We start from the raw sequence: 57,671 nt of genomic DNA, 5'->3' as shown, positions 1-57,671 counted from the left end.
GAACTCGGCGGCAAGTCGCCCAACATCGTCTTTGCCGACGCACCTGACCTGAAGCAAGCCGCTGTCGTGTCCGCCAACGGCATCTTCCGCAATTCCGGCCAGGTCTGCGTCGCCGGCTCGCGCCTGCTTGTCCAGGCCTCGGTCTATGACCGCTTCATGGACGAGCTGCTTTCGGCGACCACGAGGCTGAAGGTCGGCGACCCGCTCGATCTCCGAAGCGATGTCGGTGCGGTGTCGAGCGCGGAACAGCTGGACAAGAATCTCGGTTTCGTCGCCAAGGCCACGGAAGAAGGCGCAAGGCTGGTCACCGGCGGCGAACGGATCCTGGCCGAGACCGGCGGCAGCTACATGGCGCCGACGATCTTCGAGAACGTGACGCAGGAGATGCAGCTTGCCCGTGAGGAGGTATTCGGGCCAGTGCTCGGCGTCATGCGCTTCGAGACCGAGGAAGAGGCGGTGCGCCTCGCCAACGCGACCGTCTACGGGCTGGCGTCGGCGGTGTGGAGCGCCAATCTCTCCACCGCGCACCGCATGGTGCGCGCCATCAATGCCGGCGTCGTCCACGTCAACACCTATGGCGGCGCCGACATCACCGTGCCGCTGGGCGGCGTCAAGCAGTCAGGCTTCGGCCGCGACAAGTCCCTCCACGCGCTGGAGAAATATCTCGAGCTGAAGACAGCCTGGATCGCGCTTTAAGAGCCCGCCGGTTTCCCTGAACTCCGAGGCATCACGGTGACGCTGGTGACACTGATCGGCGCCTCGGCGATGGCGGGCGCCATCGGCGATGTGACCTTCCCATGGAGCGTCGGCGCTGCCCCTCACTGTCCTGGTCGTGACGCCGGCGTTCTCCCTGCACGCTGATTGGCGAAATCGTATGAGAGCGCTCCTCTCCCCGTCACTATACGGGGAGAGGATGCCGGCAGGCAGGTGAGGGGCAGCGCCAACCGCTGGCCACTATGAGTAATTTGGGAGCCACAACGATTTCCGAAGACGGAAACGACATCCGCCGGCCGATCCCGGCGCAGCGGACTGGTAGCGGCAGCCCAGGTCACCGGAAGCGTCAAGCCGTACGTCTTTTCTTCGTTGCGGGCCAGTCGATCGTGAGCCGGTCCGCCGACAAGGCGACGCCGAATTTGTCCAGGGCCTCTTCAGCCGTGTAATAGCCCAGCGCCACATCGCGCAGCACCTGATCGGCATCACGCTCACGCGGATCGCCATAGCCGCCACCGCCCGGCGTGCCGACGCGCACGCGGTCGCCGGCCTTCAGCGGGATGTCCTGCTCCTTGGAGAGGTGCGGCGGTATGTGTTGCCCGCCATTGCGGAAGACGGTCACGCTGTTGGGCTCGCCATCCCCACCGCCGAGCGCGCCTTGCGGGCCGAAGCGGCCGTGGTCCATGACGAAAGAGGCACGTGCCTCGCCGCGCAGGATCTCGACCTCGTAGGCGAGGCCGAAACCGCCGCGATGCTTGCCGGCGCCGCCCGAGCCTTCGCGCAAGGCATAGTGCCGGTAGAGCACCGGAAAGGCCTGCTCCATGATCTCGACCGGCGGCGATTTCGAAATGCCGATGGTCGAGCAGCCATTGGTGAGGCCGTCATGGCCTGAATTGCCGCCATAACCGCCGCCGGAGATCTGGTACATGACGTAGTCGCGGCCGCGCGCCGGGTCGTTGCCGCCGAGCGCGAAATTGCCGCTGGAGCCTGCTGGAGCCGCCGTCACCTTGTCGGGCAGCGCCTGCACCATGGCCGCGAACACCGCCTCGGCGATGCGCTGCGAGACCTCGGCCGCACAGCCCGAGACCGGGCGCGGGTATTTCGCGTCGAGGAAGGTGCCTTCCGGCCGCTTGACCTCGAGCGGCTCGAAGGCGCCGGCGCTGATCGGCACGTCCGGGAAGATATGGCGCATGGCGAGATAGACGGACGACAATGTCGTCGCCAGCACGCTGTTCATCGGCCCGGCACAGGGCTTTGACGACCCTGAAAAATCGAAGGTCAGCGTGTCGCCTTTCTTGTCGACGGCGAGTGCGATAGTCAGTGGTTCGTTGACCACGCCGTCGGAATCGACAAAGGCCTTGGAGCGGTAGGTGCCGTCGGGAATGGCCGCGATGTTGGCGCGCATCTGCTCGGCGGCGCGGCGGCGCAGTTCGGCGATCGCCTCGACGACGGTTTCGTCTCCGTAACGATCCAGGATTCCATTGAGCCTATCCTGACCGATCAACAGCGCGGCGGCCTGGGCCTTGATGTCGCCGATGCGCTGGTCTGCCACCCGGATGTTGGAGCAGATGATGGCGTAGATTTCAGAATCGAGCACGCCCTTCTTGAACAGTTTTACCGGCGGCAGCCGCAGGCCTTCCTGCTCGACGGCGGTCGCGGACGCGGAGAAGCCCCCGGGGACCGAGCCGCCAATGTCGGGCCAATGGCCGGTGTTGGACAGCCAGCAGAAGATCTTTTCACCGCGATAGACCGGCATGGCGAAACGCACGTCCATCAGATGCGTGCCGCCGAGATAGGGATCGTTGACGATGTAGATGTCGCCCGGCTCCGGGGCCAGGCAGCGGCCGTCGGCGATCATCTCGATGACCGTCCTGGTCGAATATTGCATGACGCCGACGAACACCGGCAGGCCCTGACTGCCTTGTGCGATCAGCGAGCCGTCTTCCGCTGAATAGATGCCGTCCGAGCGGTCATTGGCCTCGGCGATCACCGGCGAGAAGGCGGCACGCGAAAAGGTCAGGTCCATTTCGTCGCAGACCTGCTGCAGGGCCGCCTGGAGAACCGAAAGGGTAATGGCGTCGAGCTTCATTTCAGGCCTCGCCAATGTCGATGATGACGTTGCCGTCGGCGTCCGATCGCGCGCGGTCGCCGGGTTCGAGCACGGTGGTGGCGTCCATCTGTTCGAGGATCGCCGGGCCATCGATGATCGCGCCGAGCGGCAGCTTTTCCCTGATATAAACCGGCGTGTCGTGCCAGCGCCCGCCATACCAGACCGGCCTGATTTCGCGCCGCGCCTCTTCAAGCGTTTTTGCCCGCCCGGCCGGGTCGATCAGGCGTGACAGGTCGATCGCCGGCCTGACCCCGGTGACCGAGGTGTTGAGGTTGACGAGGTTGGCGCGGATTTCCGGCAGTTCTACCTTGAAGCGGGCGAAATAGGCCTTTTCGAACAGGGATTGCAATTCGTGCCGGGTCACCGACGAGGACGGCAACGGCACGTTGATGATGTGGGTCTGGCCGACGAACTGCATGTCGGCGGAGTGGGTGACGCGGATCGTTTCCGGCTTCACCGCTTCCTTGGCGATCAGCTCCTCGCCTTCGTTCCGGTGCCGTTCCAATACTTGGTGGAGCCGGGCTTCATCGAGCACAGCCACGGGCTGGTTGATGGTGTTGACGAAGTCGTGGCGCAGATCGGCGACGACGCAGCCGAGCGCGTTGGTGATGCCGGGACGCGCCGGCACCAGCACTTTGGGCAAGCCGAGTTCGCGGGCGAGCGCCGTGGCATGCAATGGGCCCGCGCCGCCGAAGGCGAATAGGGCAAAGTCGCGGGGGTCGTGGCCGCGCGACACCGAGACCATGCGGATGGCGCCGGCCATCTTCATGTTGCCGAGCCTGAGCACCGCGCCCGCGGCCTCGACACCCGACAGGCCGGTCGCCTTGCCTATCCTGTCCTCGAAGATGCCGGTGACGCGCTCCGACGTGACCGGATTGTCGACTGCGAGCAGCTTCTTCGGCGCCAGCCGGCCGAGCACCAGATTGGCGTCGGTGATCGTCGGCTCCGTCCCGCCGCGCCCGTAACAGATCGGGCCGGGATTGGCGCCCGCACTTTCCGGACCGATCTGGATCAGGCCGGCCGCATCGACGCGGGCGATCGAGCCGCCGCCGGCGCCGACCGTATGCACCGCCACCATCGGCACATGGATCGGCATGGCGTATTCGATCTCGATCTCGTTCGAGACAGCCGGCTCGGCGTTGCGGATCAGCGCCACGTCGGTCGAAGTGCCGCCCATGTCGTAGGTGACGAGGTTTTGGAAGCCGGCGCGCTTGCCCGTATAGGCGGCGGCGATGACGCCGGAGGCGGGGCCCGACATGACGGTCTTGGCCGATTCACGTGTGACGAAGCGCGCCGAGATCATGCCGCCATTGCCGTTCATGATGAGAAAATCGCGGGCATAACCCTTGTCGGCCAATTCCTTGCGCAGGCGCTCGACATAGCGCTCCAAGATCGGCTGCACCGAGGCGTTGACCGACGCGGTCACCCCACGCTCGAATTCGCGCGCTTCCGACAGCAGCGCATGGCCGGTGGTGATGTAACCGTTCGGCCAAAGCTCGGCGGCGATTTCGGCCGCGCGCCGCTCATGTGACGGGTTGGCGTAGGAATGCAGGAAATGGATGACGAGGGATTCGCAGCCGGCCGCGATGAGCGCCTGCACTGCCGCGCGCATCTCGGCCTCGTCGAGCGGCGTGCGGATTACGCCTGTTGCCTCGACGCGTTCGGAAACTTCGAGGCGCAAATTGCGCGGGATGACCGGAACGAAGGTGCCGGTCATGCCATAGGGTTGCGGCCGCGTGCGCCGGCCGAGCTCGATCACGTCGCGAAAACCGCGCGTGGTGATCATGCCGGTCTTGGCCAGCCGGCGCTCCAGCACCGCATTGGTGGTGGTGGTCGTGCCATGCACGATGAGGTCGATGCCGTCGACCGGAAAGCCGGTGGCGCCGAGCGCTGAAACCACGCCGAAGGCCTGGTTGTCGACCGTGGTCGGGGTCTTGGCTAGGTACACCTTGCCACCGTCCCTGCCGTCGATCAGAAGCAGGTCGGTGAAGGTTCCGCCGACATCGATGCCGGCGACGACGCTGCCCAGGGAATCCGGCGGCTGCACCGAAAAATTCTCTTTCATTGTCGAAACCCGAAATGCTGGGACTACGGATATGCCACAGTTTGGAAAGGTGTTTTACGGCGGCATCTTGACGCAAATATCGTTTGTATACTAATAAATTCCGGACACAAGAGCTTACCGCTTCGGTAGCGTGCATGGCACGCCGGAACCTGAATGGTCCGGGCGCGCACGGGAAAGTTTGGCGCCCGCGTCTGTAATTGGGCGAGAAGGTTGGAATTGATGAACACCACGCCCGCGTTCAATACCGCTGAAGCCCGCCCGCTGCAGTTTCCGATTCCGGCCAATGTCTATGCCGAAACCGTCGTCTCGGTGAAGCACTACACCGACCGGCTGTTCTCGTTCCGCATCACGCGCCCGCAGTCGCTGCGTTTCCGCTCCGGCGAATTCGTCATGATCGGGCTGCCCAATGCCGAGAAGCCGGTGTACCGCGCCTACTCCGTCGCCAGCCCGGCCTGGGACGAAGAGCTGGAATTCTTCTCGATCAAGGTACCGGATGGCCCGCTGACCTCGGAACTGCAGAAGATCCAGGTCGGCGATACGGTCATCATGCGCCAGAAGTCGACCGGCACTCTGGTGGTCGACGCGCTGACCCCGGCCAAGCGCCTATTCATGATCTCGACCGGCACCGGCATCGCGCCCTTCGCCAGCCTGCTGCGCGACCCCGACACCTACGAGAAATTCGATCAGCTGATCCTGACCCACACCTGCCGCGACAATGCCGAGCTGATCTACGGCCAGGAGTTGGTGGCGGCGCTGGAAAGCGACCCGCTGATCGGCGAGCTGACCGCCGGCCGCGTCACGCTGTACAATTCGACGACCCGCGAGGAGTCGGCGCGCATGGGCCGCATCACCGCGCTGATCGGCTCCGGCAAGTTCTACAGCGATCTCGGCATCGAGAAGCTCGATCCAGAGACCGACCGCATCATGATCTGCGGCTCGATGCACATGCTGAAGGACGTCAAGGAGCTGGCCGAAAGCCTCGGCTTCCAGGAAGGCTCGCTCAGCCATCCCTCGAGCTTCGTCGTCGAGCGCGCCTTCGTCGGCTGAGGCTGGCGCTTCTCTCGTCAATCGAGTTTTGACCTTCCGGTCAAAAATCAGCTGCTTTCGCGGCCTTTTTCAGCTATCTCTCGCTTGAGGACTCGTGAAGCGCGGCTTCGCGGGCTATCTTCGTGCGTGTCGCCCAAAGTGTCGAACGGCTTTGGGAGAACGATGCGCACCAAGAGCGCACGCCGCTGAATGAAAGGGCAGGAGATGAGCAGCACAATCCGCGAAGCCGATCTTGGCACCAAGGTGACGCCGCTGCCGGCACGCGCCGCCGCCAACACGCCGGTACCGCTGGACCATCACATCGCGCGCAATCCCGGCCTGAAACTCGACCTCGGTTTCCTGGAATCGGTGCGCAGCGTCAATCGCTCGGCGCTGGAGCGCCGCGTCGCCAGCCTGACCAAGCGGCGCTCGATCAAGGCCGACAACCAGGCCGCCTGGCTGCTGCGGGCGATCGCCTGCATGGACCTGACGACGCTCAACTCCAACGATACCGAGGAGCGCGTGCGCCGGCTCTGCGCCAAGGCGATCAACCCGCTGCGCCGCGACATCATGGAAGGCCTCGGCATTGCGGGCGAGACCATCCGGCCCGCCGCCGTCTGCGTCTACCATCCCTTTGTTGCGACCGCTGTCGACGCCGTGCGCGGCACCGGCATCCATGTCGCCGCCGTCTCCACTGCCTTCCCGCATGGGCTGGCGCCGCTGTCGACCCGGCTGCAGGAGATCGAGGCCTCGGTGAAGGACGGCGCCGACGAGATCGATGTCGTCATTCCGCGTGGCCTGGTGTTCGGCGCCAAGTGGCGCGAGCTTTACAACGAGATTGTCTCGATGCGGGCCGCCTGCGGTGACGCGCATCTGAAGGTCATTTTGGGAACCGGCGACCTCGCCACGCTGCGCAATGTCATGCTGGCCTCGATGGTGGCGATGATGGCGGGCGCCGATTTCATCAAGACCTCGACCGGCAAGGAAAGCGTCAACGCCACGCTGCCGGTCGGGCTTGCCATGGTGCGCGCCATCAGGGCCTATTTCGAGGAGACCGGCTATCTCATCGGCTTCAAGCCGGCCGGCGGCATTTCCACCGCGAAAGTGTCGCTCGACTGGCTGGTGCTGATGAAGGAAGAGCTCGGCCGGCCATGGCTGGAGCCGGAGCTGTTCCGCTTCGGCGCCTCCAGCCTGCTGACCGATATCGAGCGCCAGCTCGAGCATCATCTGACCGGGCATTATTCGGCCAATCATCGCCACGCGATGGCTTGAGGCGAGCGAGGCTTTGAACGTGGAGCCCTACGGCGAAGAAATGCTTCCCGAGACAATTATCTGGAGCGCCCCATGAACATTCTCGAACGCTATCACGCCATGGAATACGGCCCGGCGCCGGAGGCCCGCAACGAGGCGGATGCCTGGCTCGCGGCGCGCGAATTCGGCAAGGCGCTGTTCATCGGCGGCGACTGGAAAGCCGCCAGTGGCGGCAAGACTTTCGACACCAGCGAACCGTCTTCCGGCAAGCTGCTGGCCAAAGTCTCCGACGCCAATGCCGCCGATATCGACGCGGCGGTCGCTGCGGCCACCAAGGCGCTGCCGAAATGGAGCGCCAGTTCGGGCTACCAGCGCGCGAAAGTGCTCTACGCCATCGGCCGGGCCATGCAGCGCCACCAGCGCCTGTTCGCGGTGCTTGAGACAATCGACAATGGCAAGCCGATCCGTGAAAGCCGCGACATCGACGTGCCGCTGGCGATCCGCCATTTCATTCATCATGCCGGCTGGGCGCAGGCTGTGGACCGGGATTTTGCCGGCCACAAGGGTGTCGGCGTCGTCGGCCAGATCATCCCGTGGAACTTTCCGCTGCTGATGCTGGCCTGGAAGATCGCGCCGGCACTCGCCGCCGGCTGCACGGTGGTTCTGAAGCCGGCCGAATTCACGCCGCTCACATCAATCCTGTTCGCCGAGATCTGCGAACGCGCCGGCGTGCCGAAGGGCGTGGTCAATATCGTGCAGGGCGGTCCGGAAGCAGGTGCGGCAATCGTCAATCACCCCGGCATCCAGAAGATCGCCTTCACCGGTTCGTCGGAAGTCGGCAAGATGATCCGCAAGGCCACGGCGGGGTCGGGGAAAAAACTGTCGCTGGAGCTCGGCGGGAAGTCTGCCTTCATCGTCTTCGAGGATGCCGACCTCGACAGCGCCGTGGAAGGGCTGGTCGACGGCATCTGGTTCAACCAGGGCCAGGTCTGCTGCGCCGGTTCGCGCCTGCTGGTGCAGGAAGGCATCGCCGACGCCTTGATCGCCAAGGTCAAGACGCGGATGAGCCGGCTGCGTGTCGGCAGCCCGCTCGACAAGAACACCGATATCGGCCCGCTGGTCGACCTGACCCAGCTCGACCGCGTCAAGGGCCTGATCGCCGAGGGCGCCAGGCAGGGCGCCGTCTGCTGGCAGCCGGACGCGGCGCTGCCGTCTTCGGGCTATTATCACCTGCCGACGCTGGCAACCGGTGTTTCGCCGGCTAATATCCTGGCGCAGGAAGAGGTGTTCGGGCCGGTGCTCGCCACCATGACCTTCCGAAACACCGAGGAAGCGATCGAGCTCGCCAACAACACGCGTTACGGCCTGGCGGCCTCGGTGTGGAGCGAGAACGTCAACCTTGCCCTCCATGTGGCGCCGCAGCTGAAGGCTGGCGTGGTCTGGGTCAACGGCACCAACATGTTCGACGCCGCCTGCGGCTTCGGCGGCTACCGCGAGAGCGGCTTCGGCCGCGAAGGCGGGCGCGAAGGCATGTTCGAATATCTCGCGGCGAAACTGCCGCTCGGCCCGGTCATCAAGCCGGCAACGTCTTCGGCGCAGCCCGTCGAACAGGCGGATGGCGCTGATATCGACCGCACGGCTAAGCTGTTCATCGGCGGCAAGCAGGTGCGTCCGGACGGCAATTACTCGATTGCCGTCGCCACCGCCAAGGGCAAGCTTGCCGGCGAGGTCGGGCTCGGCAGCCGCAAGGATATCCGCGACGCGGTTTCGGCCGCCCGTGCCTGCAAGAGCTGGCCGGAGGCGACCGCCTATAACAGGTCCCAGGTGCTTTATTACCTGGCCGAGAACCTTTCCGGCCGTGCAAGCGAGTTTGCCGGCCGCCTTGTCGAGTTGACAGGCGCCAATGCCAAGGCCGCGCGGGACGAGGTGGAACTCTCGATCGAACGGCTGTTCCTCTATGCCGGCCTTGCCGACAAGTTCGAGGGCCGCGTGCATCAGCCGCCGGCCCGTGCCGTGACGCTGGCGCTGCACGAGCCGGTCGGCGTCGTCGGCATCGTCGCGCCGGACAATCAGCCCCTGCTCGGCTTCATCTCGCTGGTCGCGCCGGCGCTGGCCATGGGCAACACGGTGGTCGCCGTGCCGTCGGAACGGCATCCGCTGCTGGCCACCGATCTCTATCAGGTCATCGAATATTCGGACGTGCCGGCCGGCGCCATCAATATCGTCACCGGCCGCAGCGCCGAACTTGCCAGCGTGCTGGCCAAGCACGACGACGTCGACGGGCTCTGGCTGTTTGCTGACGCCGACACCTGCGCCAAGGCGGAAGCCGACTCCATCGGCAACCTCAAGCGTGTCTGGAGCGGCAATGGCCGCAGCCTCGACTGGGCCTCGGAAGAAGCCGCCGGCGACGCGTTGCTGCGCCGCGCCATCGAGGTGAAGAATGTCTGGGTGCCTTACGGCGATTGAACGCTGTCGTTCGGGCTTGACGGGCGGGTATATGTTCTTTAACGAGAAAAAACATCTTTATCAGTGAACTGGCACAGGCCGCACGATCGCGCCTGACTGGCACATGACGCCTTCGCCGGCCGCCGATAAAGGCAGTTGACCCAAGCAGGCGAGGAAAACATGGCGGATCTGGCAGGCAAGGTCGTTGTCATCACGGCAGCGGCGCAAGGCATCGGCAAGGCAAGCGCGCTGGCCTTCGCCAAGGCTGGCGCCACCGTCCACGCCACCGACATCAACGAGACGCTGCTGGCGGAACTCGCCAAGACCTCCGGCATCAACACTCGCAAGGTCGACGTGCTCAACGACGAGGCGGTCAATGCCGCCTTTGCCGAGATCGGCACCGTCGATGTGCTGTTCAACTGCGCCGGTTTCGTTCATTCGGGCTCGATCCTGGAGATGAAGGACGCCGATCTCGATTTCGCCTTCAATCTCAACGTGCGCGCCATGATCCGCACCATCCGCGCCGTGCTGCCCGGCATGCTGGAGCGTGGCGACGGATCGATCATCAACATGGCCTCGCTCGCCAGCTCGACCAAGGGTGTGCCGAACCGCTTCGCCTATGGCGTTACCAAGGCGGCGGTCATCGGCCTGACCAAGGCGGTCGCGGCCGACTATGTCGGCAAGGGCATACGCTGCAACGCCATCTGCCCCGGCACGGTCGAAAGCCCGTCGCTGCAGGACCGCATGCATGCCCAGGGCGACTATGACGCCGCCCGCGCTGCCTTCATCGCCCGCCAGCCGATGGGCCGGCTCGGCACACCGGAAGAGATTGCCGATCTCGCCGTGTATCTGGCCGGCGCCACTTACACATCGGGGCAGGCCTATAATATCGACGGTGGCTGGTCGATCTGAGCGCCGCCCGGGGACAAAGATCGGGTTTGACGAAGGATCGGGAAGTCTGAAAATCCGGCTAGCCGGCCGTCAAAACAGGCTGTCCGCGCTTGTCGTGAAGCAGGCCGGTGGCTACGGTCCGCCCGGTTCCGGAAGGGCTGATGCCTCGGCGGAGAGTTTGTAAAACGGCCACGAGGCCGCAATCAGGAGAAGATGCATGAAACTGCTGCGCTATGGCGAGATGGGGAGCGAACGTCCCGGCCTGCTCGATGCGGATGGAACGATCCGCGATCTCTCCGCCCATGTCGCCGATATTGCCGGCACCACGCTTCATCCGGCGTCGCTGGACATGCTGTCGAAGCTCGACGCGAAGTCGCTGCCGGTGGTTCCCGGCAAGCCGCGCCTTGGCGCCTGCGTTGCCGGCACCGGCAAGTTCATCTGCATCGGCCTCAACTATTCCGACCACGCCGCCGAGACCGGCGCCACCGTGCCGCCTGAGCCGATCATCTTCATGAAGGCAAGCTCGGCCATCGTCGGCCCGGACGACGACGTGCTGATCCCGCGCGGCTCCGAGAAAACCGACTGGGAGGTCGAACTCGGCGTGGTCATCGGCAAAACCGCGAAATATGTCAGCGAAGCCGATGCGCTCGACTATGTCGCCGGCTACTGCGTCGCCCATGACGTGTCCGAACGCGCCTTCCAGGCCGAGCGCCAGGGCCAGTGGACGAAGGGCAAGTCCTGCGACACGTTCGGCCCGACCGGCCCGTGGCTGGTGACCAAGGACGAAGTGGCCGACCCGCAGAACCTGAAGATGTGGCTGACCGTCAACGGCAAGACGATGCAGACCGGTTCGACCAAGACCATGGTCTATGGCGTTGCCTATCTCGTCTCCTACCTCAGCCAGTTCATGTCGCTGCACCCCGGCGACATTATTTCGACCGGCACTCCGCCCGGCGTCGGCCTCGGCATGAAGCCGCCGGTGTTCTTGAAGGCCGGCGACGTGGTGGAGCTGGGGATCGAAGGGCTCGGCCAGCAGAAGCAGACGTTCAGGGCTGACGTGTAAGCGTCACCTCACAGGCTTGCGCCGCCCCTCATCTGGCTGCCGCCATCTTCTCCCCGTGAAACGGGGAGAAGGACGCTGTTGTCGCTGCTTTCGCCGATTGGCGCCGACATCGCGGCCAGCCTCTTTCTCCCCGTCACTATACGGGGAGAAATGTCCGGCAGGACAATGAGGGGCGGCGCCGACCTATTTCAGATTAGCTGATCGTCTTCCCATCAGCCCCGAACCTATACGTCTTCGCCGGATCCGGCGTCGCGTAAAGCGTGGCGCCGGGCTCCGCGTCGTAGACGCCGAAAATCCGTACGGTGATCAGCCCGGCCTTCTCACAGTCGAGATAGAGATTGGTGTCGGCGCCGAGATGCTCGGCGTGGACGACAGTGCCTTTCCAGGCGCCTGACTTGGGATCGACGGTCAGGTGCTCCGGCCGCACGCCGATGGTCTTGGCCGTCTCGCCGAGCCGGGCGCCGTCGACGAAATTCATCTTCGGCGAACCAATGAAGCCGGCGACGAATTCGTTTGCCGGCGAATTGTAGAGCTCCATAGGGCCACCAATCTGCTCGATCTTTCCAGCGTTGAGCACGACGATCTTGTCGGCGAGCGTCATCGCCTCGACCTGGTCGTGGGTGACGTAGATCATCGTCGCCTTCAGCCGGCGATGCAACTGCGCGATCTCCAGCCGCGTGTTGACGCGCAGAGCCGCGTCAAGGTTCGACAAAGGCTCGTCGAACAGGAACAGCTTTGGCTCGCGCACCACGGCACGGCCGATGGCGACGCGCTGGCGCTGGCCGCCGGAGAGTTCCGCCGGCCGCCTTTCGAGATAAGGTTCCAGCGACAGCATGGACGAGGCGACGCCGATGCGGCGATCGATCTCCGCTGCAGGGGTGTTCGCCTGCTTGAGGCCGAGGCCCATATTGTTCTTCACCGTCAGATGCGGATAGAGCGCATAGGTCTGGAACACCATGGCGATGCCGCGCTTGGCAGGCGGGGTGACGGAGACGTCCTCGCCATCGATCAGCACCCGGCCCGAGGTCGAATCCTCCAGCCCGGCGATGACGCGGAGCAAGGTCGACTTGCCGCAGCCCGAAGGGCCGACGAAGACGACGAACTCGCCATCCGTCACTTCGAGATCGATGCCCTTCAGCACCTCGACCGGCCCGAAAGCCTTCTTCACATTCTCGATCTTCAGCGAGCCCACGGCAGTCCTCCAAATTGATGAGTGGGCGCCAATAGCGCAACCCCTGACGACATCTGCTCCATCACAGTCGCACCGCCTTGCCGCTGCGCACGCTCTCGTCGGCGGCAAGGCAGACGGCGAGCGATCGCACCGCGTCGTCCATGTGTCTGGTGAGATCGATATCCTCGCGGATCGCCTTGAGGACAAAAGCCTGTTCGAGATCGCAGAGGTCCTGATGGCCGGGTTCGCCCTCCATAGACAGCATCTCGTCCGGCCTGGCGAATTTGCCGTCCGGCCCGGTTGCGGCGCTGTGCAGGCGGATGGTCGAGGTCTTGGTATGGGTGTCGATGTCGTCGGACTTGACGCCTTCCTTCATGACGATCGACACGCAGCCCTTTGGCGACATGACATCCTTCACGAAGAAGGCCGTCTCGGAAATCATCGGACCCCAGCCGGCCTCGTACCAGCCGACCGAACCGTCGTCGAACAGCACCTGCAGATGGCCGTAATTGTACATGGAGGGCGCCACCTCGTCGCTCAGCCGCACCCCCATGCCGCGCACCTCGACTGGCTTCGCATCGGTGATCTGCAGCATGACGTCGAGATAGTGCACGCCGCAGTCGACGATCGGCGAGGTCGTCTGCATCAACTGCTTGTGCGTCTCCCAGGTATGGCCCGTGGATTGCTGGTTGAGGTTCATGCGGAACACGTAGGGACCGCCGAGCTTGCGCGCCTCGGCGATCAACCTGATCCAGGACGGGTGATGGCGCAGGATGTAGCCGATCACCAGTTTTCGGCCGTTAGCCTTGGCTGCGGCGACGACGCGCCTCGCGTCCGCCACCGTCGTTGCCAGCGGCTTTTCGACGAAGACATGGCAGCCGGCCTCGAACGCTCTCACCGCATAGTCGGCATGGCTGTCCGAATAGGTGGCGATGCAGGCGACGTCGGGTTTTTCCTCGCGCAGGGCGTCGTCGAAGGACCGCCTGATGCCATAGCCGGACAGCCCGCCAGGCAACGGCACGTCGGAGCGGTTGACCAGCGCCGCGATCTGAAAACCCGGATTGGTGTGGTAGGCCAGCGCATGGCTGCGGCCCATATTGCCGAGACCGGCGACGACTACACGAAGAGGGGCTTGCGAACTCACTTGACGGCTCCGGAAGTAATGCCGCGGATCAGCTGCCGCGAGAAGATGACGTAGAGGATCAGCACCGGCAGGATCGCCAGCGACAGCGCGGCCAGGATGGCGTTCCAATTGGTGACGAACTGGCCGAGGAAAAGCTGGGCGCCGAGCGTCACCGTCTTGGTTTCTTCCGAGGGCGCCAGGATCAGCGGGAACCACAGATCGTTCCAGATCGGGATCATGGTGAAGACGGCGACGGTCGCCATCGACGGCCGCACCAGCGGCACCACCAGGCGGAAGAAGATGGTGTATTCCGACAGGCCGTCGATGCGGCCGGCATTCTTCAGATCGTCGGACACCTGCTTCATGAATTCGGACAGGATGAAGACGGCGAGCGGCAGGCCTTGCGCGGTGTAGACCAGGATCAGCGCGGTCAGCGTGTTAACCAGCCCGCTCGCCACCATCAATTGCAGGATGGCGACCGTGGCGAGGCGGATCGGGATCATGATGCCGAGCGCCAGATACAGCCCCATCAGTGTGTTGCCACGAAAACGGTATTCCGACAGCGCGAACGCCGCCATGGCGCCGAACAGCAGCACGAAGAACAGCGAGCCGACGGTGACGACGAGGCTGTTCTGGAAATAATGGATGAAGTCGCCCTGGCCGATCACCGTGGTGTAGCCGATCATGTCGAAGGTTTTCGGCGTCGGCGGCGTCAGCGGCGCGCCGAAGATGCCGGCGCGCGACTTGAACGAATTCATGATGACCAGGACCACCGGGAAAAGCGCGATCACCGTATAGGTCAACAGGATCGCGTGGGCGCCGATGGTGCGGGGCAGCGAACGGGTGGCGATGCTCATTGGAAAACCTCCCTGCACAGAGAGGTTGGCGCCAAGGCACCCCCCTCTGTCCTGCCGGACATCTCCCCCTCAAGGGGGGAGATCGGCAGCATCGATGTAGCCACCAGTTCTGCTGCGCCGAAAGTTGGCGAAAGCGGTGATGATATCCAATCTCCCCCCTTGAGGGGGAGATGGCCGGCAGGCCAGAGGGGGGTGTTCAGCCGTGACATTTCCGCCCCTCAGAACTGGTAGCGACGCAGGCGCGTCTGGATGAGGAAGAGGTAGACGCAGACACCGCCGAGGATGATCAGGAACATGATCGTAGCGATGGTCGCGCCCATGTTGGGATCGCCGACCTGCAGCTGGAAACCGAAGAAGGCGCGGTAGAGAAAGGTGCCGAGAATATCGGTCGAATAGTTCGGCCCGGCGAGCGCGCCTTGCGCGGTGTAGATCAGGTCGAAGGCGTTGAAATTGCCGACGAAGGTGAGGATCGAGATGATGCCGATCGACGGCAGGATCAGCGGCAGCTTGATCTTCCAGAACTGCGACAGGCCGGTGATCCCGTCGCATTCGGCGGCCTCGATCACCTCTTCGGGGATCGACAGCAGCGCGGCATAGATCAGCATCATCGGGATGCCGATGAACTGCCACACCGAGATGAGGCTGAGCGCGGTCAGAGCGTATTGCTCCTTGCCGAGCCACGGCGTGAACAGGCTCTTCAGGCCGACGAAATCGAGCAGATGCGGCGCCACGCCCCACAGCGGCGACAGGATCAGCTTCCAGGCAAAGCCGACGATGACGAAGGACAGGATGGTCGGCACGAAAATCGCGGTGCGGTAGAAGGCCGAGAACCGGAGCTTCGGGCTGGACAGGAGCGCCGCCAAAAGCACGCCAACCGGGTTCTGCACCAGCATGTGGATGATGAAGAACCAGAGATTGTTGCGCAGCGCGTTCCAGAAATTCACCGACCAGTTGGGGTCGCCGAACAGTGTGCGGAAATTGTCCAGGCCGACGAAGATCTGGGACTGCTCGACGTTTCGGAACAGCGAGAGCTGCAGCGTGCCGGCGAGCGGCAGGATCATGATTGCCGTATAGACCAGCACCGCCGGCGCCAGGAAAACGGCGATATGCCAGCGGAACGGTCTTTTCGGTCGTGTTTGTGCGGCCATGAGTTCGGTCCCCGCCGATCAAGGGTCTGGGCAAATGCGTTCGACGGCAGCGCTGCCCCTCACCCTACCCTCTCCCCGTGAAGGACGGGGAGAGGGGGTTGCCAGCGTTGCAGCTGGTTTCTTCTCCCCGTCACTATACGGGGAGAAGGTGCCGGCAGGCGGATGAGGGGCGGCGCCGTCGTTCGCAGTCGATGCTATCGAAAAAGGCAGGGCCGTCCACTTGGAACGGCCTTGCTCCGTTGCCTGAGCTCCTACTTCGCCGGATGATACCAGCTGTCGAGACCGGTCTGCAGCTTCTTGGCCGCGGCTTCGGGCGTATCGGTGCCGTTGATGACGTTGGCCGATTCAACCCAGGTCTCGTTTTCGAGGTTCGGCGTGCCGCGCGACAGGATCTGGTAGGTCGAGCGGATCGTCGACTTGCACTTGCCGCGCCAGGAGACGAATTCCTGCGCCAGCGGGTCCTGCATCTTCACGGGCGAGGAGTTCAGGCTGAAGAAGCCCGGCAGCGCGTTGGCGTAGATGGTGGCGAAATCCGGCGAGGCCACCCAGGACAGGAAGGTCTTGGCCGCGTCCGCGTGCTTGGAAGCTGCGTTCAGGCCCATGCCGATATCGGTATGGTCGGAGATGTAGCAGGTGTCGCCGGCCTTCTCGACCGGCGGCGGGAAGGCGCCCATCTTGAACTGGGCCTGGGTGTTGAACAGGCCAATTTCCCACGAGCCGGCCGGGTAGATGGCGGCGCGGCCGAGGGTGAACAGGTTCTGGCTGTCCGGATAGGTCTGGGCTTCGAAGCCGTCGCCCAGGTATGGCTTCCACTTGGCCAGTTCCTCATACGGCGCGACCCAGTCCTTGTCGGTCAGCTTCTGATCGCCCTTGATCAGCGCCTTGCGGCCGTCCTCGCCCTTCCAGTAATTGGGGCCAATGTTCTGGTAGCCCATGGTCGCGGCTTCCCAGAGGTCCTTGGTGCCCATCGCCATCGGGATATAGGTGCCGTCGGCCTTGATCTTGTCGAGCGCGGCGAAGAACTCGTCGCGGGTCTGCGGCACCTTGATGCCGAGCTTGTCGAAGGCGTCCTTGTTGTAGATGAAGCCGTGGATGACGGATGCCATCGGCACGCAGAAGCTCGCCTTGCCGTCATCGGTCTGCCAGGCGGACTTGGCGACGGGCGAGAAGTTTTCCATGCCGGGCAGCGCCGACAGGTCGGCAAGGTTGCCCTTCTTGAACAGTTCGAGCGACTTGTCGAACGGGCGGCAGGTGATCAGGTCGCCCGCCGAGCCGGCGGCGAGCTTGGCGCCGAGCGCGGCGTCATATTCGGTCGGAGCCGATGGTGCGAACACCACCTTGATGCCGGGGTTCTTGGCTTCGAAGGCCGGGATCAGCTTGTCCTTCCAGATGGCAAGGTCGTCGCCGCGCCAGCTTTCGATGTTGAGCGTTACGTCCTCGGCGTGAGCCATCCCGGCCGAGCCGAGAATGCTTGTGCCCAGAAGCAGTGCCGTCAGTAGTTTCGTTGTCATGCTCAGTCTCCCTGTTGACCTTTTTCAGGTTCGGTTTTGATGAGAACCTAGGCTTTGGAGCCCTTGTTCCCCTCGCAAGCCCGTTTCACCCCTATCGAAATCGGGATGAAACAGGCTCTATTTCTTTGTTCGAGCATGATCTTTTCCGAAAAGCGGTTTCCACTTTTCGGGATCATGCCCCAGCGCGGAAAGGGCTGGCCGCAGCTTATGGCCCGTCCGTTCCAGTATCTTCCGCGCGGCGTCGGCGCTGTCGGCGCCGGCGGCGAGCAGAATGGCGGTCTTGACGGCGCCGCCGCTCTTTTCGAGCAGGCTGGCAGCCTCTTCGCGGCTCGCGCCGCTGATGGCGGCGACCATCCGCGCCGCCCTGTCGCGCAGCTTCATGTTGTCGGCCATGAGGTTGACCATGTAGCCGTCATGAACATGGCCGAGATGGATGGCGGTCAGCGTCGACAGCATGTTGAGGGCGATCTTCTGCGCCGTTCCGGCGCCCATGCGGGTCGAGCCGGCGATGACTTCCGGCGGCGTTTCGAGCAGGATGGCGGTGTCGGCCTGCCTGAGCAGAGCCGAGTCCCTGTTGTTGGCGACGCCGATGGTGGCGGCGCCCCGGCGCCGCGCGTCCTCGATGGCGCGCACCGCATAGGGCGTCGTGCCGCTGGCCGAAAGAGCGATCAGGCAATCGCCCGCGCCGATGCCGGCATTGGCGACCGCGGTCGAGGCCTCCTCGGCATCATCCTCGGGCCCGCCGGCCAGTGTCCTGAAGGCCCCGTCGCCGCCGGCGATCAGGATGGCGATGCGGTCGCGCTGGATGCCGAACGTGCCGGGCAGTTCCAGCGCGTCGGCCAGCGCCATCAGGCCGGAGCTGCCGGCCGCGGCATAGGCAAGCTTGCCGCCGCCGCTCAGGCAGCCGGCAATGATCTCGGCTGCCCTGGCGATGGAGGGAATGGCGTTGCGGACGGCCTTCGCGGCCTCGACCTGCGCATCGGCCAGCGAGCCGAGGATCGCTTCGGGAGCCTGGATATCCAGTCCCTCGGCATTCCCATGCAGCGCTTCGGTGCGCGTTTCGGCCATCCCAGTTCCTCCAAACTTCGAAAACAATACCAAAAAAATACCACTTGTCCACACGCATTAACGAACTTGCGGGCAGGAAATCGCTGAGCCGACGAATTGCACAGATTTTTCAATAAAATGCGGCTTAATCTTTTTGAAACGGAAATTAACCCTTGGCTATTGGTATTTTATTGGTATTATCCGCCCGGAGGAGAAATCACGTGAAATTCGTGCTCGGCATCGATGGCGGCGGCACCAGCTGCAGAGCCGCATTGGCTACAGCGGACGGCGTTGTCGTCGGCCGTGCCAAAAGCGGCGCCGCCAACATCCGCACCGACCTCACCGGCGCCCGCTCGAACATCGTCGATGCGGCGCGGCAGGCTTTCATCGCCGCCGGGCAGGACCCGGACCTGATCCCGCAAACGCCGGCCATTCTCGGCCTTGCCGGCGCCAATGTCGGCACCTACCGGCAGCAGCTCGAGGCGATCCTGCCGTTCAGCACCAGCCGCGTCGAGACCGATGCGGAGATCGCGCTCGAAGGCGCGGTCGGTTCCGGCGACGGCGCGATGGCGATCCTTGGCACCGGCACCGCCTATATGGCGCGCAAAAATGGCAAATCGCGTGCCATCGGCGGCTGGGGGTTCCAGGTCGGCGACCAGGGCAGCGGCGCCCGCATCGGCCGCGACCTGCTGGAACAGACATTGCTGGCGCATGACGGCGTGCGCCAGGCCTCGCCGCTGACCGACAGCATGATGGCCGTTTTCCGCAACAATCCCGAGGACGTGGTCGAATTCACCACCAACGCCAAACCAGGCGATTTCGGCGGCTTCGCGCCGAAAGTGTTCGAGCACGCGCAAAAAGGCGACATCGTCGCCAACTGGATCCTCGACAGAGCGGTCGCCGATGTCGAGGCCTCGCTCGGCGCGCTCGACCTCGCCGCCGGCGCGCCGCTCTGCCTGCTCGGCGGGCTGGCGCCGCTCTATGCGCCGCGCCTGTCGGCGCGCTACCGCGCCCTGCTGAAGGAACCGCTCGACGATGCGCTAGGCGGCGCGGTGCAGATGGCGGCGCGTCTGTTCACTGGGCCCTTGGGGGCTGCGCGATGAGCGATGCCGCCGACCAGATCTTCGCTGCGCTCAAACAATCCTCGCAAAGCGGCGCGCCGCTTTACCTGCAGCTGCGCAAAAGCATCGAGGACGCCGTCAATCGCGGGCTGATCGGCCCGGGCGACGCGCTGCCTTCCGAGCGCGACATCGCCACCAAGGCCGACATTTCGCGCGTCACCGTGCGCAAGGCGGTGCAGGACCTGGTCAAGGGCGGCATCCTGGTGCAGCGCCACGGCTCCGGCACCTTCGTCGCGCCGCGCATGGAGCGCGTCGAGCAGTCGCTGTCGCGGCTGACCTCCTTCACCGAGGACATGGCGCGGCGCGGCATGGCGGTGCGCTCGGCCTGGCTCGACCGCGGTCTCTACGCGCCCTCGCCCGACGAGATGATGGTGCTCGGCCTGTCGTCGAACGAGCTGGTGGCGCGTGTGGCGCGCCTGCGCATCGCCAACGATACGCCGCTGGCGATCGAACGGGCCTCGCTGTCAGCCAGCGTGCTGCCCGACCCGGCCGGCATCGGTTCCTCGCTCTACGCGGCACTGGAACTGACCGGCAACCGGCCGGTGCGGGCGGTGCAGCGCATCTCCGCCGCCAATCTCGGCGATGGCGATGCGCGCCTGCTCGAAGTGCCGCCGGGTATTGCCGGCCTGCACATCGAGCGTATTTCCTATCTGGCGAGCGGCAAGGTGATCGAATTCACCCGCTCCATCTACCGGGGCGACGCCTATGATTTCGTCGCCGAACTGCGGCTGACAGGGCCGAGCGAAGAGAGCCGACCATGATTGCCAACACCACCCATATGCAGCGCGAGATCGAGGAGATCCCGCAAGCCGTCGCCCGCCTGCTCGACGGCTCGGGAGCGGTGCTGGCCGAGGCCGGGCGCGGCATCAGGGAGCGCGACCCGCATTTCGTCGTCACCGTGGCACGTGGCTCGTCCGACCATGCCGCCACCTTCATGAAATATGCCGTGGAGCTGACCGCAGGCCTTGCCGTAGCCTCGGTCGGCCCCTCCATCGCCTCGATCTATGGCCGCAAGCTCCGGCTTGACGGCTCGGCCTGCCTGGCGATCTCGCAGTCGGGCAAGAGCCCCGACATCGTCGCCATGGCCGAAACCGCCCGGGCCGGCGGCGCGCTGACCATCGCCGTCACCAACACCGCCGATTCGCCGCTCGCGCGGGCCTCGGATTTCGCCATCGACATCCTGGCCGGTCCCGAGCGCAGCGTCGCAGCAACCAAGACCTTCATCAACTCCGCCGTTGCGGGTCTTGCCCTGATGGCGCATGCGACCGGCGATGAAGCGCTTCTCGCGGCACTTGCCCGCCTGCCCGAGCATTTCGGCAAGGCGATCGCCTGCGACTGGATGAGCGTGCTGGCCGAGACGATCGAGAAGCAGAAGTCGCTGTTCATTCTCGGCCGCGGCCCGTCAGCGGCGATGGCCAACGAGGCGGCGCTGAAGTTCAAGGAGACCTGCGGCATCCATGCCGAGGCCTATAGCGCGGCCGAAGTCATGCATGGTCCGCTGGCGCTGATCGGCCCCGACTTTCCGGTGTTGGCGCTGGCCGCGCGCGACGCGTCCGAGCCCTCCGTCGCCGAAGCGGCCGACAGCCTGGCGGCCAAGGGCGCCCCGGTGTTCGTCACCTCGGCGCTCGCCAATCGCGCCACACGCCTGCCGCATGTCGCCACCGGTCACCCGCTGACCGATCCGCTGACGCTGATCGTCTCCTTCTACATGTTCGTCGAGGCCTTTGCCCGGCATCGCGGCCTCGACCCGGACGCGCCGCGCAACCTTCGCAAGGTGACGGAGACCGTATGAACGACCGTTTTGCCCTGACTGGCGCCCGCATCTTCGACGGCGACGACTGGCATGAAGGCTCAGCCCTCGTCGTGCGCGACGGCCTCATCGAGGCCATGCTGCCGCAAGGCGCGCTTCCCGGGGATATCCGCGCCATCGACACTGGTGGCAGCATGCTGGCGCCGGGCTTCGTCGACATCCAGGTCAATGGCGGCGGCGGGGTGATGCTCAACGACCATCCCGATGTCGCCTCGATCGAAACCATCTGCCGCGCGCATGCGCCGTTCGGCACGACGGCGCTGCTGCCGACGCTGATCACCGACACGCCCGCCATCACCGCCGCGGCAATCGCCGCCGGCGAAGCGGCAGCGCTGCAAAGAGTGCCGGGTTTTCTCGGCCTGCATCTGGAAGGTCCGCATCTGTCGATCGCCCGCAAGGGTGCGCATGATCCGGCGCTGATCCGGCCGATGACGGATGCCGACCAGGCCATGCTGATCGCGGCGCGCAACAAGTTGCCGGTGCTGCTGACCACGATCGCGCCCGAATCCGTCGACGCGGCCCGGGTCACGGCGTTGGCCAAGGCCGGGATCATCGTCAGCCTCGGCCACTCGGATACGGGCCATGCCACGGCAAAAGCCTTCGCCGAGGCCGGTGCCAGCGTCGTCACCCACCTCTTCAACGCGATGAGCCAGATCGGCAACCGCGAGCCCGGACTGGCGGGCGCGGCCATCGACATCGGCACCTTGTCGGCCGGGCTGATCGCCGACGGCATCCATGTCCATCCGGCCACGATCAGGATCGCGCTCGATGCCAAGCAGGGGCCGGGCAGGATCGTGCTGGTCACCGACGCGATGGCGACAATCGGCACCGACATGAGCTCGTTCACGCTCAACGGCCGCACCATCTACCGCCGGGATGGGAGCCTCAGGCTTGCCGACGGCACGCTGGCTGGCGCCGACCTCGACATGATCTCGGCCATCCGGTTCATGCACCGCACCGTCGGGCTTGAGCTGTCCGAAGCCTTGCGCATGGCTTCGCTCTATCCGGCGCAGGCGATCGGCCAGTCGCACCGGCTTGGCCGCTTCGCCAATGGCACGGCGGCGGACATCGTTGCGCTATCGGACGATCTTGACATAGGAAGCGTCTGGATCGGCGGCGACAAGGTGTTCGAGGCTGCCGCTTCCCGCTGAGAGCGAGGCCATGCAGACAATCGATTGTGTCGTCGCCGGAGCAGGCGTAGTCGGGCTGGCCATTGCCAGAGCGCTTGCCTTGTCGGGCCGCGAGGTGGTGGTGATCGAAAAGGCCGACGCGATCGGCACCGTCACCAGTTCACGCAATTCGGAAGTCATCCATGCCGGGCTCTATTATGCGCCTGGCAGCCTGAAGGCCCGGCTCTGCGTCGAAGGACGCCGGCTTCTCTACGCGTACTGCGCCAAACACGATATCGGCCATCGCCGCGCCGGCAAGCTGATCGTCGCCAGCGAGCCCGGCCAGGCGGACGCGCTGCGGTCGATCGAGGCCAATGCGAAGCGCTGCGGGGTCGACGATCTCGAGCTTTTGACACGCGGCGAGGCCGAGAGCCTGGAACCGGCGCTGACCTGTGCCTCCGCGTTGCTGTCGCCATCGACCGGCATTATAGACAGCCATGCGCTGATGCTGTCGCTGCGCGGCGACGCCGAGGCCGCCGGCACATCCTTTGCTTTCCTCACTTCCGTTGCCGGAGCAGCGATCGAAGCCGACGCGATCCGGATCGACACGCGCGATGCCAATGGCGAGACCTTCGCCCTGGAGGCCGGCGCTTTCGTCAACGCCGCGGGCCTCGATGCGCAGGCGGTGGCCAGCCGGATCGAGGGTTTCCCAAGGGGCCTCATCCCCCGGCAGTGGCTGGCGCGCGGCAATTATTTCGCGCTTCCGGGGCGGTCTCCGTTTTCGCGTCTGATCTATCCGGTTCCAGTCGAAGGCGGCCTCGGCGTCCATCTGACGCTCGACCTTGCCGGCAATGCGCGCTTTGGCCCCGACGTCGAATGGATCGACGGCGTGGATTATGCCGTCGACCCGGGCCGAAGCGCCGTCTTCTACGAGGCGATCCGCCGCTATTGGCCCGACCTTGCCGATGACGCCCTGCAGCCGGCCTATGCCGGCATCAGGCCGAAGCTGTCCGGCCCGGGCCAAGCTTCAGCCGATTTCATGATCCAAGGGCCGGCCGATCATGGTGCAGGCCGGATCGTCAATCTGTTCGGCATCGAGAGCCCCGGCCTGACCGCAAGCCTGGCGATCGCCGACCATGTCGTCGAACTCTTGTACCCGGCCTGAGCCGGCGTTAGTTCCGCGCCGCAGCGGGTACCTATTTAGCCGGCTTTGGCGGAGACGTAGAGGTCCTTGTAGCTGTCGCGAAGCAAGTTCTTCTGCACCTTGCCCATCGTGTTGCGCGGCAGTTCCTCGACGAAGATCACCCGTTTGGGATGCTTGTACTTCGCCACGCGGCCGGTGATGGCGTCGAGAATCTCGGCCGCGCTGATCCGCGACGCGGGCGAGCGCACGACGACAGCGGTGACGCCTTCGCCGAAGTCCGGATGGGCAAGGCCGATAACGGCGCTTTCCAGGACGCCGTCGAGCGCGTCGATCTCGCTTTCGAGTTCCTTCGGATAGACGTTGTAGCCGCCTGATATGATCAGGTCCTTGCCGCGACCGACAATATGGACATAGCCGTCAGCGTCGATCATGCCGAGATCGCCGGTGATGAAGAAGCCGTCGGCGCGGAATTCCGCCTTGGTCTTTTCCGGCATGCGCCAGTAGCCGCCGAACACATTCGGACCCTTGACCTCGATCATGCCAACGTCGCCCCGGTCAAGCGGCCCACCGCTGTCGGGATCGGCGATGCGCAGCGACACGCCGGGCAAGGGGAAACCGACCGTGCCGGCGCGCCGCTCGCCCTCATATGGATTGGAGGTGTTCATGTTGGTCTCGGTCATGCCGTAGCGCTCGAGGATGGCGTGGCCGGTACGATCGCGCCATGCCTTGTGCGTCTCGGCCAGCAGCGGCGCGGAACCGGACACGAACAGCCGGATGGCCTTCGCCGCCTCGCGATCCAGCCCCTCCTGCTGCAGCAGCCTGGTGTAGAAGGTCGGCACGCCCATCAGGGCGGTGGCGCGCGGCAGCAGCGAGATGATTCGGCCCGCGTCGAATTTTTGCTCGAACAACATCGAGGCGCCGGCCATCAGGACGACGTTGGTGGCGACAAACAGGCCGTGCGTGTGGAAGATCGGCAGCGCGTGGATCAGCACGTCATCCCTGGTGAAGCGCCATTGCTCGACCAGCACCCGCGCGTTCGAGGCAAGGTTCTCGTGGCTGAGCATGGCGCCTTTCGAACGACCGGTCGTTCCCGACGTGTAGAGGATCGCCGCAAGATCGTCCGCGCCACGCTCGACATCGTGGAAATCGGAGGACTGACGCGATGCCTGATCCGCAAGGGACCCCTGGCCATTACGGTCGAGCGTGACCACGACGGCACCGGATGGGTCGATCATCCCACGGATGTCCGCCGACCGCGCGGGATCGCAGACAATCACGCGAGGCGCCGCATCGTCGAAGAAATAGCCGAGCTCGGCCAGCGTATAGGCGGTGTTGAGCGGCAGGAAGACGGCGCCGGCGCGCACACAGGCGAGATAAAGCAAAACCATCTCCGGGCTCTTCTCGACCTGCACGGCAATCCGGTCGCCGGGCGCGACATCCATTTGCAGCAGCGCATGCGCAAGCTGCGCCGACCGTGCCAGCATGTCGCCATAGGTGAGCGAGCGCCCATCATCGGTTTCCATCAACAGATGCCCAGGCGCCGGCATCCGGGACCGGAATGCATCGAACAGATGATTGCTCATGAAATCTTCCTGGGTGACGGCAATGGGGGGTGACAGCAATGTCGACGCCGGCCGTGGGTCGGCACGCGGCGAAGAGTTCGCGTTTCCCGGCCCGGCCGTCAAGGCCGCAAACGGCTGCCCGGCGTCTATCGAAAAGATTCGAGAGATGGGGACAGCAGAGCGCGACGATCAAACAGCCGTCAACGGTGGGCGCGATGACCCGGACCGGCGGCGACCTTTGTTGCCTCGCCTTGCTTGAAGCGTTCCATGCACATGGCGGCGGTCAGCTGGTAGTGATCGATCAGGGCCTGGACGGCGCCATCCGCATTTCCGTCCAGCGCATTTTCAGCAATCAGCCGGTGTTCGGCGAAATCGTCGCGCTGGATGTTCTCGCCGTCATGGGCCATCTGGCGATAGCGGTAGGCGTGATCGGAAAGCTGCTCGCAGAAGCCCACCAGCCAGTGCGACCGGCAGGCCGAGATCAGCACCCGGTGGAAGGCGCGGTGCAATTTCTCCCAGTCCGGATCGAGCGACGAGCTACTTTGCGGCGAAAGCCGTAAGGCGCGCCCCAGGCGATGCAGCGCCAGCACCAATTGTTCTTCCCATTCGGGGGTGCGGTGGGCGATCGATTCGCGCAGCGCCCGCTCCTCGAGCCAGCAGCGGGTGCGCGTCAGCTCCTCGAGTTCGGCCGCACTGACCGGCATGATGAAGAAGCCGCGCTGGTCATGGCGGCCGAGGAGACCTTCGGAGGCAAGGCGATTGAGAGCTTCGCGAACCGGAGAGGCACCGGCGCCATATTTGGAAACGACCCATTCGACGCGCAGCTTGCTTTGGGCTTCCAGAGCGCCGCCGAGAAGATCATCACGCAATTGATGATAGACCGTGCTGGCAAGCGTACTCTTGGCTTCCGTGCCGTCGTCGTTCAGATTGGCAGCTCCATATGTCAAAGCGACTCCTTGTCCCCAACTGTCGTCTTGGGCAATTCGAGTCCGAACACTCCCCTTCTGTACATGTACCATACAGCGCCACGCTTCCGCGGCTCAAGCAGAAGATCGCGCTATTGTACTTTAGAACAAAGAAATATACCCAATCGGCGCGCCGATCGCGGGAATTCGAATATCTCTGCAACCAGCAGAAACTGAACGTGTTTGTATGCACGCAGAATCATATGTTTCTCGTGTGCCCGTGCGAGCATCTTTTCTGTCGCGCGCAAAGACAGTGGCAGGTTCGACCGAATCGATCGGGCCGAGTCAGAGCGGTTCAGTGTCTGTTGGAATTGCCGAACAGCTCTAACTCTTTGTTTTCCCGCAATTCCCAAGGGAAAGCGCTACGCGCTTTTCCTGGAATTGCTCTAGCCGGCGGCCTTGTCGGCCGCGGTCCTGATCGCCTCGATATTGGCGCGGTACGCTTCGCCGCTGCCGCCTTTGAAGATGGCGGCACCGGCCACCAGCACGTCGGCGCCGGCTGATGTAACCAGCGGCGCGGTTTCCGGCGAGACGCCGCCGTCGATCTCGATGCGGATCGGCCGGTCGCCGATCAACGCCTTGACCCTTTTCACCTTGTCGACCATTGCCGGGATGAAGGCCTGTCCGCCGAAACCCGGATTGACGGTCATGATCAGGATCAGGTCGAGCCGGTCGAGCACATATTCGACGGCGCTTTCCGGCGTCGCCGGATTGAGCGAGACGCCGGCCTTCTTGCCGAGGTTCCTGATGGTCTGCAGCGAGCGGTCGAGATGCGGCCCGGCCTCGGCATGCACCGTCATGCCGTCGCAGCCGGCCTCGGCGAAGGCGGCGAGGTAGGGGTCGGCGGGCGCGATCATCAGGTGGCAGTCGAAAAAGGCCTTGGTGCGGTTGCGGATCGCCTTGATGACAGGCGGGCCGAAAGTGATGTTTGGCACGAAATGCCCATCCATCACGTCGAGATGGATCCAGTCGGCACCGGCCGCCGCCACCGCCTCGACCTCGTCACCAAGCTTCGAGAAATCCGCTGCCAGCACCGACGGTGCGATCAAGGTTTTTTTGCTCATCTCGTGGCCTTTCCGGGTGTCCTTTTCATACGGACGCCCCGAACCGACTGCCTAAAGCGCTGCCGGCGACTTGTCGAGGGCACAAGCGCGGTTCCACAGAGTGGTGTCACGGCGCCGATCTTGTCGCAGCCGGTTCGGCCTGCCCGAGCCACGAAAAAACCCGCCGGACTGCTCCGGCGGGTTCTCGTTTGGCGTCGCTCGGGTGATTACTGCTGCTGGAGTTTCAGGAGCCTGTTTGGAACCGGATCCTGTTGCTGGTCGATCTGCTGCCTGCGTCGCGGCAGCAATTGCAGCAACTGGCCCGGATCGATTTCCAGCGATGGCTGGCCGCGTATCGGCCGGCAGTTCGGATACCGCCCGATCGTACCCTCTGGACAGTGTCGCCTGAAGATCGGCTGGCACTGGCCGTTGACCATCTGCGAGCCCGGCGCGCATTCGCTCTGTTGCCTGGGCTTGCGGCATGCGCCGTCGATTGCCTCGGTCCCACGCGGACAGACGCACTCGCCGCGCTTGTTGTGAACCTGGCCGCGTATGTCGCACTGCTGCATGTCAGGCTGCTTGCGCCGGCAGGCATTGCCTTGCACCTCGGTACCCCTCGGGCAGACGCAATTGCCATCGGAGTCATGGACCTGGCCACGAATGGTGCACTGGTCAGGCTTCGGCTTGATTGGCCGGCAGGCCCGGTCTCGCACCTCGGTGCCTTGCGGGCAGACGCAGTCCCCGTCCGCATTGTGGACTTGGCCGCGGATGGTGCACTGCTCGGGCTTCTGCCGGATCGGGCGGCAGGCGCCGTCGCGCACCTCGGTGCCTTGCGGGCAGACGCAGTCTCCGTCCGCATTGTGGACCTGGCCGCGGATGGTGCACTGCTCAGGCTTCGGTCGGATCGGACGGCAGGCGCCGTTGCGCACCTCGGTGCCTTGCGGGCAGACACAGTCCCCGTCCGCATTGTGGACCTGGCCACGGATGGTGCACTGCTCGGGCTTGTCGGTCCTGACGCATTTTCCGTTCTCCAGCCCCGTGCCGCGCGGGCAGACACAGCGTCCGTCCTCGGTGCGGATCTGGCCTTCGAGCAGGACGCAGCGCGGTGGCGGCGGCAGTGGCAATGGCAGAAGGTTGGTGCCGCCGCCAGTGCACTGGCCGTTGCGGAAGGTGGTGCCTTCCGGGCAGACGCAGCGGCCGGCGTCGTTCATGACGAAGCTCGGCGAACACTGGTTCTTCACCTCATGCGTTATGGTGAAGGGATGGCACGCATAGGCCTTGCCGCGATCGCCCTGCCCGTTGGTCGCATCCTTGGACAGCACGTCGCCGCCCTGCACCCGTGTGTCGGGAGACAGCACGCCGACGCAGTTCTGGCCACTGACGTTGCCCTGCAGGTTGGCCAGGCGCCCGTCGCCGGGAATGACCACCGTCACATGGTGCGACTGGCTTTCGCCGGCGCCGAGCGTCAAGTTGGCGATGCAGGAGGCCGGCAGCGTCGTCGGTTCGGACGAGCAACCGAAGGGCGGGTCGATCGAAGTGATCGCAACGCCATCCAGCCGGCCAAGCCCGTCCACGCCGATCGCATCGCCGATGCGGACCGGACCCGAGAAGGGGCTCGTCCCGTCATTGGATATAGTGATGTCGAACGAGCAGGGCTGGCCGACGCGGCACTCGCGGTCGCCGGTCTTCTCGACACGAATGGTCGAGGAGCCGCCGCCCTTGGCGCAGGCCTGGCCGATCGGATAGACGACGTCGTCGCCCTGTGCCGGGCCATAGGAGCCCCGCGCGCAGTTCTCGAACTCGCCATTGGCCGAGACAGTCACGTCGAAGTGCCTGGAGGTTCCGGGCGTCATGACGGCGCCGGGAATCTGGCACGACAACGCATTGGCCGGAACCGGTCCGCACGCCCATTCCGCGCCGTCGGGGGTGACGGTCTGGATCTGGACAGGCGCTCCGCCCGACACCAGCGTGGCGGCATCGTTGACCCGTACCGGACCGGTGGGGGCAGCCGTACCGACGCTGGTGACGGTGATGCGGCAGGAAACCACTGCTGCACCCGCCAGCGAGCCGCTGCAGACCTTGGTGATGCGCAAGGTCGGCTGGCCGCCATTGGGATGGCGGATGCGTTCCTTGGCGCAGGCCCTGTTGTTGGTGAGATCGACCTCACCGGGGATGGCCTTCACCTCGGCGCAGTTCTCGACCGTGTCCGACCGATAGCTGGCCGGCACCACCGCCTTGACGAAGATCGGCGTCGAGGCGCCCGCGGGCAGCGAGATGCCGGCATTGTCGCAGCGGAACTGACCGGGGCCGTTCGGGCCGCAGGTCCAGGGCGGGCTCGGCCCGAAGGTCGAGGATGCCGGCGCGCCGCTTGGATAGTTGTCGATCACCGTCAGAGGCCCGTTGTAGGTCGATGTGCCGTTGTTGATGATGTCGATGATGAAGGTGCAGACGCCGTCGGCGGTGCAGACTTCGGTGCGGGCACGCTTCTTGAGGATCAGGTCGGCCTTCTTCTCGACCGGCGGCTGACAATCCGGGTTGCGGTCGCCGCGGCGGCAGATCGGGATCGAGGCGCAGCCACGGTCATTGGCCTGGCTGCCGAACAGCGGCTTGCCGCTGGCGCCGTAATTGTAGGTGGCGCAGTTGCGCAGCACGCTGCCTTGCCAGCCTCCGGCCGGCCTGAAGCCGAGCTTGAGGTCGACAAAGGCCCCCGGATTGAGCGTGGTCACCGGATAGGTGCACGTCATCGGGGTGGTTCCCGGCGCGCAGACCCAGGGCGGATTGGGTCCTGAAGTCAGCGTCGAGCCGGCCGGCAGCGTCACCTCGTCGAGCACGATCTTGCCGTTGTAGGGCGCCGTGCCGACATTGGTGACACGGATGGTGAAGTCGCAGCCGCCGGCCATGGTGCAGCGCGGAACGTCGGCGCGTTTCTCGACCTTGAGGTCCGGCTCCTTGTCCCGGGGCGGGCACCTCTGGTCACGCGGAATGACGATGTCGATGGTTTGCGTGCAGCACAGGCCCCAGCCCTCCTTCGGCCCGGCATAGGTCTCGATGCCGGTGACGATGAGGTGGATGACGTCGCCGGGTGACGCGCCGACGATCTTCCAGTCGAGCACGCCACCGCCCGCCGGCACCTTCTGGGTGTCGGGGATGATGGTGATGCCTGATGAGGTCGTCGAAACCTGCACCCACTTGCCGCCCATCTCCGGGCCGACCGGCATGTGATAGATGAAGGCGCCGCCACCGGGCAAGCAGTCGACCGTGCCGCGCTCGACCTTGAAGCATTCATGGTCGGTGGGAGGCGGAGGTTGCTTGTCGCATTTGGTGAGGTCGATCCGGATCGAGGTCTTTTCGCCGGTCGCGATGTTGCCATCGTCCGGCTTGCCCGGATCCTGCGACGGGATGATGGTCCCCGTGCCGACGCCGCCGGTGACCTTGATCAGGCCCTGGTTGTCGACATTGACCGGCGCCGGAAACGCGGCGTGGTCGATCTTGGCCGTGATGCGGAAGGTGATGGCGCGTTCGTTCAGCGCGCCCGAGCCATCGAGATCGCTGGCGGAAATCCGGAAATCGGAAACCGTTGCCGTATCGTTGGGTCCGGCCGAATTGCTGATGACAGCACTCGGCAAGGCCCCACCCGATGCATCGGTGCCGTCGCCGGATACCGTCACGTTGACGATCGAAAGACCGTGCGGAAGCTGGTCCTTGAAGTCGAGCTTGGCTTTCTTCAGTGCCGCCTCGAGGCCCGGATCAGCAAAGCCTTGCGGATTGCCGCGCAGGCCGAAGGTCAAGGTGTAGAAGACAGAGTCGCAGCTGCGCTGGCCACCGGTCTTGGTGAAGAACGGCACGACACGTCCGGGCTCCGGATTAATGATGCGCGGATTGTCGAGCTGCAACGGCTGCACATCTGGGCTGGTGACAGCCTGGACGGTCTGGGCGGCGGATGCCGGCAGTGCGGGCGCAAGGGCGACCGCGATACCGGCCGCCATCAGCCAGCGCGCACCGCGCCTGGCATATGACAGGGGTTTCATGATCGTCTCCATGACGGTTTTTTGCGTTTTGGTCGCGAGCGGGGATGGGGCAAGGATGTTCATCTTCCCCTCCTCAACGTTCGCAGCTGACGGCTGGGGTTCTGAGCGGCAAGGTCATCTTGCAGCAAGGGTAGAAGCCACCCTTGTCCTTGTCGGACTTCCTGTAGAAGCAAAGTCCAACATCCACTCTGTCGCCCGGATAGTGGCCGGTGATGTCGATCGTGTACGGCTTGCCTGGTGCATGCGACATGGGTGAGGTCACCCCGACGCCTGGCGTCCTGGATTGGGCCTTGATCGAATCGCCGCCGAAGCCGGCATGGTCATGGAGATAGAGATCGGCCTCGAGGCCGCGCGGCGTGCAGTAATACTGCACGGCCTCGACATCGAGACACGGAGGCAGATTGCCGGGCGGTGGGAAGTCCGGCGGGTAGAAAGGAGGCTCATAGCCGCCCGGGATTTCCTCATAATAGCCGGCACGGCCCTCGCAGGGGTGCCAGACGGCGACGTCGCCGATATGGCCTTCCACTTCGGGATCCTCGAAATAGCCGTCGAAATCGACGAACCAGGAGCCGAAGGGCGGCATGTTGGCCGGCTTGACTAGGTCCTTGGGCGTGATCTGCACGCCATGGACGGCAAGCGGCCCGCCGACGGCGAGCTTTTCGGCAAGTGTGGGATTGTCACGCAATTTGTCGCCGGTGTTGACCAGCGTCAGCGTGCACACCGAAGTGTCGAGATTGCCGTCGGCATCGTAGCCATATTGCAGGTCGAGGCCGCCGGCCGACTGCCTGTTGCCTTGCGGGAAGCCGACCGCATATTCCTGCGGCGCTTCCACCCAGACCGATTCCGTCGCGGGATCGTCCGGATTTTCCCTGAAGTAGCGGATGACCTCGCCCTTGCCGGAATCGGCGAAGCGGCTGTAGTCGTAGCGGTTTTCGACCGGGCCGCGCTGGGCGAGATACATGAAGCCGCTGTTGTCGAAGGCAATGTCGGTGACGGCGTAGTCCTTGTCGGCCATGACCGTCAGTTCCCAGCGCGAATCGCTGGCGAAGGTGCCGTCGCGGGCAATGCCCACCGACCAGATTTCAGACTTTTCGCCAACCGAATAGTAGAGGCGGCCGCCATGATAGGAGACGGCCCAGACGCGGCGCTCATCCTGGGTGTAGCCCCAGCTGTCGGGGTCTTCGGTGTCGAAGGCCGCACCCTGTATGTCCATTACCGCGCCATCGTCGGCGACGGGAGCCAGCCCATGCGCCGGTCGCCCGGCGACGCCATGGTCGAACGTGTCGACCTGTCTGCCGTTGGCGTCGATGCGATGGATCAGGCCGGTGTCGAGATCGGAGGCGAAGAACTGACGGTGGACGGGATCGAAGGTGAGGTTGCCGATGCCGGGACCGCTATTGGTGTCGATGTCGGCGAATTTGGCGACCTGGCCGGTGATGCCGTCGATCTTCCAGATGGTGCCTGGTCCGCCGCCGTTTTCGGTGCCGAACTGGCCCTCCATGAAGGTGGCGCCCGCCGTGCCGCGGTGCTGCCGCTCCGGCCTGCCGTCCTTGTCGGCGTCCGGGGTGACGATCTCGACGCCATGCAGCGAAGTGGCGGCGGCATAGAGGTTGGGAATGCCCGACGGCACACCGTCGCGCACGCCGTCATCATAGGTAAGGCCGAACACCTCGCCGATCTGGCCCGCCGTCACCTCGAAAGGCGGCGGCGTGAAGGCGAGCTGGCCGGAGGCCGGGCCGCCCAGGTGCGAAACGTCGAACACGCGCAAAGTGGCGCGCGAAGTGTCGATGAAGGTTTCGTCGATCGGATCGACGCCGGGCGGCAAACCCTCGTCGAAATTGGGGATGATGGTGCCGGGAAAGCCGGTGACCGCCATCGAGCCTGGATAGATGATCTGGGTTTCCTGCGCCCGGGCGGCGCCTCCAAGCCACAGGCTGGCGGCAAGCACCAGCGCCAGCAAGCCGCCGGCCTGAAATGCACCGCGCAAGCGGCCGTCAAAGTCGAAAGAAGACACGAACGTGCCGCGGACGCGAGACATCAAGCTACCCCCGTTAGCCACGGGAGAAACACCCGGCGTCGCCGCGCAAATCAGGGCAAGGCGCGATGGTCCGGCACGTTCTTCCCTGATCGAATTGTCTGCTTTCCTCATGGTGACGATACGCCTGCTCCTGCGCAGGGTCAACGGAATCAGCGGAAAGCCCAGCGCATCGATCCCGTCCCGAAGGCGGTGGTCGCGCCGAGCTCCTGTTGGTCCCGGAGACCATGGAGTCTCTGGGTTGCTGGTCATGGGGGCTTCCTTTCCGGGGCCGCACCATGCGGCACCTGGACATCAGTCGCGGGCCGGCGCGGAAAGGTTCATGGACGCCTTGCGCAGAATGCTTGCGCGCGATGCCGCCTGTTCTTATATACGCGCCAAGCCGTGCGGCGCCGGAGAACCGGTGGCCGAACGGGAATTCTTGTGAACAGGGGCTTTCGTCGGAACGCCTTTACCGGGTCCTGAGAGCCTGCTTAGCGGAGAGACTAGAAAAATGGCAAAAGTAATCGGTATCGATCTCGGCACCACCAACTCCTGTATCGCCATCATGGATGGCAAGGAGCCGAAGGTGATCGAAAATGCGGAAGGCGCGCGCACGACGCCTTCCATCGTCGCCATCTCGGGTGACGGCGAACGTCTCGTCGGCCAGCCGGCCAAGCGCCAGGCCGTCACCAATCCTGAAAACACCATCTTCGCGGTCAAGCGCCTGATCGGCCGCCGCTATGACGATCCGGTAACGGAGAAGGACAAGAAGCTTGTCCCCTACAAGATCGTCAAGGGCGACAATGGCGATGCCTGGGTCGAGGCCGGCGGCAAGAAGCAGTCGCCCTCGCAGATCTCGGCCATGATCCTGCAGAAGATGAAGGAAACGGCGGAAGCCTATCTCGGCGAGAAGGTCGAGAAGGCGGTCATCACCGTTCCGGCCTATTTCAACGACGCCCAGCGCCAGGCCACCAAGGACGCCGGCAAGATCGCCGGCCTGGAGGTGCTGCGCATCATCAACGAGCCGACCGCGGCGGCGCTCGCCTACGGCCTCGACAAGAAGGAAGGCAAGACCATCGCCGTCTATGACCTTGGCGGCGGCACGTTCGACATTTCGGTGCTCGAAATCGGCGACGGCGTGTTCGAGGTGAAGTCGACCAATGGCGACACCTTCCTCGGCGGCGAGGATTTCGACATGCGCCTGGTCGAGTATCTGGCGGCCGAGTTCAAGAAGGAACAGGGCATCGACCTGAAGGCCGACAAGCTCGCCCTGCAGCGCCTCAAGGAGGCGGCTGAGAAGGCCAAGATCGAGCTGTCCTCGACGACGCAGACCGAGATCAACCTGCCCTTCATCACCGCCGACGCGACCGGTCCGAAGCACCTGACGCTGAAGCTGACGCGCGCCAAGTTCGAAAGCCTGGTCGAGGATCTCGTCCAGCGCACCATCGAACCGTGCAAGGCAGCGCTCAAGGATGCCGGCCTGAAGGCCGCCGAGATCGACGAAGTGGTCCTGGTCGGCGGCATGACCCGCATGCCCAAGATCCAGGAGATCGTGAAGCAGTTCTTCGGCAAGGAGCCGCACAAGGGCGTCAACCCGGATGAGGTCGTCGCACTCGGCGCCGCCATCCAGGCCGGTGTGCTGCAGGGCGACGTCAAGGACGTGCTTTTGCTCGACGTGACGCCGCTGTCGCTCGGCATCGAGACGCTGGGCGGCGTGTTCACCCGGCTGATCGAGCGCAACACGACGATCCCGACCAAGAAGAGCCAGGTGTTCTCGACGGCCGAGGATTCGCAGTCGGCAGTGACCATCCGCGTCTTCCAGGGCGAGCGTGAAATGGCCGCCGACAACAAGGCGCTTGGCCAGTTCGATCTGGTCGGCATCCCGCCGGCGCCGCGCGGCGTGCCGCAGATCGAGGTCACTTTCGACATCGACGCCAACGGCATCGTCAACGTCTCGGCCAAGGACAAGGGCACCGGCAAGGAGCACCAGATCCGCATCCAGGCCTCGGGTGGTCTTTCGGACGCCGATATCGAGAAGATGGTCAAGGACGCCGAGGCCAACGCCGATACGGACAAGAAGCGTCGCGCCGTGGTCGAGGCCCGCAACCAGGCCGAAGCCTTGGTGCATTCCTCGGAGAAGTCGCTGAAGGAATATGGCGACAAGGTCTCCGAGGCCGAGCGCACCGCGATTTCCGATGCGATCTCGTCGCTGAAGACCGCCGCCGAGGGCGACGACCCGGCCGACATCGAGGCCAAGAGCCAGGTGCTTGCCGAAGCTTCCATGAAGCTTGGCCAGGCCATGTACGAGGCCTCGCAGAAGGAAGCGGCGGAAGCCGACGCCAAGGCGGATGCCGCCAAGGACTCCGACGTGGTCGACGCCGATTTCGAGGAAATCGACGAAGACGACGACAAGAAGAAGTCGGCCTGAACGGCCTGACGGAAAGACAATGCGAAAAGCCCGGCGCAAGGCCGGGCTTTTTTGCAACCCTCGCTGAAAAAAGCGCGAGCACTGCCGAAAAAATCACTGAAAACCACGGACAAGTTCGCGCCGGCCCTAGCATACGGGCAGCACCGCTCCTAAATCGAGACAACGTGCCGGCAAACGACGCAACACCATGCATCAAGACGTTGATCCGGACTGCGGGAAAAAATGAAAGCTGATTTCTACGAAACGCTGGGCGTGCAAAAAGGCGCCGACGAGAAGGAGCTCAAGAGCGCTTTTCGCAAGCTCGCCATGCAGTTCCACCCCGACCGCAACCCCGGCGATCATTCCTGCGAGCACAAGTTCAAGGAAATCAACGAAGCCTACGAGACGCTGAAGGACCCGCAGAAGCGCGCGGCCTATGACCGTTTCGGTCACGCCGCCTTCGAGCAGGGCGGCATGAATGGCGGCGCGCAAGGCTTTGGCGCCGGCGGCTTCGCCGACATCTTCGAGGATATTTTCGGCGACATGATGGGCGGCCGCCAGCGCCGCTCTTCCGGTGGCCGCGAGCGCGGCGCCGACCTGCGCTACAACATGGAAATCTCGCTGGAGGAAGCCTTCGCGGGCAAGACCGCGCAGATCCGCGTGCCGGCTTCGATATCCTGCACGGAATGCTCCGGCAGCGGCGCCAAGCCGGGCACCCAGCCCGTCACCTGCTCGATGTGCAACGGCCACGGCAAGGTGCGTGCCACGCAAGGGTTTTTCTCGATCGAGCGGACCTGCCCGCAATGCCAGGGCCGCGGCCAGACCATCAAGGACCCGTGTCCGAAATGCGCCGGCCAGGGCCGCGTCACCGAGGAGCGCTCGCTGTCGGTCAACATCCCGGCCGGCATCGAGGACGGAACCCGCATCCGCCTTGCCAATGAGGGCGAGGCCGGTCTGCGCGGCGGGCCTTCGGGCGACCTCTATATCTTCCTGGCGGTCAAGCCGCACGAATTCTTCCAGCGCGACGGCGCCGATCTCTATTGCAAGGTACCGATCTCGATGACCACGGCCGCCCTTGGCGGCTCCTTCGAGGTGACGACGCTGGACGGCACGCAGACCAAGGTGAAGGTGACCGAAGGCACGCAGAACGGACGCCAGTTCCGCCTCAAGGGCAAGGGCATGCCGGTGCTGCGCCAGCCCAATGTCGGCGACCTCTACATCCAGACCGCGGTCGAGACGCCGCAGAACCTGTCGCGCCGCCAGCGCGAATTGCTGGAAGAGTTCGAACAACTCTCCTCGCAGGACAATTCGCCCCAATCGAGCGGCTTTTTCGCCCGCATGAAGGACTTTTTCGAGTCTTTCGGGGAGCGTTGAGACGCGACCAAGGCTATCTTATCCACGACGGAGGCATGGCCGCGCCTTGCCTTGCGTCACCCAGGTGTTAAGTAGCTTCCACGGGAGCGCTGAGGAGAGCTTGCATGGCACGTGGTCACGGACTGCGGAAGGCGTTTGCCGAGAAGTTCGACGACGAACTCAAATTCTTCAAGGGCTGGATCGACAAGCCGAAGACGGTCGGGTCGATCGTTCCGACCAGCTCGATCACCGCGCGCAAGATGGCCTCGATCGTCAACCCGAAGTCCGGCCTGCCGGTGCTCGAGGTCGGTCCCGGCACCGGGGTCATCACCCGTGCCATCCTCGCCCAGGGCGTGCGTCCCGAGAACCTCTACGCGGTCGAGTACAATACCGATTTCGTGCGCCACCTGCGCCAGCTCTACCCCCGCGTCAACGTCATCGAGGGCGATGCCTTCAACCTCAACGCCACGCTTGGCGAGAAGAGCGGGATGATCTTCGACAGCGTCGTTTCCGGGGTGCCGCTGCTCAACTTCCCGGTCGCCCAGCGCATCGCCTATATCGAGAGCCTGCTCGACCGCATCCCGGCCGGACGGCCGATCGTGCAGCTGACCTATGGTCCGATGTCGCCGATCCCGGCTGGCCGCGGCGACTACACGGTCAAGCATTTCGACTTCATCTTCCGCAACATCCCACCAACGCAGCTCTGGATCTACCGGCGCGAAGCCCATTAGATTCTCGTCGCGGGGCGCTCGCGGTTCCTGGTGCTGGCAGCATACCTTGGCGATTGGCAGAAGCCTCAGGACTTCGTCATCCACGGGCGGAGCAAGGAGCGCAGCGACGCGGCGCAGACCCGAGGATCCATGCCGCGACTTCGAGGCGCTGCTGCGGTGGGGAGTTCTGCTCCATTGCGTCCTTCGGCGAATGTCGCGGCATGGATCCTAGGGTTCTCCGCGACGGAGCTTCGCTCCTGCTTCGCCCCAGGATGACGAAGTTTAGAGTTGCGGTTTCCGTTTGATGCGTTGATTTGATCGAACCTTGGCTGTACCAGTCCCAGAACAAGGGTGGCCAATGGCAGTGATCCCGAAAATCCTCGTCTTCGCCGGCTCGGTGCGCGGCGGCGCCTATAGCGGCAGGACCGCCGACGCGGCGCAGAAGGAACTTGCGCTGCAAGGCGCCGAGGTCACCCGCATTTCGCTCGCCGACTATCCCTTGCCGATCCTAGACGAGGACCTGGAGAAGGAAAGGGGCGTCCCCGAGAACGCCCAGAAGCTCGCGCGGCTGATCGCCTCTCATGACGGGCTGCTGATCGCGACGCCGGAATATAACGGCTCCATCCCGCCGCTGCTCAAGAATACGATCGACTGGGTGAGCCGGGTGCGAAGGGATGGCGGCCGGTCGGTCCGGCCGCTTGCCGGCAAGGTCGCGGGCCTCTGCTCGTCCTCCAAAGGCCATTTTGCCGGCATCCGCTGCATCAACCATCTGCGCGCCGTCCTGGTGCGCTGCCAGATGGAGGTGGTGACGCCGGAATGCTCGGTGCCGGAGGGTGGCGACGCCTTCGACGGGGACGGCCATTTCCGCGACGAAAGACTGCACAAATCGATGGAGCACCTATGCCGCACGCTGATCGAAACCTCGCGCATGCTGTCGACCAGGGTCGAGGCGTGACTGCCGCTACCATGCAGGCCCACCCCATACAAACCCACCCCATGCAGGCCAAATCCATGCAGGAAAGATTGATCGTCGGCCTCGACGTGCCGACCGTGAAGGAAGCCGAGCAGGCGGTGCGCGAGCTCGACGGTGTCGTCTCCTTCTACAAGATCGGCTATCAGCTGGCCTTCGCCGGCGGGCTCGACTTTGCCAGGGAGCTGGCCAGCGGCGGGACGAAAATCTTCCTCGACATGAAGCTGCTCGACATCGATCACACGGTGGCCAAGGGCGTCGAAAACATCGTCAAGATGGGTATGACCATGCTGACCATCCATGCCTATCCCAAGGCGATGCACGCGGCGGTGGAGGCAGCGCGCGGCAGCGAGCTTTGCCTGCTCGCCGTCAGCGTGCTGACCTCGATGGACGAGCAGGACATGATCGATGCCGGCTATGAATATGACCCCCACACGCTGGTGCTCAGGCGCTCGGAACAGGCACTGCATGCCGGCATGGGCGGCATCGTCTGCTCGGCCGCGGAGGCCGAAGCGGTGCGCCGCATCGTCGGCCCCGACATGGCGGTGGTGACGCCCGGCATCCGGCCTGCAGGCAGCGACCATGGCGACCAGAAGCGCGTGGTAACGCCGGCACAGGCGATCCGCAACGGCGCCAGCCATCTGGTCGTCGGACGGCCGGTCGTCGCAGCAAGCGACCGGCGCGCGGCGGCGGAGGCGATACTCGAAGAGATGCGCTCGGCCTGACGAGCCCGCACGAACAGGAGAAAGAGAATGCCCAAGGGATACTGGATCGCCCGCGTCGATGTGCGCGACGCGGAAGGCTACAAGGATTACGTCGCGGCGGCGAAACCAGCTTTCGAGCGCTTCGGCGCGAAATTCCTGGCGCGCGGCGGCGAGCATGAAAAAGCCGAGGGTCCCGGGCGGGCGCGCAATGTGCTCATCGAGTTCGAATCGCTCGCCGCCGCGCATGATTGCTATCACTCGCCGGAGTATCAACGCGCGGTGGCGATCCGCCAGAAGGTCGCCGACGGGGAGATCGTGCTGGTAGAAGGCATCTAGCGGAAGAGCCTGTTCGCCGCGGTTTCCGCCATCGCGTCGGCCAGGCTCAGCCCCCATTGCTGGCGGCAATAGGAGCGGAAATCGAAGCACGGCAGGCCGGGGCAGACCTCGAACTCGATGAGATGAACATTATCGTCGGGCTCGACGCGCAGGTCGACGGAAAACACGTCGCGCAGGCCGAGCCCGTCCATCAACCGTTTGGCAATCGCGCGGATCCTGGCATCGGCCACCGGCTGGCTGGCCGCGACCGGGGCGAGTTCGGGTTCGGCATAGTGCCCGGCAGCCTTTGCCGCCTCGCCGGTGTCGCCATAAAGCGCCAGGCTGTCGGCCATGGTCTGGAAATCGGCGCCTGACTCGACAAAGACAATGCCAAGCGCCTCGACACCAACTTGCGGCGTCAACCCGAGGAAGCTGGCGCGCACATTGCGGCCGCCGACATAGGGCTGGACGACGACATCATCGCGATAGGCCGCGAAAACACGCCGGCTAAGCTCCAGCGCGTGACCGAGATCGGTTATGCGCGAATCCGGCCAGATGCCGATCTTGGCGCCGAGCCGGTTGGGCTTGACGAACCAGCCCGCCGCGGAGGCCGGCGGCGCGACCAGCCAGGTTCCATCCCGGGCAAGACCCGCCTGCGGGACCGGCAGGCCGAGCGCGCCAAGCACGGCGCCGGAACGGAACTTGTCCTGGCAGAGCGCGAAGAGCGAATCATCGGCACCGATCGTCCTCAAGCCGTTGAGCCGCGCCAGCGCGGGTGCGGCGCCGCCACGGAAATAGGCGATGCCGTCGGTCAGCGTCCAGACCAGCGTCGTGGAAGGATCGGCTTCGGTGAGCGTGCTTGCAGCATGGTCCAGCTCCACCGCGGCGAAGGCGAGGCCACGCCTGTCACAGGCGGCGGCCAGCGCATCGAATTCGGGGGCGAGATCGGTCGATTGCGCCAGGTAGGACGAAATCTCGGCGGCGTGCTGCGGCCCATGGCCGTCGGCGACCAGGCGGTCGAAGCAGGCCTTCTCAGGTTCGTGGACGAGGATCAGCTTTGGCTTGTTACTCGACATGAGACGAACATTCCCGGCGGTGCGATCGCCCAGCATCGCACGACCGACGCAAACGGCTTTCGCGAAACCGACTCAAGCCGGACGCCTGCGTGACAGCACCACGATAGATATGAGCGGAGCCGATCGCCGGCCTGTTCAGGCGATCAGCACGCGCGGTTCGAAGCGGCCGTTGACGGGAATATCGAGCAGAAAGGTCATGCCGGCCTGCGGATCGAGCTGGCGCTGCTTGTCGTCCTTGCCCTTCCAGGCCGACGTTACCGCCAAACGGTCGGCGTTCCTGCCGACAAAGGCGGGGCACGAGGGCTGCGTCACCGGCATCGCAATTTCGCGCAGCAATGTGCCGTCGGGCGAATAGGCCTTGACCGCCTTGCCGCCCCAGACGGCGTTCCACAGCACGCCGTCGCGGTCGACGACCGAACCGTCTACATAGCCCTTGGACGAGCGGTGATCAACGAACACTTTTGATTCTCCAGAGGGCAGGCCGCTCGCCGGATCGCAGGCGACGCGCATCAGCAGGCCGGTCGAGGTGTCGGTGTAATAGGCGAGCGCGCCATCCGCGGAGAAACAAATCGAGTTCGACACGGTGATGCCGGAGAACAGCTTGCGCAGTTCGCCCTTGAAGAACCAGTAGATCGCACCGGCGCCCTTCGACTCGCTCTTGCCCATCGTCCCCATCCACAAGGCGCCGCAGGGATGGACACGGGAATCGTTGGAGCGGGTAAGGGGGTTGTCCGCCTCGACAGGCGTATGCAGCGTCATCTGGCCGGTCGCGACGTCGCGGACGAAGAGGCCGGTTTCGGTGGCGATCAGCTGGCGCTTGTCGTCTATGACGGCGATGGCGCTCGCCATCTGGCCGAGCTCGTGGATCTTCAGCGCACCACCGGCCACGGACTTTTCCAGGAGCTGTCCGTTGACGATGTCGAACCAGAACAGCGCATCGGTGGCGGGATCGTAGCTTGGCCCTTCGCCGAGCTCGCAAACATGGTCGGAAAAAACAGAAACCTCGCTCATCATGCGTCTCCGAATGCCGCGTCCCAGGCCGCGACGGCGGCGTGCGCGCGCGCCGCCACGTCGTCGACGCTCATGCCGGGCTTGAAGAGGCTGGAGCCAAGACCGAAGACCGTCACCCCGACCGCCTTGTAGCCGGCAAAGTCCTTGTCCGAAACGCCGCCGACGGCGCCGACCAGCGTCTGCGCCGGCAGCACCGCCCGGATCGCCGAAATGCCCGATGCGCCCAGCGCGCTCGCCGGAAAGAATTTCAAGGCCGAGGCGCCGAGCCGGATCGCCTGGAAGGCCTCGGTGGGGGTGAACACGCCGGGCATGGTGACCATGCCATATGTCCTGGCGCGGCCCATCACCTCGGCATCGATGTTGGGGCTGACCAGCAGCCGCCCACCAGCCTGCTGCAACCCGTCGACGTCGGCCGCCGTGAGCACCGTGCCGGCGCCGACCAGGGCTGACTTCGGCAGCACTTGGACAATCCTGGCGATCGACGAGAATGGCTGGGGCGAGTTGAGCGGCACCTCGATCGCCTCGATGCCGGCGTCGAACAGCGCCTGACCCATGGCGATCGCCTCGGTGGGCTTCAGGCCGCGCAGGATGGCGACCAGGCCGCGCTTGAGTTTTGGAAAGGGGGCGGTCTGGCTCATGTGGCTGCTCCGGTTCTGGCGATCATGCCGTTCTCGCGCGCGGCCTCGATCAGGCCGGCGCGTACAGCTTCGTCCGCATCGACTGTCCGCACACCGAGTCCGGCAAGGTCGAGCGCTGCCTGGTAAAGCACCGCCAGAGCCCCGGAGGCAATCAGCACCACCGACGTGGCCCCGGCGCCGTGGCGCCGTTTCGCCGAGGCGATCTCGCCGCCGATCAGCAGGCCCGACAGACAAGCGGCCGCGTCATCGGCCTCTAGATCCTGGAGCAGGCCGGCGGCGCGGATGGCAAACAGCCGCGAGGTGACGTCACCACCCTCGCCCAGTGCAATTTCGCACCAGCGGCGGAAGAACGGATTGTCGGCGGCAACCGGGCTCGGATGTTCGCCCAGCGAATGGCGCAGGATCGAGTGCGCCGCAAGCACGGAAAACAGCTCGCCCGTCGGCCAGGTGCCGAAGCCGGCGACGGCGCCGTCCTCGACCAGCACCCATTTCGAATGGGTGCCAGGCATGCAAACCAGCTCGCGGCCCTTGGCCGGCAGGCCGGCGCCGGCAAGCTGCGTCTCCTCGCCGCGCATGACGTCAGGCGCGTCGGCCAGACGCTGGGCAAGGCCGGGAACGATACGGATGTCGCGTTTCTGGCCGGGCACCCGGGCCGCGCCGCCGAGAATGGCGCCGAGCGGCGACGGCACGCTGACATAGGGCGCCTCCAGCCAGCCCTGGCGGGAGCCGGCCATGCCGCAGATGATGACGGGCAATTCCTCCGGCGCGCCCATCGCTGTCAGATGGCCCTCCAGGACGTTGACAAAACCCTTTTCGCGCGCGGTGATCAGGCCATCGTCGCCGCGACGCTCGGCAAGCACCTTGCCGCTTCCGTCGATCAGCCAGGCCCGAAGCCGGGTCGTACCCCAATCGAGCGCCGCGACCGCCGGAACGTTGCTGGCTGGGCTCACAGGAAGCCTCCGTCGACGATCAGCATCTGCGCGGTCAGCATGCGCGAGGCATCCGAGGCCAGGAACAGCACCGTGCCGACCATGTCGTCCGGCCGCATGACGTCCTTGATGCATTGCTTGGCGACATGGGCGGCAAGCGCCTCTTCGGTCACCCAGCGCTCCTGCTGCCGTTCGGTGATCACCCAGCCGGGCGCGACGGCGTTGACGCGGATGCGGTCGGGGCCGAGCTTGCCGGCCAACCCCTTGGTGAGGCCGAGTATGCCTGCCTTGGCGGCGGTATAGGCCGGCATGTCGGGGTGGTTGATCAGGTAGGATGTCGAGGTGAAATTGATGATCGAGCCGCCGCCGGCCCGCTTCATCCCTGGTGCCACGGCCTGCGCGGTGAAGAAATGCGGCCGCAGATTAATGGCGAGATTGTTGTCCCAGAATTCGACGGTGACGTCCTCGACGGCATGGCGTTCGTCCCAGGCCGCGTTGTTGACCAGCACGGTGACGTCGCCATGCGCGTCGGCGGCCCTTGCCGCAGAGGCGCGCAGCGCCTCGACATCGCGCAGATCGGTCTTGAGGTAGAGCGGTCGGCGGCCGAGCTCCTTCTCGATGCGGTCTGCGAGCGCGGTGCTCGGCGCGTCGGCGATGTCGATGAAGGCGACCTTGGCGCCCTGCCGCATGAATCCCTCGGTCAATGCCGCGCCGATGCCGGAGCCGCCGCCGGTGATCAGCACCGAAGCGCCTTCGAGGTCGGCAAAAAGCGCCGATGGCATCATGGTTTTCGTCTCCCGGGTCAACCGGCGCGCATCCTAGCCAGACACGTCCGGCGGGCAAGGGCGAAAAGACCTATTTCGGGCTTATGTCTGACAAAAAGGCGATGGCGTCCGCGCGTGACCCACCAAGCGGCATCGCCGCATGGCGGGCAATGCCGAAATCTGGCGCTCAGACCGCCTTGGCGCGCAAGGCGCCACGGAAGGAATCGCGGAGGTAGCCCAACGTGGCGTCGGCATCGGCCGGCTTGCCGAAGAGATAGCCCTGCCCGCCGGCGCAACCGAACTGGACCAGCCGGTCGGCCTGCGCTTCCTCTTCGATGCCTTCGGCGACCACGTCCATGCCGAGCCCTTCGCACATGGCGAGGATGGCGCGGATGATGTGTTCGGATGGCCGGTCGTCGAGAATGGAGGAGACGAAGGCGCGGTCGATCTTGAGCTTGTCGAAATGGAATTCACGCAGACGGCCGAGCGAGGACTGGCCGGTGCCGAAATCGTCGAGCGAGACGCGAATGCCGACGCGGCGCAGATCCTCGACGATCTGCGCGGCCGAGGCCGGGTCGTTCATCAGGCCGGTTTCGGTGATCTCGATCTCCAGCCGGCGCGGATCGAAGCCGGTGCGGTCGAGGATCGCCAGTATGTGCAGGCCGGTGTTCTGGTCGACGAGCTGGGAGGGCGACAGGTTGAAGGACAGGAACAGGTCCTTCGGCCAGCTCCTGGCGGCTTCGGTCGCCTTGCGCAGCACCAGCTGCGACAGTGGGCCGATGATGCCGCGCTCCTCGGCGATGGGGATGAAGACGGTCGGCGGCACCGCGCCGAGGTCGCGATCGGTCCAGCGCGCCAGCGTCTCGAAGCCGATCGTGCGGCGCGTGGTGAGATCGACGATCGGCTGGAAATGCGGCTCCACCTCGCCGGCGGAGACGGCGCGGCGCAGCGCCTGCTCGATGCGGGTGACGCGTTTGGCGGCCTCTTCCATCTCACGGGTGTAGACGACGACGCGGCCGCGGCCGGAACGCTTGGCATGGTAAAGCGCCGTTTCGGCCTTGTTGATGAGAATCTCGGTGGTCTCGTCGCCGGAATAGAACAGCGAGCAGCCGACCGAGGCCGAGAGCCTGGCGGTGCGCTCGCCGACATCGTAAGGCGCCGACAGGATCTCGATCAGCATGCGGGATTTTTCCGCCGCCGCCTCCTCCGAGAACACCAGGGGGTAGAGGAAGGCGAATTCGTCGGCGCCGATGCGGCAGACGGTCGAATGGCCGTCCATCGAGGCGCGCAGCCGCATCGCGACCTGGATCAGGATGTCATCGCCGGCCTTGTGGCCGAACAGGTCGTTGATCGGCTTGAAGCCGTCGAGATCGAGAATGCCGACGGTGAAGGGCGCGGGATCGTCGGCACGATCGCTGATCAGGCGGTCTACCTTGTCGAAGAAGCGGCGATGATTGCCAAGCCCGGTCAACGGATCGGTGAACGCCAGATCCGTGCTTTCCCTGTTTGCCTGACCGGTGCCAAACGGAGTTTGCATCGGTGTCCCTGCTCGTCCCTGCTTTTGTCGTCGGAATTTATTTCGAGACTGGCAGCAAACCCTTTAGGAAACGTATCCCAAAAACGATTTTTGTAGCCGGAGCACGATCCCGAAAACGGGATCCGGCTTTCGCCGTGACCCGTGCCCAGACGCCGGATACCTTCGTGAAGCCGGCTACAAGAAACTCCAAGCACCCGGATTTTCAGCCGTTTGACTTGACGCGGTAGAGTTCCAGGGGGCTACCCCTAGTCTCCGCCACAGGCTCCAGCCAATCGGGGACGCTGCCGCGCATCAGCCCGGCCAGAAAACCATCCGGCGCCCTGGCCGCGAACAGCCGGCTTTCCGGGTTGCCGCGGCAGAGCGCGACAAGGCCGACATGGTGGCTTTCGACGATGGCTTTGGCGTCGCTGGCCGAGCCCAGCAAGGCATCGAACACGAGCAGGTTTCCAGCGACGTTGCGATGATAGGGCCCGGCGAACACGCGATGACCGGTAAAGGCGAGAATGGGCGAGCCAAGATTGGAGATGGCAAGCACCGTGGTGGGGGCCATCGCGCCAAGCACGGCGAACGAGGCCTTGCTGTTGCAGGGCGCATCGATGCTGGCGTCCGTGGCGGGTGCGGCGGTTGCGAAGGCGCTCGAGGCGGCCTCGGCGGCACCCGACCAGATGGCATTGACCGAGATCAACCAGGCTGCGGCCATCCTGAGCACGGAGCCGCTGGACGGGCTGGCCTCGGCCCGCTGCCGCCATTTGGCGATCCAGGCCGAAAGCGGAATCACCGCGAAGGCGATGGAGAAGGTCGAGCCGCGCACTTCCCAGGCGCTGACCAGGACCGCAGCCACCAGCAGCGCGGCAACGAGGCTGTCCTGCCGCCGCCAGTCGCCACGGCTGAAGCGGAGCGCCATCAGGACGATCGCCACCAGGGGCGTCGCAAAACGCGCCACGGCCCTGGCCGGATCGTCGGCGACAAGCTGAACGATCGACTGCGCCTCCTCGATATAGCCGAGCCACATCCGCTGCAGGCGCGGGTCGAGATGGGCATAGGGCGCCGCCAGGCATTGCGGGAATAGGAGCCCAATAACGAGAGCGAGGGCGGCGGCAAGCAGGCCAAGCGACATCAGGCGCCGGGCCGCCGTTGCGTTGGCGGCCTTCCATGAAGCAATGATTGCCAGGCCGGCGCCGGCAAGCCCCGTGACGGCGAACTGCACGACCGAGAACGTGTCGCACTGGGCCTGGCCCCAGGAAGAGACGGGGTTGGTGGCGGCGAAGACCAAAGCCGAGGCGCCGGCGACGCCGAGGCCGAAATCCTTGGCGATCAGCCTTTCACCGTCACCCTTGCCGAGAAACAGCAGCGCGACGACGGCGCCGAGGGTGCCGGCATAGGGCGCGCTTTCCATGCCGATGGCCAGGGTAAGCGCGGCGCAGATGCCAGCGACAAGGGCAGCCGGCCGATGCGTTGGCGCCTCGAGCAGCAAAGCGAGGCTCGCCAGTGTCAGCATCAGCTGGACATTGTGATGGTCGAGCGCGCCGGGAGAGAAAATGCCGATGTAATACAAGGCAGCCTCGCCGACGACGGCGCCGGGCAGCACGGCGGACGCGCCGGCGAAAGCGCGCGCGGCGCGGATGGTGAAGAAGAGCGCCAGCCAGAACTGCAGCGCAGGCCAGAGCACTTGCACGATTTGTTCGGCCAAGGCAGTGCTGCCCGTGAGGGCCGAAGCGGCAAGGATGCTCAGGGCCAGCGGCGCATCGAGCAGCCGCGACCAGTGCATGACGAAGCCGCCCTCCAGGCCCATCCTGTACTGGTGCAGGTCGAACCAGCCCTGGCCCGCCAGCAGGTCGCGGACTTCGACCAGTTGCAGCAGGCTGTCGTTGTCGCCCGCCGGATTGGCCAGTTGCGGGAATCCCTGCAGGGCCTCGAGCGCCAGCAGCAGCAAGGCGGCAAGCAACGCGAACGCGGTATCGGACTTCCAGGTGGAAGTTCCCCTTGCTGTGCCCATCCCGATCGCCCTTGGCGGGAATGCCGGGCCTTTCCAGGCCAATCGACACTCATGAAGTCGGTCTTAAACCTAGCCTTAACGGCTTCAATAAATAGTAAAACCGCCTGAACGCGGCCGGTTTCCGGAGCGCGACCGCATGGTCGACAAGGCATTCGGAGACGAAAATGCCGCAAGACATCAGCCATGAACCCGTCATCGCCGTGCTCCTGCCTTGCTACAACGAGGAGCTGACCATCGCCGAGGTGGTGCGGCGGTTCCGCGAGACGCTGCCCGCGGCGACCATCTATGTCTACGACAACAATTCGAAGGATCTGACGGCCCTGCGCGCCCGCGCGGCCGGCGCCATCGTGGTTCGCGAGCCGCGCCAGGGCAAGGGCAATGTGGTACGGCGCATGTTCGCCGACATCGACGCCGACATCTATCTGATGGCCGACGGCGACGGCACTTATGCGCCCGACGACGCGCCGCAACTGATCAACACGCTCTTGACCGAGCGGTCCGACATGGTGGTGGGTACCAGGCGCGGCGTCACCGACGATGCCGGCCGCGCCGGGCATGCCTTCGGCAACCGGATCTTCAACGGCCTCTACAAATGGCTGTTCGGCAGCGATTTCACCGACATCTTCTCCGGCTACCGCGTCTTCACCAGGCGTTTCGTCAAGAGCTTTCCCGCCGTCTCCGGCGGCTTCGAGATCGAGACCGAAATGTCGGTGCACGCCTCGCAGCTCAAATTGCCGGTCAGCGAAATCGCGCTCGACTACGGCCGCCGGCCGGAAGGCTCGTCGTCGAAGCTGTCGACCTTCCGCGATGGCGCCAGGATCCTGTGGATGTTCGCCATGCTGATGAAGGAGACGCAGCCGCTGCGCTTCTTCGGCGCCTTTTCGCTGTTCTTCCTGGCTTCGAGCCTGTTCCTGATGGCGCCGGTGCTGGTCGAATTCGCCGAAACCGGCCTCGTTCCGCGCATGCCGACCTGGGTGCTGTCGGTCGGGCTGTTGCTTCTGTCCATGCTGGCGGCGGTGACCGGACTGATCCTCGATTCGGTCTCGCGTGGGCGCGCCGAACAGAAGCGGATCTTCTATCTCTCCATGCCTTCGGGCCGTGTCGAGCGCCGCACGGGCGATGTGGTTCGGAAGCCGGAACGGGGCAAGGCCTCGCGCGCGGCCTGAACGATGCAACGCGTCGTCCGCTTTGTCTTCGCAGGCGGCATCGGTTTCGTCACTGATGCGGCCGCACTCTGGCTGCTGCTCACCGTCACACCGCTCGGGCCGTTCGTCAGCCGCATCCTGTCGATCGGCTTCGCGCTCTGCGTCACCTGGCAGATCAACCGGCACCTGACCTTCTCGCCGTCGCGCAGGGGAATGACAAGGGAAGGCGCCCGCTATGGCGGCGTCGGCGTCGCCACCAGCATCGTCAACTATGCCGTCTATTCGGCCATCCTGTTTGCGGTGCCGGCAATCTCGCCTCTCGTGGCTCTCGCCATCGCTTCGCTGGTGGCCATGGCGCTGTCCTTCCTGGGTTACTCGCGGCTGGTCTTCGACCGTTAGCGGCGTGGCCCGATTGGCAGAAGGCGCCGCGACGCTTATATCGCTGTCAATTCAAAAGTGTTGGAGCGTCCTTGTCCATCCAAGGGGATGCACGTCGCTCCAATTGCGCTGGGAACCTGCCATGAAGCTCAAAATCGCCGTCCAGATGGACCATGTCTCCACCGTGTCGATCGCCGGCGACACCTCGTTCGCGCTGTCGCTGGAAGCGCAGCGGCGCGGTCATCAATTGTTCCACTACACGCCAGACCAGCTGTCGCTGCGCGACGGCAAGGTGTTTGCCCGCGTCGAGGAGATGCAGGTGCGCGACGAGAAGGGCAGCCATTACTCGCTGGGCGAAAAGGTGCGCACCGATCTGTCGGAGATGGACGTCATCCTGCTGCGCCAGGACCCGCCCTTCGACATGAACTACATCACCACGACCCACATCTTGGAGCGTATCCATCCGAAGACGCTGGTCGTCAACGACCCGGCCTGGGTGCGCAACAGCCCGGAAAAGATCTTCGTCACCGAGTTTTCCGACCTGATGCCGGACACGCTGATCACCAAGGATCCGCTCGAGGTCGCCGCCTTCCGCAAGGAATTCGGCGACATCATCGTCAAGCCGCTCTACGGCAATGGCGGCGCCGGCATCTTCCATCTGCTGGAAGGCGACCGCAACCTCGCCTCGCTGCTCGAAATGTTCGGCCAGTTGTTCCGCGAGCCCTATATCGTGCAGCGCTACCTGAAGGATGTGCGCAAGGGCGACAAACGCATCATCCTGATCGACGGCGAGCCGGTCGGCGCCATCAACCGGGTGCCGTCGGAGCACGATTCGCGCTCCAACATGCATGTCGGCGGCCGAGCCGAGAAGACCGAGCTGACCGAACGCGAGCGCGAGATATGCGCCCGCATCGGACCGTCGCTGAGGGAACGCGGCTTTATCCTGGTCGGCATCGACGTGATCGGCGACTACATGACCGAGATCAACGTCACCTCGCCGACCGGCGTGCGCGAAGTGCAACGCTTCGGCGGCGCCGACATCGCCAGTCTTTTCTGGGATTGCGTTGAAGGCAAGCGGCGACTCTAGGCAGCGCCCCGACCTTTGCTTACCGCCACCTGTTGCCACGGGCAGCACGACAATGACCCCGCCACGCAGCCGGCTGACCGCGCTATTTCATTTCCGCGCCGCCGTGACCAACGTTCTGATCGCCCAGCGCTTCACGTCACGCGCTTCCGCATCGTCGAGCTGCAAAACATCCTTGCACACCACCATGGCCTCAGGCCCGAGGATGAGCGCAAGCGCCTTCGCAAGCCTGTCGAGGTCCTCCGGGTGGTACCAATCACGTGCCGGCTCGAGCGCCGCTTCGATCAGCGGTGTGCGTCGGTTCTGGCGGGCAGGGAGGTCGCCGTCCTCGACGGCCCTGGCCCGGCGCTCGATTGACTGGGCCAGCATTGCACGGAGCGCGGGCTCATTCGCGAGGATCATGTCATGCAGGACCCGGTCGGCGCGCTCAACGCGCGCCACCGGATCAGTCGAGGATTCATGCTCGAACAGTTCTTCCGGCCCGGGCACAGCGATGTCGATGGAGGCTTCCAGGAGCAGCGCGTCGATGCTCGGGAAGTAGCGGTAGGCGGTGGCTCGTGAGACCAGCGCCTCCGCCGCTACATCTTCGAGTGCCGGCTGGCGGCCCTGTTTCATGAGCCGCGTCGCGGCTTCAAGCAGGTCCTTGCGGGTCCGCCGCCGTTGGTTCGGCCGTCCGGCCTTACCCGCTCGGGTCATTGATCAGTCCTGTGGCAGTTGCCGAATGATTGCTGCAAGGTCGAGCCAGACATTTTCCCGCTTGATGTCGCCCTGGCTGTTGAACTCTATGACATGGAGCAGCCGGAACTCCAAAGGACGATTGCGGCCTTCAAGCCCAAAGGGTCGGCCTGGCGCGCGGCCCCGCCATAGTGACTCATCCACGAGGAAGCCATCGCCGTAAAGCCTCTTGACGCAATCGACCGAGCTTTCCGCCAGATCGGAAAACGTCGCCTGGTAGAAGGAGCGGGCAGCATCGCGTCCATGTGAGGGTCCGAAGGGCCAGCCGACAACGTCATGCTCGACGTCTTCGGACAGGGTCCGCAGCACGCCTTCGACGTTGTCGCTTGCCTCGAAGCCGAAATGCTCGTCAATCTTCCGATCCATGTCCTTGGGGGTAAGCATCATCTTGGTTCTCATTGTTCGCGGGAATGATGCCGCGGCATCGGCGCGGCGGCGGATTCGCAGTCTTACTTCGTGACGAGCTTGTCGCCGGCCAGACGGGCCTCCGGCGACAGGAAATACATGTGAATGTCGTAGTGCGGAATTTCGTAGCCATGGTGGCCGTTTGGCTCGAACCCGATATCGATGTGATTGATGGGAGGCTGCCGCTTGCCGTCAAACCAAGGCACGAGCTTGTTGTGGGAGACGCCTTCGGCGAAATCCTTCTGTGAAATCATGTACTCCATGCAGGTGATGTGGCCCTCGATCACACAGTAGATGGGTCCGAAGGGCAGATTGGCCGGGTTCGCCCAATGCTCGCCCATGCCGGGCACATAGGGTGAAATCTGCACCACGCCGGCAGGCAGGACCCGGGTTCTCGGCAGTTGACTAAGTTCGGCCTTCAACGATCCGGCAGACGCGCCGCTCGCGGCGCCCATGGCGAGCCCAATTGGCAGCGTCGCTACGAGCAACATTCGAAGGATCGGCCCAGGGGGCGTCCAGCGATGATGTTCAGAGGCATCGGAATGAAATGCTCGGGTCGAAAACATGTGGTTTGATCCTTGGGTGAGACTGAACGATGGCACCTCATAATGAGATTTCTGTCTCATTGAAATAATAATCTTATTAGGAGACGATGGTTTTGACATGCCGGAACACTGGACGCGGGTCGGCCGCGGCAGCTATCGCTCCGGCGAGGGCTGGGATGTTGATCTGATCTCACCTGAACGCAGCGTGGCGGACGGACTTCGTTCAGGGCCCGGGACAGATGGTGGCGCGGGTTCGCACGATGGCTTCAGGCCTCGTGACGGCCGATGTCCGACTGATGAATCGCGCCGGGCGGCATGCAGATCGTCGGCCTGCCCGACAAGGCGGTGACTGCGAGCGCGGACAGGCGGCGCTCCAGGCATCGGCGGCGGACCTGCCCAAGGAAGGCAGCCGTTACCACCTGCCGACCGCGCTCGGCCTGGAGCCTACATCCTACTATGCCTTGGCATACTGCTCGGCACTCATGACTTCGATGCAGACGAAGCGCTCGTTGCCTTCCACCCAGGCGTCGTGGCCCGGCGGAATCGTATAGGACGTGCCTTGCCCAAACGTTTTCTGGGTTCCGTCATTCATTTTGATGGTGATGGTTCCCGAGACGACGTAGCCGACATGCGAAACCTGACAACTGTCGGTCTTGACCACCGGCTTCACGCATTCGGACCATTTCCAGCCCGGCTCCATGTTGAGCCGGCCCAACGTATAGCCGGGAAGGCGCACCACTTCGACGCGCGTCTTGTCCGGCGTGCGAACTTCATCCGGGCTGTTGTGAGACTTGGACGCAAATTTGCTGACTTCCACACCGGCCATGTCATCCTCCCTGTACTCGACGCGGAGCCTGACGTTGCGATTGTCGGAACCGCGACGGATTCATATCCCATTTGGAGCCGGCATACAATTATAAGCAGTTGCTAAAATATATACTGACCGTGCCCGCTCCTCTCCTCTGCGGCGCCGGGTCGAATGGCCTGTTTTCATTTTGTCTTAACCATGTTCCGCTTTCTGCAACCGCATACAAACGCTGTGCAACCCGGGCGGTTACAGGTTCCGAAGATGTTCCGGGTTTGATCGGGGGGCCAATGGAACCCTTGCGTGGGGGCAAACCGAGGGCGAGAGGAGGGCTAGCCTTTCCCACAACATCCGTCCTTTTTGTTCTTGTATTGTTCTTGCCTAAGCCTGAAATCTGTGGTTGTCTTGCGTTGACGTCGCTCGCGGCCTGTTCACAAGGCCCGCGGCGAGCCGGCATCGGGGGCAGAAAATGGTGGCGCGGGTTCGTACGGTCGCTTTCCAGGGCATCGAGGCCGTGCCGGTCGACGTGCAGGTGATGATCGCGCCCGGCAAGGTCAACATGCACATCGTCGGCCTGCCGGACAAGGCGGTGGCCGAGAGCCGCGAACGGGTCCAGGCGGCCCTGCACGCGTCGGGCCTGTCGATGCCATCGAAGAAAGTAACGATCAATTTGGCGCCCGCCGACTTGCCCAAGGAAGGCAGCCATTACGATCTGCCGATCGCACTCGGGCTGATGGCGGCTCTCGGCGCCATTCCGGGCGACATGCTGGCCGGCTATGTCGTGCTCGGCGAACTGTCGCTCGACGGCACCATTACGGCGGTCGCCGGCGCCTTGCCCGCTGCGATCGGTGCCAATGCCGAGGGCAAGGGCCTGATCTGCCCGTTCGCGTGCGGACCGGAAGCGGCCTGGGCGGGGCGGGAATTCGACATTCTGGCGCCGCGCAGCCTGATTGCCATCGCCAACCATTTCCGCGGCACGCAGGTGCTGTCGCGCCCCGAGGCCGGTATCCGCGCCTCGGCGCGCGACCTGCCCGACCTTGCCGACATCAAGGGCCAGGAGACGGCGAAGCGCGCGCTGGAAGTGGCGGCCGCCGGCGGCCACAATCTCCTGATGATCGGTCCGCCCGGTTCCGGCAAATCGATGCTTGCGCAGCGTCTGCCGTCGATCCTGCCGCCGCTGGCGCCGAAGGAATTGCTCGAGGTTTCGATGATCGCCTCGGTGGCTGGCGAGCTCGGCGAAGGCAAGCTGACCGACCGGCGGCCGTTCCGCGCCCCGCACCATTCGGCCTCGATGGCGGCAATGGTGGGCGGCGGCATACGCGCGCGGCCGGGCGAGGTGTCGCTCGCCCATCACGGCGTGCTGTTCCTCGACGAGTTCCCCGAATTCACGCCGCAGACGCTCGATGCGCTGCGCCAGCCGCTGGAGACCGGCGACTGCATGATCGCGCGCGCCAACCACCGCGTCACCTATCCGGCACGCATCCAGCTGGTGGCGGCGATGAACCCCTGCCGCTGCGGCATGGCCGGCGAGCCGGGCTATCGCTGCCTGCGCGGCGAGCGCTGCCGCACCGATTATCAGGCGCGCATCTCAGGCCCGCTGCTCGACCGCATCGATCTCAGGATCGAAGTGCCGGCGGTCTCGGCCAGCGACCTGATCCGGCCCGACCGGGCGGAGAAGAGCGCCGAAGTTGCACTCCGCGTCGGCCGCGCGCGCACCCTCCAGCGCGAGCGCTTCGAACGGCTCGGCGTCAACAGCGCCACCACCAACGCGCATTGCTCTCCCGCGGTCATCGAGGCGATCGCCATGCCGGACGCCGCCGGCCTGTCGCTGCTCAAGGACGCCAGCGAAAAACTCGCCTTTTCCGCACGGGCCTACCACCGGGTGCTGAAAGTCGCGCGCACGCTCGCCGACCTCGACGCCAGCGAGGCCGTCGGCCGCATCCATCTGGCCGAAGCGATTTCTTATCGGATGAGTGCGGAGCGCGTGGCACAGGCGGCGTAGACGCCACCCTCGAATGCACTCGACGATGTGCGTTTCGCGCCGAAGGGTGCCTGCTATGATGGCGCGGGGCTAATCGGGGGCGTGGATGATTTCAGTTTCACCGGCGCGCAGCGCCGAAGATTTCGTGATCATGGCCATGCTCTGCCGCAGGCTTGCGCAATGGGATGTCGACGCGTCCGCACCTCATGGCGTCTCGGAGGAGGATGTAAGGGCGCTCTTCCAGCCGGAAACCAGCGGCCTTCAACTGGCATCGCAATTCGGCGCGCCGAATGCCGTGGCGTTCGTTGCTCGGTCGGGAACCCTGCCGGCGGGTTGCCTCGCCTTCGACCAGTTCGGCGACGACACGGTGGAGCTTCACAAGTTCTTTGTCGACGCATCCTTCCGCGGGCAGGGTATAGGCCGCGCACTAATGGGTGCCGTGCTGGCGGAAATCGAGAAGGGTCCAGCTCGCACGGTGCTAATCCATACGAGTTTTTACATGAAAAGTGCCGTTGGTGTGTATGAGGCGTTCGGCTTCAACCCCTGCGCGCCTTTTCGCGAAACCCCGGCGCATGTCAGGCATACTGACGTATTCCTGTCGCGCGCGATCAAAGGCGTGTGAGGGCTTTCAGGCTGATTCCTGCCTCTCCCGCGCCTTCAGCTCCAGCCGCCGCTTATGCAGCACCGGCTCGGTGTAGCCGTTCGGCTGGCTTGTCCCCTTGAACACAAGGTCGCAGGCGGCCTGGAAGGCGATCGAGCTGTCGAAATCCGGCGCCATCGGCCGGTAGAGCGGGTCGCCGACATTCTGCAGGTCGACGATGGCGGCCATGCGCTGCAGTGAATCCCTGACCTGGATCTCCGAGCAGACCTTGTGGCGCAGCCAGTTGGCGATGTGCTGCGAGGAGATGCGCAGCGTGGCGCGGTCTTCCATCAGGCCGACATCATTGATGTCAGGAACCTTGGAGCAGCCGACGCCCTGGTCGATCCAGCGCACGACATAGCCCAGAATGCCTTGCGCGTTGTTGTCGAGCTCGCGCTGGATCTCGTCGGGCGTCCAGTTCGGCCGCACGGCCACCGGCACCGACAGGATGTCGTCGAGCCTGGCCTTCGGCCGGCTCTTCAGCGCCGCCTGCACGGCGTGCACGTCGACCTTGTGATAGTGCGTGGCGTGCAGCGTCGCCGCCGTCGGCGACGGTACCCAGGCGGTGTTGGCGCCGGCCTTGGGGTGCGCGATCTTCTCGACCAGCATCGCCGCCATCAAATCGGGCATCGCCCACATGCCCTTGCCGATCTGGGCATGGCCGGCGAGCCCGCATTCGAGACCGGTGTCGACATTCCAGGCTTCGTAGGCGGAAATCCAGGTGGCCTGCTTCATGTCGCCCTTGCGGATCATCGGGCCGGCTTCCATCGAGGTGTGGATCTCGTCGCCGGTGCGGTCGAGGAAGCCGGTGTTGATGAACACCACGCGCTCGCGTGCCGCGCGGATCGCCTCCTTGAGGTTGATCGTGGTGCGCCGCTCCTCGTCCATGATGCCCATCTTGATGGTGTTCCGGGCCATGCCGAGCAAAGCTTCGACTCGGTCGAAGATGTCGACCGCGAAGGCGACCTCCTCCGGCCCGTGCATCTTTGGCTTCACCACATACATAGAGCCGGCGCGGGAGTTCATCCGCCGCCCCTTCGGCCCGACATCGTGCAGCGCGATCAGCGCCGTTATCGCGGCGTCCATGATGCCTTCCGGCACCTCGCTGCCGTCGCGGTCCAGGATCGCCGGATTGGTCATGAGGTGGCCGACATTCCTGACCAGCATCAATGAGCGGCCAGGCACGGTCAGCGTGCCGCCGGCAGGCGCGGTATAGACGCGATCGGGGTTGAGCTTGCGGACGAAACTCTTGCCGCCCTTGCTGATCTCTTCGGCCAGGTCGCCCTTCATCAGGCCGAGCCAGTTGCGGTAGACGACGACCTTGTCCTCAGCGTCCACCGCCGCGACCGAATCCTCGCAGTCCTGGATGGTGGTCAGCGCCGATTCCAGGATGACGTCGGCAATGCCGGCCGGATCGGTGCGGCCGATCTGGTTGGCGCGGTCGATCAGGATCTCGACATGCAGCCCGCTTTTCACCAGGAGCACGGCTTGCGGATTAGCGGCGTCGCCGCGATAGCCGACGAATTGCCTGGGATCGGCCAGCGTCGTCGAGCCGGCGCCTTCGCCGACCTTCAGCGCGCCGTTCGCGACGGACAACCCGTTGACGCCGGCCCATTTGCCCGTGGTCAGCGGCACCGACTGGTCGAGAAAGTCCTTGGCCCAGGCGATGACCTTGGCGCCGCGCGCCGGGTTGAACCCCTTGCCCTTCTGCGCGCCATCGGTTTCAGGAATGGCGTCGGTGCCGTAGAGCGCGTCGTAGAGCGAGCCCCAGCGCGCATTGGCGGCATTCAGCGCATAGCGCGCGTTCATCACCGGCACGACGAGCTGCGGCCCGGCGACGACGGCGATTTCCGGATCGACATTTTCGGTCGAGACGCTGAAGGCCGGACCTTCCGGAACGAGATAGCCGATCTCCTTCAGGAACGCCTTGTAGGCGTCCATGTCGATGGGCGCGCCATTGTCGCGGTACCAGCCGTCGAGCTTTGCCTGCATGGCGTCGCGTTTTGCCAGCAGCGCCCGGTTCTTGGGCGCGAGATCATGGACGATGACTGAGAACCCGTCCCAGAAGCGCGCCGCTTCGATGCCGGTGCCGGGTAGCGCTTCGTCGACGACGAAGCCATGCAGCTCGCGGGCAATGCGCAATCCGGCGATCTCGATGCGATCGGTCATCAGGCTACTCCAGATGAAAGGCTTTGCGGGGCGTTTGGCATGTTTGGGGTTGCGGGGTCAATTCGGCTTAGGGTGAAGGCAGGGCTGCGAACTCGGGTTAACGCGCTTTGGGGATTGCGGCTGATCTGATTCCATGGGGGTCCCATGATTCGGAGC

The 57,671-nt window shown here is 64.7% G+C and carries 47 protein-coding genes (1 of these 47 running past the window's edge); 22 read left to right on the top strand and 25 right to left on the bottom strand.

The window, feature by feature from the left end; translation table 11 throughout:
* A protein-coding gene (locus LB543_RS23980) for an aldehyde dehydrogenase (protein WP_224615782.1) crosses the window boundary here: on the top strand, positions 1–696 show its end. The gene continues 792 nt to the left of window position 1, outside the view; 696 of the gene's 1,488 nt are visible here — the last part of the coding sequence; its start codon lies off the left edge, out of view; it ends in the stop codon at positions 694–696.
* Positions 697–1,060: 364 nt separating this feature from the next.
* On the opposite strand, the gene LB543_RS23975 is transcribed toward LB543_RS23980, so the two are convergent.
* Complete coding sequence (locus LB543_RS23975) at positions 1,061–2,800, bottom strand: hydantoinase B/oxoprolinase family protein (RefSeq protein WP_224615781.1); 1,740 nt, start codon at positions 2,798–2,800, stop codon at positions 1,061–1,063.
* Between the two features lies 1 nt (position 2,801).
* Positions 2,802–4,886, bottom strand: a complete 2,085-nt coding sequence (locus LB543_RS23970; RefSeq protein ID WP_224615780.1) for a hydantoinase/oxoprolinase family protein — start codon at positions 4,884–4,886, stop codon at positions 2,802–2,804.
* A gap of 219 nt (positions 4,887–5,105) precedes the next feature.
* Here LB543_RS23970 and LB543_RS23965 point away from each other — a divergent pair, with 219 nt between their 5' ends.
* The 5 genes from LB543_RS23965 to LB543_RS23945 all read left to right on the top strand — a co-directional run bounded on the left by LB543_RS23965 (position 5,106) and on the right by LB543_RS23945 (position 11,562).
* Positions 5,106–5,933: a ferredoxin--NADP reductase gene (locus LB543_RS23965; RefSeq protein ID WP_140760397.1), complete on the top strand. Its 828-nt coding sequence runs from the start codon at positions 5,106–5,108 to the stop codon at positions 5,931–5,933.
* Positions 5,934–6,137: 204 nt separating this feature from the next.
* A complete protein-coding gene (deoC, locus tag LB543_RS23960; RefSeq protein ID WP_127871140.1) occupies positions 6,138–7,184 on the top strand; it encodes a deoxyribose-phosphate aldolase in 1,047 nt (348 codons plus the stop codon).
* Between the two features lie 72 nt (positions 7,185–7,256).
* Positions 7,257–9,629, top strand: coding sequence for an aldehyde dehydrogenase family protein (locus tag LB543_RS23955; RefSeq protein ID WP_224615778.1), 2,373 nt, complete (start codon positions 7,257–7,259; stop codon positions 9,627–9,629).
* Positions 9,630–9,788: 159 nt separating this feature from the next.
* On the top strand, positions 9,789–10,520 hold the full coding sequence (locus LB543_RS23950; protein ID WP_224615776.1) for an SDR family oxidoreductase: 732 nt from the start codon (positions 9,789–9,791) through the stop codon (positions 10,518–10,520).
* Positions 10,521–10,716: 196 nt separating this feature from the next.
* The gene (locus LB543_RS23945) at positions 10,717–11,562 is read left to right on the top strand and encodes a fumarylacetoacetate hydrolase family protein (protein ID WP_224615775.1); all 846 of its coding nucleotides are present in this window, start codon (positions 10,717–10,719) and stop codon (positions 11,560–11,562) included.
* Positions 11,563–11,755: 193 nt separating this feature from the next.
* On the opposite strand, the gene LB543_RS23940 is transcribed toward LB543_RS23945, so the two are convergent.
* From LB543_RS23940 to LB543_RS23915, 6 genes are all read right to left on the bottom strand, one after another.
* Positions 11,756–12,754, bottom strand: coding sequence for an ABC transporter ATP-binding protein (locus LB543_RS23940; RefSeq protein ID WP_224615774.1), 999 nt, complete (start codon positions 12,752–12,754; stop codon positions 11,756–11,758).
* 61 nt (positions 12,755–12,815) lie between these two features.
* On the bottom strand, positions 12,816–13,877 hold the full coding sequence (locus LB543_RS23935) for a Gfo/Idh/MocA family protein (protein WP_224615773.1): 1,062 nt from the start codon (positions 13,875–13,877) through the stop codon (positions 12,816–12,818).
* On the bottom strand, positions 13,874–14,713 hold the full coding sequence (locus tag LB543_RS23930) for a carbohydrate ABC transporter permease (protein ID WP_127871135.1): 840 nt from the start codon (positions 14,711–14,713) through the stop codon (positions 13,874–13,876). The genes LB543_RS23935 and LB543_RS23930 overlap by 4 nt, the downstream gene beginning before the upstream one ends.
* A 218-nt stretch (positions 14,714–14,931) precedes the next feature.
* On the bottom strand, positions 14,932–15,861 hold the full coding sequence (locus tag LB543_RS23925; RefSeq protein WP_224615771.1) for a carbohydrate ABC transporter permease: 930 nt from the start codon (positions 15,859–15,861) through the stop codon (positions 14,932–14,934).
* Between the two features lie 251 nt (positions 15,862–16,112).
* Positions 16,113–17,372 (bottom strand): ABC transporter substrate-binding protein, encoded by a 1,260-nt coding sequence (locus LB543_RS23920; RefSeq protein ID WP_224615770.1) that lies wholly within the window; start codon positions 17,370–17,372, stop codon positions 16,113–16,115.
* A gap of 117 nt (positions 17,373–17,489) precedes the next feature.
* The gene (locus LB543_RS23915) at positions 17,490–18,440 is read right to left on the bottom strand and encodes an N-acetylmuramic acid 6-phosphate etherase (RefSeq protein ID WP_224615768.1); all 951 of its coding nucleotides are present in this window, start codon (positions 18,438–18,440) and stop codon (positions 17,490–17,492) included.
* 200 nt (positions 18,441–18,640) lie between these two features.
* Here LB543_RS23915 and LB543_RS23910 point away from each other — a divergent pair, with 200 nt between their 5' ends.
* From LB543_RS23910 to LB543_RS23890, 5 genes are read left to right on the top strand one after another with little or no spacing between them, the layout of a single operon-like run.
* Entirely contained in the window at positions 18,641–19,522 is an 882-nt protein-coding gene (locus tag LB543_RS23910) for an N-acetylglucosamine kinase (RefSeq protein WP_140812250.1), read from the top strand.
* Complete coding sequence (locus tag LB543_RS23905; RefSeq protein ID WP_140812249.1) at positions 19,519–20,301, top strand: GntR family transcriptional regulator; 783 nt, start codon at positions 19,519–19,521, stop codon at positions 20,299–20,301. Before LB543_RS23910 ends, LB543_RS23905 begins: the two co-directional genes overlap by 4 nt.
* The gene (locus LB543_RS23900; RefSeq protein ID WP_224596846.1) at positions 20,298–21,332 is read left to right on the top strand and encodes an SIS domain-containing protein; all 1,035 of its coding nucleotides are present in this window, start codon (positions 20,298–20,300) and stop codon (positions 21,330–21,332) included. The genes LB543_RS23905 and LB543_RS23900 overlap by 4 nt, the downstream gene beginning before the upstream one ends.
* Positions 21,329–22,501 carry an N-acetylglucosamine-6-phosphate deacetylase gene (gene nagA / locus LB543_RS23895; protein WP_224615766.1) on the top strand — a complete coding sequence of 391 codons (1,173 nt, stop codon included), beginning with the start codon at positions 21,329–21,331 and terminating at the stop codon, positions 22,499–22,501. Before LB543_RS23900 ends, nagA begins: the two co-directional genes overlap by 4 nt.
* Before the next feature lie 10 nt (positions 22,502–22,511).
* Positions 22,512–23,624, top strand: a complete 1,113-nt coding sequence (locus tag LB543_RS23890; protein WP_224615764.1) for an NAD(P)/FAD-dependent oxidoreductase — start codon at positions 22,512–22,514, stop codon at positions 23,622–23,624.
* A gap of 35 nt (positions 23,625–23,659) precedes the next feature.
* Here the strand turns inward: LB543_RS23890 and LB543_RS23885 are convergent, their stop codons facing one another.
* From LB543_RS23885 to LB543_RS23865, 5 genes are all read right to left on the bottom strand, one after another.
* Positions 23,660–25,186, bottom strand: a complete 1,527-nt coding sequence (locus LB543_RS23885; protein WP_224615762.1) for a malonate--CoA ligase — start codon at positions 25,184–25,186, stop codon at positions 23,660–23,662.
* A 179-nt stretch (positions 25,187–25,365) separates the two neighbouring features.
* The gene (locus LB543_RS23880; protein ID WP_224615761.1) at positions 25,366–26,112 is read right to left on the bottom strand and encodes a GntR family transcriptional regulator; all 747 of its coding nucleotides are present in this window, start codon (positions 26,110–26,112) and stop codon (positions 25,366–25,368) included.
* A gap of 404 nt (positions 26,113–26,516) precedes the next feature.
* Positions 26,517–27,194, bottom strand: a complete 678-nt coding sequence (gene rpe / locus LB543_RS23875; RefSeq protein WP_224615760.1) for a ribulose-phosphate 3-epimerase — start codon at positions 27,192–27,194, stop codon at positions 26,517–26,519.
* A 206-nt stretch (positions 27,195–27,400) separates the two neighbouring features.
* The gene (locus LB543_RS23870; RefSeq protein WP_224615758.1) at positions 27,401–31,264 is read right to left on the bottom strand and encodes a DUF11 domain-containing protein; all 3,864 of its coding nucleotides are present in this window, start codon (positions 31,262–31,264) and stop codon (positions 27,401–27,403) included.
* Between the two features lie 10 nt (positions 31,265–31,274).
* Entirely contained in the window at positions 31,275–33,239 is a 1,965-nt protein-coding gene (locus LB543_RS23865; protein WP_411908783.1) for a hypothetical protein, read from the bottom strand.
* 490 nt (positions 33,240–33,729) lie between these two features.
* Between LB543_RS23865 and dnaK the strand changes: the two genes are divergently transcribed.
* From dnaK to LB543_RS23835, 6 genes are all read left to right on the top strand, one after another.
* Positions 33,730–35,646: a molecular chaperone DnaK gene (gene dnaK / locus LB543_RS23860; protein ID WP_224615756.1), complete on the top strand. Its 1,917-nt coding sequence runs from the start codon at positions 33,730–33,732 to the stop codon at positions 35,644–35,646.
* A 222-nt stretch (positions 35,647–35,868) separates the two neighbouring features.
* Entirely contained in the window at positions 35,869–36,999 is a 1,131-nt protein-coding gene (dnaJ, locus tag LB543_RS23855) for a molecular chaperone DnaJ (protein WP_140760347.1), read from the top strand.
* Between the two features lie 104 nt (positions 37,000–37,103).
* On the top strand, positions 37,104–37,709 hold the full coding sequence (gene pmtA, locus LB543_RS23850) for a phospholipid N-methyltransferase PmtA (protein WP_224615752.1): 606 nt from the start codon (positions 37,104–37,106) through the stop codon (positions 37,707–37,709).
* Positions 37,710–38,046: 337 nt separating this feature from the next.
* On the top strand, positions 38,047–38,643 hold the full coding sequence (locus LB543_RS23845) for an NADPH-dependent FMN reductase (RefSeq protein ID WP_224615751.1): 597 nt from the start codon (positions 38,047–38,049) through the stop codon (positions 38,641–38,643).
* Between the two features lie 41 nt (positions 38,644–38,684).
* The gene (pyrF, locus tag LB543_RS23840) at positions 38,685–39,383 is read left to right on the top strand and encodes an orotidine-5'-phosphate decarboxylase (protein ID WP_411908782.1); all 699 of its coding nucleotides are present in this window, start codon (positions 38,685–38,687) and stop codon (positions 39,381–39,383) included.
* Between the two features lie 27 nt (positions 39,384–39,410).
* A complete protein-coding gene (locus LB543_RS23835; protein ID WP_023781950.1) occupies positions 39,411–39,698 on the top strand; it encodes a DUF1330 domain-containing protein in 288 nt (95 codons plus the stop codon).
* Here LB543_RS23835 and LB543_RS23830 read toward each other — a convergent pair.
* From LB543_RS23830 to LB543_RS23800, 7 genes are all read right to left on the bottom strand, one after another.
* A complete protein-coding gene (locus tag LB543_RS23830) occupies positions 39,695–40,753 on the bottom strand; it encodes a D-alanine:D-lactate ligase-like protein (protein ID WP_224615750.1) in 1,059 nt (352 codons plus the stop codon). The two genes, LB543_RS23835 and LB543_RS23830, sit on opposite strands and share 4 nt — an antisense overlap.
* Positions 40,754–40,888: 135 nt before the next feature.
* Positions 40,889–41,764 carry an SMP-30/gluconolactonase/LRE family protein gene (locus LB543_RS23825; RefSeq protein ID WP_224615749.1) on the bottom strand — a complete coding sequence of 292 codons (876 nt, stop codon included), beginning with the start codon at positions 41,762–41,764 and terminating at the stop codon, positions 40,889–40,891.
* The gene (locus tag LB543_RS23820) at positions 41,764–42,402 is read right to left on the bottom strand and encodes a 2-dehydro-3-deoxy-6-phosphogalactonate aldolase (RefSeq protein ID WP_224615748.1); all 639 of its coding nucleotides are present in this window, start codon (positions 42,400–42,402) and stop codon (positions 41,764–41,766) included. The genes LB543_RS23825 and LB543_RS23820 overlap by 1 nt, the downstream gene beginning before the upstream one ends.
* A complete protein-coding gene (locus tag LB543_RS23815) occupies positions 42,399–43,352 on the bottom strand; it encodes a 2-dehydro-3-deoxygalactonokinase (protein ID WP_224615747.1) in 954 nt (317 codons plus the stop codon). Before LB543_RS23815 ends, LB543_RS23820 begins: the two co-directional genes overlap by 4 nt.
* On the bottom strand, positions 43,349–44,116 hold the full coding sequence (locus LB543_RS23810; RefSeq protein WP_318013005.1) for an SDR family oxidoreductase: 768 nt from the start codon (positions 44,114–44,116) through the stop codon (positions 43,349–43,351). The genes LB543_RS23815 and LB543_RS23810 overlap by 4 nt, the downstream gene beginning before the upstream one ends.
* 166 nt (positions 44,117–44,282) lie before the next feature.
* Positions 44,283–45,632 carry a putative bifunctional diguanylate cyclase/phosphodiesterase gene (locus LB543_RS23805; RefSeq protein ID WP_140812232.1) on the bottom strand — a complete coding sequence of 450 codons (1,350 nt, stop codon included), beginning with the start codon at positions 45,630–45,632 and terminating at the stop codon, positions 44,283–44,285.
* A gap of 202 nt (positions 45,633–45,834) precedes the next feature.
* Positions 45,835–47,628 (bottom strand): GtrA family protein, encoded by a 1,794-nt coding sequence (locus LB543_RS23800; protein ID WP_224615746.1) that lies wholly within the window; start codon positions 47,626–47,628, stop codon positions 45,835–45,837.
* A gap of 164 nt (positions 47,629–47,792) precedes the next feature.
* Between LB543_RS23800 and LB543_RS23795 the strand changes: the two genes are divergently transcribed.
* From LB543_RS23795 to gshB, 3 genes are all read left to right on the top strand, one after another.
* Entirely contained in the window at positions 47,793–48,794 is a 1,002-nt protein-coding gene (locus tag LB543_RS23795) for a glycosyltransferase (protein WP_224615745.1), read from the top strand.
* Positions 48,795–48,797: 3 nt separating this feature from the next.
* Positions 48,798–49,172 carry a GtrA family protein gene (locus tag LB543_RS23790; RefSeq protein WP_224615744.1) on the top strand — a complete coding sequence of 125 codons (375 nt, stop codon included), beginning with the start codon at positions 48,798–48,800 and terminating at the stop codon, positions 49,170–49,172.
* A gap of 121 nt (positions 49,173–49,293) precedes the next feature.
* Positions 49,294–50,238, top strand: coding sequence for a glutathione synthase (gene gshB, locus LB543_RS23785; protein WP_224615743.1), 945 nt, complete (start codon positions 49,294–49,296; stop codon positions 50,236–50,238).
* Between the two features lie 87 nt (positions 50,239–50,325).
* On the opposite strand, the gene LB543_RS23780 is transcribed toward gshB, so the two are convergent.
* The 4 genes from LB543_RS23780 to LB543_RS23765 all read right to left on the bottom strand — a co-directional run bounded on the left by LB543_RS23780 (position 50,326) and on the right by LB543_RS23765 (position 52,746).
* Complete coding sequence (locus LB543_RS23780) at positions 50,326–50,931, bottom strand: TetR/AcrR family transcriptional regulator (protein WP_140760317.1); 606 nt, start codon at positions 50,929–50,931, stop codon at positions 50,326–50,328.
* A gap of 3 nt (positions 50,932–50,934) precedes the next feature.
* A complete protein-coding gene (locus LB543_RS23775) occupies positions 50,935–51,357 on the bottom strand; it encodes an ester cyclase (RefSeq protein WP_140812227.1) in 423 nt (140 codons plus the stop codon).
* A 62-nt stretch (positions 51,358–51,419) separates the two neighbouring features.
* A complete protein-coding gene (locus LB543_RS23770; protein ID WP_224615742.1) occupies positions 51,420–51,866 on the bottom strand; it encodes a hypothetical protein in 447 nt (148 codons plus the stop codon).
* Between the two features lie 508 nt (positions 51,867–52,374).
* A complete protein-coding gene (locus LB543_RS23765; RefSeq protein WP_140760313.1) occupies positions 52,375–52,746 on the bottom strand; it encodes a cupin domain-containing protein in 372 nt (123 codons plus the stop codon).
* Positions 52,747–53,194: 448 nt separating this feature from the next.
* On the opposite strand from LB543_RS23765, the gene LB543_RS23760 reads away from it, so the two are divergent.
* The gene (locus LB543_RS23760; RefSeq protein ID WP_224615741.1) at positions 53,195–54,727 is read left to right on the top strand and encodes a YifB family Mg chelatase-like AAA ATPase; all 1,533 of its coding nucleotides are present in this window, start codon (positions 53,195–53,197) and stop codon (positions 54,725–54,727) included.
* Positions 54,728–54,812: 85 nt separating this feature from the next.
* On the top strand, positions 54,813–55,328 hold the full coding sequence (locus tag LB543_RS23755) for a GNAT family N-acetyltransferase (RefSeq protein WP_224615740.1): 516 nt from the start codon (positions 54,813–54,815) through the stop codon (positions 55,326–55,328).
* A 6-nt stretch (positions 55,329–55,334) separates the two neighbouring features.
* Here the strand turns inward: LB543_RS23755 and LB543_RS23750 are convergent, their stop codons facing one another.
* Positions 55,335–57,515 carry a malate synthase G gene (locus tag LB543_RS23750; protein ID WP_224615739.1) on the bottom strand — a complete coding sequence of 727 codons (2,181 nt, stop codon included), beginning with the start codon at positions 57,513–57,515 and terminating at the stop codon, positions 55,335–55,337.
* Between the last annotated feature and the right edge of the window lie 156 nt (positions 57,516–57,671).

This window comes from Mesorhizobium sp. ESP7-2 (genome assembly GCF_020164715.1).
Lineage (GTDB): Bacteria > Pseudomonadota > Alphaproteobacteria > Rhizobiales > Rhizobiaceae > Mesorhizobium.
The sequence above is the reverse complement of the archived record's forward strand: the minus strand, read 5'-3'. Positions and strand labels throughout refer to the sequence as shown.

Coding starts and splice junctions, on each gene's coding strand:
- LB543_RS23975 (WP_224615781.1), bottom strand. CDS start 2,800: ATGAAGCTCGACGCCATTACCCTTTCGGTTCTCCAGGCGGCCCTGCAG.
- LB543_RS23970 (WP_224615780.1), bottom strand. CDS start 4,886: ATGAAAGAGAATTTTTCGGTGCAGCCGCCGGATTCCCTGGGCAGCGTC.
- LB543_RS23965 (WP_140760397.1), top strand. CDS start 5,106: ATGAACACCACGCCCGCGTTCAATACCGCTGAAGCCCGCCCGCTGCAG.
- deoC (WP_127871140.1), top strand. CDS start 6,138: ATGAGCAGCACAATCCGCGAAGCCGATCTTGGCACCAAGGTGACGCCG.
- LB543_RS23955 (WP_224615778.1), top strand. CDS start 7,257: ATGAACATTCTCGAACGCTATCACGCCATGGAATACGGCCCGGCGCCG.
- LB543_RS23950 (WP_224615776.1), top strand. CDS start 9,789: ATGGCGGATCTGGCAGGCAAGGTCGTTGTCATCACGGCAGCGGCGCAA.
- LB543_RS23945 (WP_224615775.1), top strand. CDS start 10,717: ATGAAACTGCTGCGCTATGGCGAGATGGGGAGCGAACGTCCCGGCCTG.
- LB543_RS23930 (WP_127871135.1), bottom strand. CDS start 14,713: ATGAGCATCGCCACCCGTTCGCTGCCCCGCACCATCGGCGCCCACGCG.
- LB543_RS23925 (WP_224615771.1), bottom strand. CDS start 15,861: ATGGCCGCACAAACACGACCGAAAAGACCGTTCCGCTGGCATATCGCC.
- LB543_RS23920 (WP_224615770.1), bottom strand. CDS start 17,372: ATGACAACGAAACTACTGACGGCACTGCTTCTGGGCACAAGCATTCTC.
- LB543_RS23915 (WP_224615768.1), bottom strand. CDS start 18,440: ATGGCCGAAACGCGCACCGAAGCGCTGCATGGGAATGCCGAGGGACTG.
- LB543_RS23905 (WP_140812249.1), top strand. CDS start 19,519: ATGAGCGATGCCGCCGACCAGATCTTCGCTGCGCTCAAACAATCCTCG.
- LB543_RS23900 (WP_224596846.1), top strand. CDS start 20,298: ATGATTGCCAACACCACCCATATGCAGCGCGAGATCGAGGAGATCCCG.
- nagA (WP_224615766.1), top strand. CDS start 21,329: ATGAACGACCGTTTTGCCCTGACTGGCGCCCGCATCTTCGACGGCGAC.
- LB543_RS23890 (WP_224615764.1), top strand. CDS start 22,512: ATGCAGACAATCGATTGTGTCGTCGCCGGAGCAGGCGTAGTCGGGCTG.
- LB543_RS23885 (WP_224615762.1), bottom strand. CDS start 25,186: ATGAGCAATCATCTGTTCGATGCATTCCGGTCCCGGATGCCGGCGCCT.
- rpe (WP_224615760.1), bottom strand. CDS start 27,194: ATGAGCAAAAAAACCTTGATCGCACCGTCGGTGCTGGCAGCGGATTTC.
- LB543_RS23870 (WP_224615758.1), bottom strand. CDS start 31,264: ATGAACATCCTTGCCCCATCCCCGCTCGCGACCAAAACGCAAAAAACC.
- LB543_RS23865 (WP_411908783.1), bottom strand. CDS start 33,239: ATGTCTCGCGTCCGCGGCACGTTCGTGTCTTCTTTCGACTTTGACGGC.
- dnaK (WP_224615756.1), top strand. CDS start 33,730: ATGGCAAAAGTAATCGGTATCGATCTCGGCACCACCAACTCCTGTATC.
- dnaJ (WP_140760347.1), top strand. CDS start 35,869: ATGAAAGCTGATTTCTACGAAACGCTGGGCGTGCAAAAAGGCGCCGAC.
- pmtA (WP_224615752.1), top strand. CDS start 37,104: ATGGCACGTGGTCACGGACTGCGGAAGGCGTTTGCCGAGAAGTTCGAC.
- LB543_RS23845 (WP_224615751.1), top strand. CDS start 38,047: ATGGCAGTGATCCCGAAAATCCTCGTCTTCGCCGGCTCGGTGCGCGGC.
- pyrF (WP_411908782.1), top strand. CDS start 38,685: ATGCAGGCCAAATCCATGCAGGAAAGATTGATCGTCGGCCTCGACGTG.
- LB543_RS23835 (WP_023781950.1), top strand. CDS start 39,411: ATGCCCAAGGGATACTGGATCGCCCGCGTCGATGTGCGCGACGCGGAA.
- LB543_RS23830 (WP_224615750.1), bottom strand. CDS start 40,753: ATGTCGAGTAACAAGCCAAAGCTGATCCTCGTCCACGAACCTGAGAAG.
- LB543_RS23825 (WP_224615749.1), bottom strand. CDS start 41,764: ATGAGCGAGGTTTCTGTTTTTTCCGACCATGTTTGCGAGCTCGGCGAA.
- LB543_RS23820 (WP_224615748.1), bottom strand. CDS start 42,402: ATGAGCCAGACCGCCCCCTTTCCAAAACTCAAGCGCGGCCTGGTCGCC.
- LB543_RS23810 (WP_318013005.1), bottom strand. CDS start 44,116: ATGATGCCATCGGCGCTTTTTGCCGACCTCGAAGGCGCTTCGGTGCTG.
- LB543_RS23805 (WP_140812232.1), bottom strand. CDS start 45,632: ATGCAAACTCCGTTTGGCACCGGTCAGGCAAACAGGGAAAGCACGGAT.
- LB543_RS23800 (WP_224615746.1), bottom strand. CDS start 47,628: ATGGGCACAGCAAGGGGAACTTCCACCTGGAAGTCCGATACCGCGTTC.
- LB543_RS23795 (WP_224615745.1), top strand. CDS start 47,793: ATGCCGCAAGACATCAGCCATGAACCCGTCATCGCCGTGCTCCTGCCT.
- LB543_RS23790 (WP_224615744.1), top strand. CDS start 48,798: ATGCAACGCGTCGTCCGCTTTGTCTTCGCAGGCGGCATCGGTTTCGTC.
- gshB (WP_224615743.1), top strand. CDS start 49,294: ATGAAGCTCAAAATCGCCGTCCAGATGGACCATGTCTCCACCGTGTCG.
- LB543_RS23780 (WP_140760317.1), bottom strand. CDS start 50,931: ATGACCCGAGCGGGTAAGGCCGGACGGCCGAACCAACGGCGGCGGACC.
- LB543_RS23775 (WP_140812227.1), bottom strand. CDS start 51,357: ATGATGCTTACCCCCAAGGACATGGATCGGAAGATTGACGAGCATTTC.
- LB543_RS23770 (WP_224615742.1), bottom strand. CDS start 51,866: ATGTTGCTCGTAGCGACGCTGCCAATTGGGCTCGCCATGGGCGCCGCG.
- LB543_RS23765 (WP_140760313.1), bottom strand. CDS start 52,746: ATGGCCGGTGTGGAAGTCAGCAAATTTGCGTCCAAGTCTCACAACAGC.
- LB543_RS23760 (WP_224615741.1), top strand. CDS start 53,195: ATGGTGGCGCGGGTTCGTACGGTCGCTTTCCAGGGCATCGAGGCCGTG.
- LB543_RS23755 (WP_224615740.1), top strand. CDS start 54,813: ATGATTTCAGTTTCACCGGCGCGCAGCGCCGAAGATTTCGTGATCATG.
- LB543_RS23750 (WP_224615739.1), bottom strand. CDS start 57,515: ATGACCGATCGCATCGAGATCGCCGGATTGCGCATTGCCCGCGAGCTG.